At 44.0% G+C, this 57,671-nt stretch carries 44 protein-coding genes and 2 tRNA genes (2 of these 46 only partly in view); 31 read left to right on the top strand and 15 right to left on the bottom strand.

Annotated features, from left to right (window positions below; translation table 11 throughout):
- On the bottom strand, window positions 1-410 hold the 5' portion of the coding sequence (locus tag ACNI29_RS00960; RefSeq protein ID WP_419780329.1) for a protein-disulfide reductase DsbD family protein. 1,528 nt of this gene lie to the left of the window's left edge; 410 of the gene's 1,938 nt are visible here — the first part of the coding sequence; it begins with the start codon at window positions 408-410; its stop codon lies off the left edge, out of view.
- A gap of 80 nt (window positions 411-490) precedes the next feature.
- Between ACNI29_RS00960 and ACNI29_RS00955 the strand changes: the two genes are divergently transcribed.
- The 10 genes from ACNI29_RS00955 (at window position 491) to ACNI29_RS00910 (ending at window position 9,935) form a co-directional block, all read left to right on the top strand.
- Window positions 491-566 (top strand) — tRNA-Lys (locus ACNI29_RS00955).
- A 1,074-nt stretch (window positions 567-1,640) separates the two neighbouring features.
- Window positions 1,641-2,897, top strand: coding sequence for a [FeFe] hydrogenase, group A (locus ACNI29_RS00950; protein ID WP_419782074.1), 1,257 nt, complete (start codon window positions 1,641-1,643; stop codon window positions 2,895-2,897).
- 12 nt (window positions 2,898-2,909) lie between these two features.
- The gene (locus ACNI29_RS00945; RefSeq protein ID WP_419780328.1) at window positions 2,910-3,248 is read left to right on the top strand and encodes an iron hydrogenase small subunit; all 339 of its coding nucleotides are present in this window, start codon (window positions 2,910-2,912) and stop codon (window positions 3,246-3,248) included.
- 213 nt (window positions 3,249-3,461) lie between these two features.
- On the top strand, window positions 3,462-3,704 hold the full coding sequence (locus ACNI29_RS00940) for a TM1266 family iron-only hydrogenase system putative regulator (RefSeq protein ID WP_320008982.1): 243 nt from the start codon (window positions 3,462-3,464) through the stop codon (window positions 3,702-3,704).
- A gap of 19 nt (window positions 3,705-3,723) precedes the next feature.
- Entirely contained in the window at window positions 3,724-5,148 is a 1,425-nt protein-coding gene (gene hydG, locus ACNI29_RS00935) for a [FeFe] hydrogenase H-cluster radical SAM maturase HydG (protein ID WP_419780327.1), read from the top strand.
- Window positions 5,149-5,166: 18 nt separating this feature from the next.
- The gene (locus ACNI29_RS00930) at window positions 5,167-6,606 is read left to right on the top strand and encodes an aspartate ammonia-lyase (RefSeq protein WP_419780326.1); all 1,440 of its coding nucleotides are present in this window, start codon (window positions 5,167-5,169) and stop codon (window positions 6,604-6,606) included.
- 45 nt (window positions 6,607-6,651) lie between these two features.
- The gene (gene hydE / locus ACNI29_RS00925) at window positions 6,652-7,659 is read left to right on the top strand and encodes a [FeFe] hydrogenase H-cluster radical SAM maturase HydE (protein ID WP_419780325.1); all 1,008 of its coding nucleotides are present in this window, start codon (window positions 6,652-6,654) and stop codon (window positions 7,657-7,659) included.
- The gene (gene hydF, locus ACNI29_RS00920) at window positions 7,649-8,851 is read left to right on the top strand and encodes a [FeFe] hydrogenase H-cluster maturation GTPase HydF (RefSeq protein WP_419780324.1); all 1,203 of its coding nucleotides are present in this window, start codon (window positions 7,649-7,651) and stop codon (window positions 8,849-8,851) included. The genes hydE and hydF overlap by 11 nt, the downstream gene beginning before the upstream one ends.
- Window positions 8,852-9,459: 608 nt before the next feature.
- Window positions 9,460-9,750, top strand: a complete 291-nt coding sequence (locus ACNI29_RS00915; protein ID WP_419780323.1) for a hypothetical protein — start codon at window positions 9,460-9,462, stop codon at window positions 9,748-9,750.
- Between the two features lie 23 nt (window positions 9,751-9,773).
- Window positions 9,774-9,935, top strand: coding sequence for a hypothetical protein (locus ACNI29_RS00910; RefSeq protein ID WP_419780322.1), 162 nt, complete (start codon window positions 9,774-9,776; stop codon window positions 9,933-9,935).
- Here ACNI29_RS00910 and ACNI29_RS00905 read toward each other — a convergent pair whose 3' ends face one another.
- The 3 genes from ACNI29_RS00905 to ACNI29_RS00895 all read right to left on the bottom strand — a co-directional run bounded on the left by ACNI29_RS00905 (window position 9,936) and on the right by ACNI29_RS00895 (window position 14,685).
- Entirely contained in the window at window positions 9,936-10,817 is an 882-nt protein-coding gene (locus tag ACNI29_RS00905; protein ID WP_419780321.1) for an isocitrate lyase/PEP mutase family protein, read from the bottom strand.
- 86 nt (window positions 10,818-10,903) lie between these two features.
- Window positions 10,904-13,546, bottom strand: a complete 2,643-nt coding sequence (locus ACNI29_RS00900) for a PAS domain S-box protein (RefSeq protein ID WP_419780320.1) — start codon at window positions 13,544-13,546, stop codon at window positions 10,904-10,906.
- Between the two features lie 5 nt (window positions 13,547-13,551).
- Window positions 13,552-14,685, bottom strand: coding sequence for an ABC transporter substrate-binding protein (locus ACNI29_RS00895; protein WP_419780319.1), 1,134 nt, complete (start codon window positions 14,683-14,685; stop codon window positions 13,552-13,554).
- A gap of 240 nt (window positions 14,686-14,925) precedes the next feature.
- On the opposite strand from ACNI29_RS00895, the gene ACNI29_RS00890 reads away from it, so the two are divergent.
- The 10 genes from ACNI29_RS00890 (at window position 14,926) to ACNI29_RS00845 (ending at window position 28,272) form a co-directional block, all read left to right on the top strand.
- Window positions 14,926-16,935 carry a molybdopterin-dependent oxidoreductase gene (locus tag ACNI29_RS00890; protein ID WP_419780318.1) on the top strand — a complete coding sequence of 670 codons (2,010 nt, stop codon included), beginning with the start codon at window positions 14,926-14,928 and terminating at the stop codon, window positions 16,933-16,935.
- Window positions 16,936-17,029: 94 nt separating this feature from the next.
- Window positions 17,030-18,007, top strand: a complete 978-nt coding sequence (locus tag ACNI29_RS00885; protein WP_419780317.1) for an ABC transporter substrate-binding protein — start codon at window positions 17,030-17,032, stop codon at window positions 18,005-18,007.
- Between the two features lie 15 nt (window positions 18,008-18,022).
- Window positions 18,023-20,656, top strand: coding sequence for a PAS domain S-box protein (locus ACNI29_RS00880; protein WP_419780316.1), 2,634 nt, complete (start codon window positions 18,023-18,025; stop codon window positions 20,654-20,656).
- A 78-nt stretch (window positions 20,657-20,734) separates the two neighbouring features.
- Window positions 20,735-20,810, top strand: a tRNA-Ala gene (locus ACNI29_RS00875).
- 161 nt (window positions 20,811-20,971) lie between these two features.
- Window positions 20,972-22,294, top strand: a complete 1,323-nt coding sequence (locus ACNI29_RS00870; RefSeq protein ID WP_419780315.1) for a hypothetical protein — start codon at window positions 20,972-20,974, stop codon at window positions 22,292-22,294.
- A gap of 46 nt (window positions 22,295-22,340) precedes the next feature.
- Window positions 22,341-22,601, top strand: a complete 261-nt coding sequence (locus ACNI29_RS00865) for a hypothetical protein (protein ID WP_419780314.1) — start codon at window positions 22,341-22,343, stop codon at window positions 22,599-22,601.
- Between the two features lie 3 nt (window positions 22,602-22,604).
- On the top strand, window positions 22,605-24,656 hold the full coding sequence (locus tag ACNI29_RS00860) for a bifunctional DNA primase/polymerase (protein WP_419780313.1): 2,052 nt from the start codon (window positions 22,605-22,607) through the stop codon (window positions 24,654-24,656).
- A 273-nt stretch (window positions 24,657-24,929) separates the two neighbouring features.
- Window positions 24,930-25,229 (top strand): plasmid mobilization protein, encoded by a 300-nt coding sequence (locus ACNI29_RS00855; RefSeq protein ID WP_419780312.1) that lies wholly within the window; start codon window positions 24,930-24,932, stop codon window positions 25,227-25,229.
- On the top strand, window positions 25,220-26,659 hold the full coding sequence (locus ACNI29_RS00850; protein ID WP_419780311.1) for a relaxase/mobilization nuclease domain-containing protein: 1,440 nt from the start codon (window positions 25,220-25,222) through the stop codon (window positions 26,657-26,659). The genes ACNI29_RS00855 and ACNI29_RS00850 overlap by 10 nt, the downstream gene beginning before the upstream one ends.
- A gap of 836 nt (window positions 26,660-27,495) precedes the next feature.
- Entirely contained in the window at window positions 27,496-28,272 is a 777-nt protein-coding gene (locus ACNI29_RS00845) for a substrate-binding periplasmic protein (RefSeq protein WP_419780310.1), read from the top strand.
- 70 nt (window positions 28,273-28,342) lie between these two features.
- Here the strand turns inward: ACNI29_RS00845 and ACNI29_RS00840 are convergent, their stop codons facing one another.
- The gene (locus ACNI29_RS00840) at window positions 28,343-28,765 is read right to left on the bottom strand and encodes a sensor histidine kinase (RefSeq protein WP_419780309.1); all 423 of its coding nucleotides are present in this window, start codon (window positions 28,763-28,765) and stop codon (window positions 28,343-28,345) included.
- Between the two features lie 126 nt (window positions 28,766-28,891).
- Here ACNI29_RS00840 and ACNI29_RS00835 point away from each other — a divergent pair, with 126 nt between their 5' ends.
- Window positions 28,892-30,589 carry a S8 family peptidase gene (locus ACNI29_RS00835; protein ID WP_419780308.1) on the top strand — a complete coding sequence of 566 codons (1,698 nt, stop codon included), beginning with the start codon at window positions 28,892-28,894 and terminating at the stop codon, window positions 30,587-30,589.
- 111 nt (window positions 30,590-30,700) lie between these two features.
- On the opposite strand, the gene ACNI29_RS00830 is transcribed toward ACNI29_RS00835, so the two are convergent.
- Entirely contained in the window at window positions 30,701-30,895 is a 195-nt protein-coding gene (locus tag ACNI29_RS00830) for a nucleotidyl transferase AbiEii/AbiGii toxin family protein (RefSeq protein WP_419780307.1), read from the bottom strand.
- On the bottom strand, window positions 30,892-31,635 hold the full coding sequence (locus ACNI29_RS00825) for a DUF6088 family protein (protein ID WP_419780306.1): 744 nt from the start codon (window positions 31,633-31,635) through the stop codon (window positions 30,892-30,894). The genes ACNI29_RS00830 and ACNI29_RS00825 overlap by 4 nt, the downstream gene beginning before the upstream one ends.
- A 509-nt stretch (window positions 31,636-32,144) precedes the next feature.
- Between ACNI29_RS00825 and ACNI29_RS00820 the strand changes: the two genes are divergently transcribed.
- The 5 genes from ACNI29_RS00820 to ACNI29_RS00800 all read left to right on the top strand — a co-directional run bounded on the left by ACNI29_RS00820 (window position 32,145) and on the right by ACNI29_RS00800 (window position 38,039).
- A complete protein-coding gene (locus ACNI29_RS00820) occupies window positions 32,145-33,272 on the top strand; it encodes an HlyD family secretion protein (RefSeq protein ID WP_419780305.1) in 1,128 nt (375 codons plus the stop codon).
- Window positions 33,262-34,278, top strand: coding sequence for a DUF2955 domain-containing protein (locus tag ACNI29_RS00815; RefSeq protein ID WP_419780304.1), 1,017 nt, complete (start codon window positions 33,262-33,264; stop codon window positions 34,276-34,278). Before ACNI29_RS00820 ends, ACNI29_RS00815 begins: the two co-directional genes overlap by 11 nt.
- A gap of 122 nt (window positions 34,279-34,400) precedes the next feature.
- Window positions 34,401-35,666 carry a carbohydrate porin gene (locus ACNI29_RS00810; RefSeq protein WP_419780303.1) on the top strand — a complete coding sequence of 422 codons (1,266 nt, stop codon included), beginning with the start codon at window positions 34,401-34,403 and terminating at the stop codon, window positions 35,664-35,666.
- Window positions 35,667-35,920: 254 nt separating this feature from the next.
- On the top strand, window positions 35,921-36,298 hold the full coding sequence (locus ACNI29_RS00805; RefSeq protein ID WP_419780302.1) for a hypothetical protein: 378 nt from the start codon (window positions 35,921-35,923) through the stop codon (window positions 36,296-36,298).
- An 85-nt stretch (window positions 36,299-36,383) separates the two neighbouring features.
- Window positions 36,384-38,039: an amidohydrolase family protein gene (locus tag ACNI29_RS00800; RefSeq protein ID WP_419780301.1), complete on the top strand. Its 1,656-nt coding sequence runs from the start codon at window positions 36,384-36,386 to the stop codon at window positions 38,037-38,039.
- Between the two features lie 122 nt (window positions 38,040-38,161).
- Here ACNI29_RS00800 and ACNI29_RS00795 read toward each other — a convergent pair whose 3' ends face one another.
- The 4 genes from ACNI29_RS00795 to ACNI29_RS00780 form a co-directional block, all read right to left on the bottom strand.
- Window positions 38,162-39,718: an amidohydrolase family protein gene (locus ACNI29_RS00795; protein ID WP_419780300.1), complete on the bottom strand. Its 1,557-nt coding sequence runs from the start codon at window positions 39,716-39,718 to the stop codon at window positions 38,162-38,164.
- A gap of 480 nt (window positions 39,719-40,198) precedes the next feature.
- A complete protein-coding gene (locus tag ACNI29_RS00790) occupies window positions 40,199-41,386 on the bottom strand; it encodes a tyrosine-type recombinase/integrase (protein ID WP_419780299.1) in 1,188 nt (395 codons plus the stop codon).
- A 369-nt stretch (window positions 41,387-41,755) separates the two neighbouring features.
- A complete protein-coding gene (locus tag ACNI29_RS00785; RefSeq protein ID WP_419780298.1) occupies window positions 41,756-42,025 on the bottom strand; it encodes a hypothetical protein in 270 nt (89 codons plus the stop codon).
- A gap of 73 nt (window positions 42,026-42,098) precedes the next feature.
- Complete coding sequence (locus ACNI29_RS00780) at window positions 42,099-43,118, bottom strand: tyrosine-type recombinase/integrase (RefSeq protein ID WP_419780297.1); 1,020 nt, start codon at window positions 43,116-43,118, stop codon at window positions 42,099-42,101.
- 987 nt (window positions 43,119-44,105) lie between these two features.
- On the opposite strand from ACNI29_RS00780, the gene ACNI29_RS00775 reads away from it, so the two are divergent.
- Window positions 44,106-44,693 (top strand): recombinase family protein, encoded by a 588-nt coding sequence (locus ACNI29_RS00775; protein WP_419780296.1) that lies wholly within the window; start codon window positions 44,106-44,108, stop codon window positions 44,691-44,693.
- A gap of 54 nt (window positions 44,694-44,747) precedes the next feature.
- Here ACNI29_RS00775 and ACNI29_RS00770 read toward each other — a convergent pair whose 3' ends face one another.
- The 3 genes from ACNI29_RS00770 to ACNI29_RS00760 all read right to left on the bottom strand — a co-directional run bounded on the left by ACNI29_RS00770 (window position 44,748) and on the right by ACNI29_RS00760 (window position 49,937).
- Window positions 44,748-45,176, bottom strand: coding sequence for a hypothetical protein (locus ACNI29_RS00770; protein WP_419780295.1), 429 nt, complete (start codon window positions 45,174-45,176; stop codon window positions 44,748-44,750).
- Window positions 45,177-46,154: 978 nt separating this feature from the next.
- Complete coding sequence (locus tag ACNI29_RS00765) at window positions 46,155-49,280, bottom strand: hypothetical protein (protein ID WP_419780294.1); 3,126 nt, start codon at window positions 49,278-49,280, stop codon at window positions 46,155-46,157.
- An 81-nt stretch (window positions 49,281-49,361) separates the two neighbouring features.
- Window positions 49,362-49,937 carry a hypothetical protein gene (locus ACNI29_RS00760; RefSeq protein WP_419780293.1) on the bottom strand — a complete coding sequence of 192 codons (576 nt, stop codon included), beginning with the start codon at window positions 49,935-49,937 and terminating at the stop codon, window positions 49,362-49,364.
- A 479-nt stretch (window positions 49,938-50,416) separates the two neighbouring features.
- Here ACNI29_RS00760 and ACNI29_RS00755 point away from each other — a divergent pair, with 479 nt between their 5' ends.
- Together ACNI29_RS00755 and ACNI29_RS00750 are read left to right on the top strand one after the other, a co-directional pair.
- Window positions 50,417-51,520, top strand: coding sequence for a hypothetical protein (locus ACNI29_RS00755; protein ID WP_419780292.1), 1,104 nt, complete (start codon window positions 50,417-50,419; stop codon window positions 51,518-51,520).
- A 438-nt stretch (window positions 51,521-51,958) separates the two neighbouring features.
- Window positions 51,959-52,282, top strand: a complete 324-nt coding sequence (locus tag ACNI29_RS00750) for a helix-turn-helix domain-containing protein (RefSeq protein ID WP_419780291.1) — start codon at window positions 51,959-51,961, stop codon at window positions 52,280-52,282.
- Window positions 52,283-52,387: 105 nt separating this feature from the next.
- Here ACNI29_RS00750 and ACNI29_RS00745 read toward each other — a convergent pair whose 3' ends face one another.
- A complete protein-coding gene (locus ACNI29_RS00745) occupies window positions 52,388-52,774 on the bottom strand; it encodes a DUF6573 family protein (RefSeq protein WP_419780290.1) in 387 nt (128 codons plus the stop codon).
- Window positions 52,775-52,952: 178 nt separating this feature from the next.
- On the opposite strand from ACNI29_RS00745, the gene ACNI29_RS00740 reads away from it, so the two are divergent.
- The gene (locus ACNI29_RS00740; RefSeq protein ID WP_419780289.1) at window positions 52,953-53,225 is read left to right on the top strand and encodes a hypothetical protein; all 273 of its coding nucleotides are present in this window, start codon (window positions 52,953-52,955) and stop codon (window positions 53,223-53,225) included.
- 72 nt (window positions 53,226-53,297) lie between these two features.
- Window positions 53,298-57,671: the 5' portion of an AAA family ATPase gene (locus ACNI29_RS00735; protein ID WP_419780288.1), read on the top strand. The gene runs 150 nt beyond the window's last position; 4,374 of the gene's 4,524 nt are visible here — the first part of the coding sequence; the start codon lies at window positions 53,298-53,300; its stop codon lies beyond the right edge, outside the window.

Below are 57,671 nucleotides of genomic sequence, written 5' to 3'. Positions count from 1 at the left end.
AACGACTTAATAGCGGGCGGAACCGGAACCAGAATCGGGGTAGGATCGGAGTAAGTGGCTACCTTCTGTCCTTTATTAAAGGGATCGTCCTTGAGCTTACCCGGCAGATACATTGTCGGGAGAATGGTGTTGTCCGGAGTAAGGGTTACCTTCAACGTTGTGGGTTGGCCCATTTTTCCCGGATTATGTGAGTATGTGTACCAGCCGTTTTTAGTTTCAAGGATTAAGGCGGCTAAAACATTGGTTTTCAGTCCGGTTTGTTTTTGGTCCTCAGCGGAAAGTGTGTATAGTTTCCACTTCGTATCCAGATTGGGATTCCGTTTTTGGGCACTCTGGGCCGTTTGCGGGTGGATAAGTGCAAGAGAAGAGATGAAACTCAATAAAATTAAACAAATTAGCTTAAAACGCATTTAGTTGCCTTTTTTAGTAAAAAAATAAAAAAACCATTTGACATCCGTGGTGAATCTCTCTAAACCCATTCTCACGACACGGGTCACTGGCTCAATTGGTAGAGCAGCGGACTCTTAATCCGTTGGTTCAAGGTTCAAGTCCTTGGTGGCCTACCACAGTAAATACAGGGTGTTAGACGAATAGTCTAGCACCCTTTTACTTTTTCAAAAAATACCTTTCCCATACTTTTCCCCATGAAATCGAAAACAGTGAAAAGTTTGATTAAGCTCAAATTTTTCCCTTTTTGCGTTCCCCATGTTGATTCTCAACTAGTTCCCTTAATTGTTTTGCGATTTGTAAAAAACACATACCTCAGTTAAGGGGGGCTAAGCTACATAAAAGTATCGGGAGATTGTGCAAGAGTCTCAGAGTTTTTCACTAAAAGCCGATACGAGCGGAATAGAGCAAGATTCAAAGATTGAAGAATTGGAAAGGTAGTTGGAAAAAGACGTTCAGGTTGTCGGGACTTGTAGAGCGAATTGGAAGGTGTTTTGCGGGAATTGGGGAGGCTGATACTTATCTTCCATACAACAGGCCATATCCAACTCCTAAATTCTAACTTATCTTCAAGATAGTGGTCTCATAATACAGTTAACAGGAGTAAATAAAGGCCTAAAAAAGAGACTTAAATTTTTACCCCTTTAACCCATATCCCATCCTCAAATTCACATTCCCAATAGCCGGCTACATCATCTCATTCAGTTCTTGCCAGCCTCAATCCGCGCGGCAGCGTTGGCGATCGGTTTTCTCTTCGATGTATTTCCCATTCTTACAATTCTGGACGTAGCAGATCCATTTGTACTGGCTGCCTGTGCTTTGGGCCCTGTTGATTCTCTTTTTCAAGTTTTTTCTATCTTTCATCTCTATCTGATGAATTCTCCCTTTTTCCATTACGATTTTAAATTTTTCATAATGTAGTTAGTAGGCTATGTATTTCTACTTTATTGTTTTTGTGTGTCATTTTGCATTGTTCTCCCAAGGAATCTGTTTTTGGATGGTTTGTTGACATGCATATTGAAAGTGTAATAGTGCATCCCTAGTGTTACTATTTTAATATTTGTATTTGGTGTGTTTGCTGTTTTGATGACTACTTTTAACCAAGGAGGCCATGCATGTCAGGATGTGCGCCTAAGTCCCCGCCAGCCGGGGCGGCAGCGGTTCAACCTGCTGTGAATGAAAATGCCAAACGAATGGAGGGTGTTGAGTATACTCTTTACGCTCCTCCAGTTGGTGTTGACGCTGATACTGTCAAGTTTGTGCGGGTTGACGAAGCGAAATGTGAAGGCTGCGGTGCTTGTGAAGAGTACTGCGCCAGTGGTGCTATTCAGTCGATCAATGATGAAGGAATCCACCGGATTGTTGATCCTGTTGCCTGTATGAACTGCGGACAGTGTCTTACCAACTGTCCTTACGGTGCCATTTACGAAGGGGTTTCTTTCGTGGATGAGCTTGCGGCTAAACTCAAGGACCCGGATACCATTGTTGTGTCCATGCCTGCTCCGGCAGTCCGTTACGCTCTCGGCGAATGTTTCGGTGCTTCCACCGGGACATATGTCGGCGGGAAGATGCATGCTGCTCTGCGTAAACTCGGGTTCGACTACATCTGGGATAACGAGTTCACTGCTGACGTGACTATCATGGAAGAGGGAACAGAGTTACTCAACAGGGTGAAGAGTCAGGGAACCAAGGACGCTATGCCCCTGCCGCAGTTTACTTCCTGCTGTCCGGGCTGGGTCAAGTTCGCGGAAACATTCTATCCCGATCTGATTCCCAATCTGTCCACCTGTAAATCTCCTATCGGCATGCTTGGTCCTCTTGCCAAGACATACGGCGCAAAGGAAACAAAGACAGACGGTAAAAAGATTTACACAGTTTCCATCATGCCCTGTATCGCCAAAAAATATGAAGGTGTGCGCAGTGAGCTGGATGACAGCGGGTTTGACCGTGACATCGATGCCACTATCAACACCCGTGAGCTGGCTTACATGATCAAGGCCGCCGGTATTGATTTCAACAGCCTGCCTGAAGAAGATCCTGATCCGGTCCTCGGTGAATCCACCGGTGCTGCGACTATCTTCGGTAACAGCGGCGGGGTAATGGAAGCGGCTCTCAGGCTGGCTTACGAAGTCCTCTCCGGAACCAAGATTCCCAGCCCTGATATCAAAGTTGTCCGTACCCATGAGGGTATCAATACTGCTGATGTTCATGTTCCCAACTTCGGCATTGTGAAAGTTGCTGTTGCCAGCGGACTGGATAATGCAGCCAAGCTCTGTGATGAAGTGCGTGCGGGTAAATCCCCATATCATTTCATTGAGATAATGACCTGTCCCGGCGGTTGCGTTAACGGTGGCGGACAGCCGCTTGATCCTGAAATCAGGGCATCCCTGTTCAGATCCACTGTGGCTCAGATCAACAAGCGGTTCAGAGCCCGCAAAGTCAAGGCATAAGGAGGAGCTGATATGAAATTAAGCAGACGCAGTTTCATCAAGGCCGCAGGTGTGATGGCCGGTTATGCCGTTCTGGGCGTTAACGTTGCCAAAGAAGCGGTAGCAAGTGCCATGGATTTTGTTGCCCGCCGTCAGAACTCTGTTTATGCGGCTGATGCGGACAAGGATATCTATAAGTACAGGAAATCTCAGGATAACCCTATGGTTGTAAAAATCTATGACCCTAAAAACGGTTTCCTGCATGATGGTCCTTGCGGGCATGAATCCCACCATCTTCTGCATACCCATTACTATGATCGCAGCAGCAAGCTTGAAGCCCTGAAAAAAAAGGGTATCAGCCTGAATCTGTAAAAATACTATAAACAGCGTTAACCTGAGGTAAGGGCAATCTGAGCCAAGGGTCGGCGCAAGTGTTGGAGGCTGTTTTGTAAAACAGCCTGTGTCTTTCTTACCGGCAAATTACCGAGGAAAAGGGTCCGTCCTGACTTCCTGAAGGGGTTTCCCCGGCAAGCTCCGGAAGCTGTCAGCTGCTTCTTTACTTCGACCATTGCGGAGCCTTTTTTAATGGATAAGCGTTTGGGAATTATAGGAATAACCATCAAAGACAGATATAAGTCTGCACCGAAGGTCAACCAGACTCTGAGTGAACACGGAGAAATTATTGTAGGGCGTATGGGACTTCCTTTCCGCGAAAAGGGCGTGAATGTCATCGGCATAATCATCGAGGCAACCACGGACGAGGTCGGGGCATTAACCGGGCAATTGGGCATGCTTCAAGGCGTAAAAGTCAAATCACTCCTCGTGTAGGATAGGAAAGGATACAACTATGAATAAGAATTACACCCTCGGAACCGGGCTTGAATCATTTATTGATGAAGAGCTTATCTGGTCGGAAATTGCAAAAGCCAGCGACCCTGAATCTTCCAACGTCCGTGAGATCATAGCAAAAGCCAAAGAGAGAAAAGGTATTTCTCCCTTTGAGGCGGCAGTCCTGCTGAAGAATAAGGACATGGAACTGGATAATGAAATTTTCGAAGCCGCCATTGAAGTGAAGAAGGGCATCTACGGCAATAGGCTGGTTCTTTTTGCTCCGATGTATATTTCAAATGAATGCGCCAACCAGTGTGCATACTGTGGATTCAACGCCACTAATGAAGACCTTGAACGCCGTACCCTCAGTGCTGAAGACATACATAAAGAGGTTGAGGTTCTTGAAGATCAGGGGCACAAGCGTCTTCTGCTGGTTTACGGTGAGCATCCCAAGTATAATGCTGATTGGATTGCCCAGACTGTCAGGGATGTTTATTCCGTAACTTCGCGCAAGAGCGGGGAAATCCGCAGGGTGAACATCAACTGTGCGCCGCTGGATGTGGAAGGGTTCAGGAAACTGCATGAGGTGGGCATCGGGACCTATCAGTGTTTTCATGAAACCTACCATCAGGAAACTTACAAAAAATATCATCTCGCAGGACGCAAGACAGATTACAACTGGCGTCTCTATGCCATGCACCGGGCTATGGAAGCCGGAATTGATGATGTTGGTATGGGCGCGCTTTTCGGCTTATTTGATCCGGTCTTTGAAGTTATGGGTTTGCTTTACCATGCCAGGCAGCTGGAGATGGATCACGGTGTCGGTCCGCATACGATCTCTTTCCCCCGCATTGAGCCGGCGCAGAACTCAGAGCTGGCTTTCAATCCTCCATATCTTTCTTCGGATCATGATTTTAAGAAGATTGTCGCAGTACTCCGGCTGGCAGTTCCGTACACCGGCCTGATTCTCACCACCCGCGAAAATGCAGCGTTCCGTAAAGAGCTGCTTGAGGTCGGTGTTTCCCAGATGTCTGCGGGGTCCAGAACTTACCCCGGTGCGTACAGTGATCCTGAATATGACCGCCCGGACGTGCAGCAGTTCTGCATTGGCGACAGCCGTTCCCTTGATGAAACAATCCATTCCATTGTCAGCGAACATGGTTATGTGCCTTCATGGTGTACCGCCTGCTACCGCCTCGGCCGTACCGGAGAGCACTTCATGGAATTGGCCAAAACAGGATTTATCCAGAAATTTTGTTTGCCCAATGGGCTGTTGACTTTTAAGGAATACCTCGAAGATTATGCATCCGCAGAGACCAAGAAGGTCGGAGAAGAATTAATCAGGGAAGAAATTGAAAGTTATGCTGATCCTGATCGGCGCAAGCTGCTGACTGACCGCCTTTCCCGAATGGAAAAAGGCGAGCGGGATCTCTATATTTAATTAGAATCCGGAGGGAATATGTCTGAAGCCGGAAACATTGCTTTCCGCATGGAGAAAGACGCGCTGGGTGAGCTGGAAATCCCGGCCCAAGCTTATTACGGCATCCATACCCAAAGGGCCATGCTTAATTTTCCGCTTTCTGGTTCTCGAATCCACGAGCGGTTCATTCGCGCATTCGGGCAGGTTAAAGAAGCATGCGCTGCTGTGAATATGAAGCTGGGCTTTTTGGATGAAAGAATCGGAAGAGCGGTTCTAACGGCATGCAGGGATGTTTCCTCCGGAAAATTAAATAGCAGTATAATTGTTGATCCCTATCAGGGCGGTGCGGGGACTTCCACTAATATGAATCTTAATGAAGTCATCGCCAACAGGGCCATTGAAATTTTAGGTGGCGAATTTGGTGACTATGGGCTGGTTCATCCTGTCGAACATGTGAACATGCACCAGTCCACCAATGATGTTTATCCCACGGCCTTAAAGGTTGCGGTTCTTGCCCTGCTGGTTGATCTTGAAAAAGAGGTCGCAAAGCTTCAGGAGGAATTGCAAAGCAAAGAAATTGAATTCGCGCAGGTGGTCAAAGTTGGGCGGACGCAATTGATGGACGCTGTACCCATGACTCTGGGGATGACTTTCGGTGCTTTTGCCGATGCTGTCTCCCGTGACCGCTGGAGAATTTTCAAGTGCCGGGAGAGGGTCAAGAAGGTTAACCTCGGCGGAACTGCTGTCGGAACCGGGCTGGGTGCGCCGCGTGACTATATTTTGCAGGTTGCGGGAGAGCTGAAGAATATCTGCGGCCTTCCTGTTTCCAGGGCGGAAAACTTAATTGATGCTACCCAGAATTCTGATTCTTTTGTGGAAGTTTCCGGCATGCTCAAGTCGTATGCGGCAAATCTGATGAAGATTTCAAATGATCTGCGGCTGCTGGGCAGCGGGCCTGCTGCCGGGTTTGCAGAAATCAGGTTACCTGTCCGCCAGTGCGGTTCCTCGATTATGGCTGGCAAAATCAACCCGGTTATACCGGAATCTGTCGCGCAGGTTGCTTTGCAGGTCATGGGAAATGATCAGACCATAACTCTTGCCGCGTCTATGGCGCAGTTGGAGCTTAACCAGTTTATGCCGCTTCTGGCGCATAATTTGTTTAATTCTTTGAGTTTACTGGTGAATGTTACTCGAAGTTTCACCAGTAGTTGCGTACAGGGGATTTCCGCAGACGAGGAGCGTTGCCGGAAGCATGTTGAGTCGAGCGATGCTTTGGGGACTGTCCTTGTTCCGGTTCTGGGCTATGATTCCGTTGAAAAACTCATAGTTGCCTCTAGGGAATCCGGGCGTTCTTTGCGTGACGAAATAATTTTTCAAGGTATTGCCGGAGCTGATGAGGTTGATGAACTTTTGTCGCCGCAGAGGCTGTGCAAGCAGGGGTTTACGCCGGACGAAGTAAATTGGGGAAATAAGGAATGAAGCTGTTAGGCATGCGGTCTAGAGAAGCTGCTGAAGGAGATTGGGATGGCTGTGCTTGGGCGTGATGAGATTATCAATTACCTTGGTGGCGGCAATGACGATGGACTGTATTCAACGGCTGACAACCTGAGGGCAGAGAACTTTGGGCGTGAAGTGTATTTGCGGGCAATTGTAGAGTTTTCCAATGTTTGCAATAAAAAATGCAATTATTGCGGGTTGCGCGCTGCAAATTCAAAGGTGAGCCGTTACCGGATGGATGTCGCTGACATCATTGAATCCGCCAATCTGGCTGCTGAAGCCGGTGCGCGTACTATTGTTCTGCAATCCGGCGATGACTTCAGTTATTCACCGGACCGGATTGAAGAGATCATTTCAGGAATTAAGGGAGCGCACGATGTTGCGGTGACCCTTTCGCTGGGCGATCGCAGTGCTGCCGAGTATGAGCATTGGTTTAAATGCGGGGCAGACCGTTGTCTGCTGAAGCTGGAAACTACCAATCCTGATATTTATGGAAAAATAAGATGCGGGGAAGATTTTCATAAACGTCTGAAACTGCTGCGGTCCCTAAAGCAAATCGGCTATGAGGTGGGGTCCGGTATCATCGTCGGGCTGCCGGACTATACTGTGGAGCAACTGGCTGATGACCTGCTTTTCCTCAGTGATCTTGGGTTGGATATGATTGCGGCAGGACCGTTTATTCCCCATCCCGATACTCCTTTTTCTTCTGCCGCAGCCGGGGGTATTGATTTGTCTTTAAGGTTTACGGCCTTGGCCCGTCTGCTCAACCCTTTTTCCAATATTCCCGCTACGTCAGCCCTTGATTCATTTGACCCGGAGGGCAGGGAAAAAGGTCTTCAGCGAGGTTGCAATGTCATCATGCCGTCAGTTACGCCTGTTTCCAAACGCAGGAATTATAATATCTACCCCGGAAAAAATGCTGTTTCCGTAGATGTTGCCGATTCTGTTTCGCGGGCTGAAGAATTGATCCGTGCATTGGGTTTTGTCGCTTCAGCTTCCAAAGGTTCCTCAAGGAGAATGAATAATGTCGAATAAGGCTCCACGCGGTGTCCGGCTGGTGATAACTCTTGTCGGTAAACGCAATGCCGGTAAATCTTCATTGATAAACGCAATTGCCGGACAGGATGTTGCGATTGTTTCCGACCTGCCCGGAACGACTACTGACCCGGTGGCAAAACATTATGAGTTGCTCCCCCTTGGTCCGGTAACATTTTATGACACTGCCGGACTGGATGATACCGGGGAGGTTGGCGAATTGCGGATCAAAGCCACCAATAAGGTTATGATGCGTACTGATCTTGCCTTGATTGTTGTGGGGGAAGACGGGTTTACCGATTATGAAGTGCAGTTGATCAGCAAGGTTTCGGAATTGGAAATCCCATATCTGGTGGTTTTCAATAAAAATGATATTTGTGAGCCGCTGGAAGCTGATATGGATTATTGCCGCCAACGCGGAATTCCATATTACAAGACATCCGTATTGGAATCATGCTCAATTGATGAACTCAAAGAAGCAATCATCGCTCTGGCACCGGAGGAAATGAAACAGGACCCGGTTCTTGCCGGAGATCTTTTCAATGAGGGAGATTGGGTTGTTTGCGTGGTTCCTATTGATCTTGCCGCCCCCAAAGGCAGGCTGATTCTTCCGCAGGTGCAGGTCCTGCGTGAGATTCTTGATTGTGATGCCGTAGGCGTGACAGTCAAGGAGCGGGAGATTGAGGAAACATTGTCTTCAATGAAGCGTAACCCGGCGTTGGTCATAACAGATTCTCAGGTTGTCATGAGTGTTGCCGGGGATGTGCCGGATGATATTCCATTGACCACTTTTTCGACTTTGTTCGCCCGCTACAAGGGGGATTTACCCAGTCTTGTGGAAGGCGCAAAGGCCATTGATTCCTTGCAGGATGGTGATACCATCCTCATGGGCGAAGCCTGTTCCCATCACCCTGTTGCCGATGATATCGGCAAGGTTAAGATTCCACGCTGGATTCGTCAGTACACCGGGAAGGATATTAATTTTGTGATGTACTCCGGGCACGATTTTCCCGACGATCTCAGCCGGTTCAAGTTGGTGATTCATTGCGGGGCATGCATGCTTAACCGCAGTGAAATGCTTAGGCGTATCAAAGAGTGCCAACGCAGCGGAGTTCCTGTGACTAATTATGGCGTGGCTATTTCCAAAGTCCAGGGAGTGCTTGACCGGGTGATCAGACCTTTCAATTTGTAGTATGATGTTAATGAATTAAGGCCGGTGTCCATCTTCTGATTTGAGATGGATGCCGGCCTTTTTGTATCCCTACAGGCCTGACAGCAGAGCAGGTGCTGTCAGGCCCGTGTTCGAATCAGAGTTGATTATATCCGAGTCGCCGTGGGATTGAAAAACAGTGATCCCGGGGATGGAGGTAGATCTTCATGAATTTAATCAAGAAGTCGAAAAGTCCGTTGTACAGGAACGGATTTCCGAGCGGGGGCCGTTTTTCCTGAATTTTATTTATACTCAATCGTGTTACGAGTCAAGAAAAGATACTACTATTGCTCTATTAAATTCAAATTTGTTTAATTCATGCAGGGGCGGTTGTCAGGCTATAATACCATTGATCCACGGTTCCTCCCTGCGAAGAAATGATCCGGGAAAGGAATGGGAGACAAGAGGAGAAGGTTTGCTCATATGCGATTTTTGAATTCTGTATCATGTTGAGAAAATATAATCCGAGGTCATTTCGCTAGGCAGTTACAACATATTGAACTCTTGTTATATCTGTGCTTAAGTGTTGCCGTGATATTGTTTATCGATATGTTTGTGGTGGTATTTAAACCTGATTTAAGGAGATTAAAATGGATATTGTACACGACATAGATATTCCCTGCATGGCAGAAGGTATCGGTTTGGGTAAATTGACCGTCAAACATCCAGCAGGGTCTGTTGGAGAGCCCGTGTTTGTTGCCGACTCTTCAGACACTGCTTACGGTCCCAGTGAAGTCAACGCGCTTATGCCTATTGAAGGACATACATATTCCGAAGAACAATTGGAATATGTGCGTTATCACGGGTTGCAGATTATGGGAGCACGTGCGTGGTATATGGATGGATGGGCACCGAGTGAACATGTTTGCAAAGGTCATTAGGTTTTTGCAGCATCGGCACTATTTTGCTGAATGATATTCAGACAAAGGTCCGGCTTGAGCTTCAAGCCGGACCTTTTGTTGTTTTTGATGAGAATAAAATTCTGGTTCAGGTCTTGTTTGCCAAAGTTATTGAAAGCGTCAAGCAGGACTTCGGGAGGAGTGTTTCTATCGCACTGAGAGATTAATTAATCGCTATCCGGAGTGTGGAATAGTTTTTCGCGTTCCCTGATCTCTTCCGCACCGATGAAGCGGTTGTATTCTGCGAAATCCATCATGCTTTCCGTGGAGGCAAAGCTTTCGGTTGTGCCGTGTTCCTTGAGCGTGGTTGCCCATTTCTGGACAGCGCGGGCGGCTGCATAGAGCGGGCCGCAAGGGTAGGCTGCAACGGCATAGCCCACATCCTGAAGTTCGTCCTTGTTAAGGAACGGGGTCTTGCCACCTTCAATCATGTTGGCCATGCTTGGAACCGGGACTTCGGCATTGACCCTGCGCATTTCGTCGACTGACGCGACCGCTTCCACGAAGATCATATCCGCTCCGGCCTCGGCGTAAATTTTAGCACGTCTGATGGCTTCATCAATACCGTAAACGGCTCTGGCATCTGTGCGGGCCATGATCATGAAGTCCGGATTTTTGCGTGCCCAGAGAGCTGCTTTTAATTTGGGTAGATACTCTTCCACATCCACAACGGACTTACCGCCCATATGACCGCAACGTTTGGGATATGTCTGGTCCTCAATAAATAATGCTGCAGCTCCCATCTGTTCCACCTGCTGCACCGTGCGGATGACGTTGTTCACATCCCCGAATCCGGTATCGATATCGACCATGACTGGAAGTTTTGTCCGGGCAATGAGGTTGGCGTAATGGCTCAGCATTTCGCTGGAGCTGATTATCCCGATGTCTGGCAGTCCCAGCACAGAACTGGACGTGCCGTATCCGGCCACGCAGGTCGCCTTGAATCCGGCCTGCTCAATGGCGAGCAGCGATATGCCGTCAAAGGCGACGGGCATGAGTAACAGCTCTGGGGCATGGACCAGTTTTTTGAATAATGCGGTCTTGTTCATGTATTACCTTTCGGGTTGTTTTTAGAGGTCGGGTAAGTCAAGGCACTGCATAATTTGCGAATTGCAGTATGTGGCCGGAGTTATATTTATTTTTTCGGGGTTATAGGCAATTTGATAGTGAATCTGGTCCAGTGACCCGATTTGGAGTCGATGGTCATGGTTCCGCCGTGTTGCTCAGTGATAATGAAATATGAAACTGAAAGTCCTAGCCCGGTCCCTTTCCCGACTGGTTTGGTCGTATAGAATGGTTCAAATATGCGGGAGCTGACGTCTTTATCCATTCCCGGACCGTTGTCTTCTATCTGCACTGTGACGTAATGATCTTCTTCAAAGACCCGCACGGTGAAGCCCGGAGGAGAGTCTGCCCGAACTTGGTCTTTCATTGCTTCAGCACCGTTTTTCAGAAGATTGAAAAATACCTGCTGAATTTCTCCTCTTTCGCAATATATTTTGGGGACATTTGCGCTGTACTCACGGATGATATTGATTTTTTTGAAATCGAATTCTCTTTTCAGATCATAATCATTAGCGGCAATGTCAATTGTCTCGTCCAATAATTGAGTAATGTCATATCTCTCAATGCTCATTTCGCTTTTGCGGCTGAAGCTGAGCATATTCCGGACAATAGTGGAGGCCCTCATGGTGGATGATTTAATGGAATCAATCATTTTTGGGATATCCCGGGCTTCAAGATAGCTGTGCATATCTTCGAGGCAGAGTCCGTATTGCTCTGCAGTTGCTCTGTTGGCGGGGAGGTTGCCGAAAAGGCGTTTGTTCATGTTGTACACATTGCCGGAGATACCCGCTAGAGGGTTGTTGATTTCATGAGCCATGCCCGCGGCAAGTCCGCCTAGCGACATCATTTTTTCAGACTGAACCATTACCTGTTCCAGATTAACTTTATCGGTAACATCATCCAGCCGGATAACCGCCCCTTTTATATCGTTTTGTTCAAGTGGGTATATGGTGATATCCTCATAAAATGTCCTGCCGTCGCGCTGGTGGATGAGTCTTTCTTTGATCCCGCTGGTGCTGGAACCTTTAAGAGCTGTATGGATGTCCGCCATTTTCTGGGCCAGTTTCGGGTAGACCTTTTCAAGTGGAAGCCCTACAGCTTCGTCCTTTTTCAGCCCGGTTTCAAGCTCAGCCTGTGAATTCCACTGGATAACCTTCGCTTTACTGTTCACTGCGATTAAAACGGAAGGCATGGAATTGATTATGTTACTCAACAGGCTGCGCAGTTTTCTCATTTCATGTTCTGACTCTAATCTTTCACTTATATCGATAGCTGAGACAACGATTCCCTGCATTTTCCCTTCTTCAAGGATCGGCATGGAATAATAGTCGACCGGAACACAGACACCGTCTTTTCGTATGAATGTATCAGTCCCGCGTTTTGCCTTTCCATCGCAAAGGCTGGCGTGCAGAGGGCAATCTTCAAGAGGGGATGGATTCCCGTTTTTTCTGCTGAAATAGCATAGATCATGGTGGCTCTTGCCGATGAGTTGTTCTTTGCTATACCCAAGCATCCTGCATGCTGCTGTATTGATGAAGATGATGTTTCCTTCATGGTCCAGCCCGAAGATAGCTTCAGCGGCAGAAGAAAGAACCATCTCATTAACATTATGCAGCTTGGTAATCTGGCTGAGTTTCTGGGCCAGATCACGGTTCAGGTTGTGGATTTGCTTTTCGCGTGCCTGAATACTGTCAGACATTTTTTCAAAAGCTGTGGCGATCTCTGCAAACTCTTTGATTTCCTTATGTGTAGCGGGCTGGTTGTAGTCTCCGCGTGAGACTCTGGCCGCAAGGTTGAGCAGATCGTTGAAATGCGAAGTGATTGTCTTGAACCGCAGCATCAGAATTAGCATGGCCATAAAAAGTATGACCAGCGCAATAGTGGTGAAGGCGATGGTGTAGGTAATCAGGTTGCGGTATACATCTGCGGAATTCTGGTAAATCAAGACCACCCAGCGCGATGGTCCGATGGACGCGGCATAAACCGTGTTGTAGAGCTTGTCGTTTTCTATTGATATCTTTTTTACTTCACTGCCGGATATATTTTCAAATAATTTAAAGTGTTGGTCCTCATTGCGTTGCTGTACATTCAGTTCGTCAGAGTGTGCAATGTATGTCCCGGTCTGGTCTGTTATTGCCAGAATGCTTTTGTTTCCCAAATTGATTTCCTGCAGCAGGGAATTGAGATTCGGAAAGGTTACATCGGCAATAAGCACCCCTTTGCTCAGCGGAATGGAAATTTGAAAAACAGGGGTACGGTGCGTTTCGGAGATGATGGAAGGAGACCAATATGGTTTCTTCTCAGAGTCTGCGTTTTTGAAAGAAGGGTAGTTGGACATATCCAACCCCAAAGCTTCTTTGGAATAAGGAGACTGGGCGTAAACGATTCCCTGTTTGTCGAGCAGGCGGACTTTGTGGATAGCCTGACTGGCTATGGTTATGGCCTGCAGGTAGTTGTTTGTCTGTTTCAATGTGTTTTTAGACTTATCAATGTTTTTTACACAGTTCTGCAGAGTCAACTGTATGTTATGCATTTTTTCTTCAACGATGCTGACCAACAGTTTGGCAGAAGAATTATTTCTGGCTTCAATACTGTCTCTGAAATGGGTAATGGTATAAACATAAACCAGTGCAGCGAAAAGGAGAAAAGGAATCGTCGATGAGACAATGAAGTGCCCCGACAGTATTTCCCATAATGATTTATTGTTTTTCATATTTATTAGCTGTCACTGGTAAACTTGCCGTCTTTGATTATGACGAGGTTGTATTGTTCTTTTACATCACCGAATTTGTTAAAGATGATTTCCCTTCCTAGAATGTTGAATTTTTGTTTTTCTAAAATAGTCTGTTTAATTTTAGAAGGCTTGTATGATTTTGTGTGCTCAAGGCCATATATAGCAATTTTAAATATTCCCGCATACCGGGTGTAAATAAATGAAGGTTCTTTGTTGTAGCGATCAACGTATTGTTTCTTCAGGGCTCTTATGTCTGGATCGACATTTCCGTAATCATGCAGAGCGATAAGCCGCATACCTTCAACAGCTCTTCCGCCATGGGTGATAATGTCGTTTGACTGAGACCAGCTTACTCCGAAAAACTGAGCACTTTTCATTCCTGCCCTGCGCATGGCCTGTGCAAGCATAGCTGCATCAAACCCGTTGGTAATAAGCATAACCGAATCTGGATTTGTGGCGGCCGTTTTCCGGGCGATATCATTGAAATTAGGGTTTTGACTGCTGTAGTATTTTATCTCTACCGGAATTTCCTTCCCGGAATTTTCCATGAGTATTCTAAACCGCTGGGCGACGGAGTTAACATACTTAGGGTTTTCCATGTCGCCGATTACGGCAGTTCTGCCCAGACCGAGTGAAAATATCCGTTCCGCAATTGTATTTGCCTGTCCTGAGCTTCCTGTTGCGGTCCGCAGCAGGTTGTCGTCTTTGTTGGCGAGGAAATCCGTGCTCATTGTCGGGCTCATAACGAGTACATCGCGTCCGTTAATGGTCTCGGTTGTCGGTTCTGCCATGGCGCTGGTAATTGGGCCTAATATGAGGCGGACATCATTTTGAATCAGATCTATTAAAGCTGCTTTGGCTTCAGCCGGAGAGCTTTTGTCATCCCTGATTACCAGCTCAATTCTTTTCCCATTTATGCCTCCGGCTTTGTTCTGCTCTTCGGTCAGCAATTGCAGAGTGTTTCTGGCGGTGACGCCAAGTTCGGAGTAGCGGCCTGTTATGCTGCCCACAAAACCTATTTTTACAGCACTGTTGTCAGTGCATGAAGTAATCGCCAGTAGAAGAATCAATACAATAATAAATCTATGAATGCTTTGTTTTCTCTGTTTTGTGGCCATACTTTATCCTGAAATTGTTCCATTCTGTTGTGAGCAATAACCCGTATACCTATCAGGCTGGAAAAATATAATCAATAATTGGTTTCTTCCTATTTGCCTACATCATTAGAAAATATGGCGTGCTTTCATCCGCTATGACTGTACTGGATTAACCTATTGATCTGGTATAATATATCTGATTCATACTGAAGGTTTTAAGAACTTACTCTTTTAGATATTTTTTAAGAGGTTATCACAGACATGGCTATATATAAATCCATTTGTCCTTATGATTGTCCTACCACCTGCGGCCTGCTTGTCGAAAGTGACGGGGCGCGTATTTTGAAAGTTAAAGGTGATCCTGCTGATCCTGTTTGCAAGGGTTTAATCTGTCGCAAAATGCAGCGGTACGAGAAATCCATCCATTCCCCTGATCGTATTATGACCCCATTGAAGCGGACCGGAGAAAAAGGGGATGGTCTTTTCGAAGCAGTTTCGTGGGACGAAGCCATTGAAACGATCACTGGAAAATGGAAGCAGTCCCTGAACGAGTACGGACCGGATTCAATCCTGCCGTTTTATTATTCAGGGGTCATGAGCCTGATTCAGCGTAATTGCGGGGACGCCCTGTTCAATAAGATGGGGAGCTGTGAGCTAGTAAAGACCCTCTGTTCTTCTGCCAAGAGTGCAGGATATACATCCGTAATGGGCAGCACCGGCTGTCTTGACCCCCGTGAACTGGAAGACAGTGATTTTTATATCGTTTGGGGCAGCAACATGAAGGCTACCCGGTTGCAGAGCATGGCGAGTCTGGTCAAGGCCCGCAAGCAGGGCAAGCGGGTTGTTCTTGTTGAATGCTTTGCCGGGGAAATGGCTGATTATTGCGACGGTGTGTTTCTGGTCAAGCCCGGGACCGATGGTGCTTTGGCTCTTGCCATGATGCACGTGCTGGTCAGCGAAGGTCTGGAAGATTCTGAGTTCCTGCAGAAGGAAGCCATCGGCTATGCTGATTTCAAAGAAACTCTTCAGCAGTACACGCCGCAATGGGCTGAATCAGTTTGCGGTGTTAAGGCTCAGGACATCATTGAACTTGCACGCGAATATGCCGCGGCATCTGCTCCGGCTATTATTTTAGGGAGCGGCAATTCCCGGTACGGGAATGGAGGCATGACTGTAAGATTGATAACCATTCTTTCTGCTTTTACCGGAGCATGGAAACACAAAGGAGGCGGATTTTGCGGTTGTGGACCCGGTGGTGGGCCTTATGTGGACCAAAGCCGTATTACCCGGCCTGATCTGCGGCAAAGGTCCGGGCGGAAGATAAATATCAACCAGCTGGCTATGGCTCTCCAAGGTGGTGAAGGGCACGTTCCTGTCCGTTGTCTGCATATTTACGGCAGTAACCCGGTCGGTTCTGTCTCGAATCAGCTCGGAATCCAGCAAGGATTGAGCAATCCCGAACTATTCACTGTAGTTCACGAGCGGTTCATGACTGATACTGCCCGCTATGCCGACATCATCCTCCCGGCTACATTTTCAGTGGAGCAGTCCGATTGTTACAGTGCTTACGGGTATTGTTCATTCGGTGCGGCCCGCAAAATTATCCCTGCACCCGGCGAATGTAAAACCAACTGGGATATTTTTTCTCTGCTCGCGAAGGCAATGGGTTACGACGAAGCTCATTTCCAACGCTCCGAGGATGATTTACTTGATGAATTGCTGGATAATCCCATGCATGGTTTGCAGGGAATAAGCGATGAACAGCGTAAAATATTGAGAACCGGGGGCAATATATCCATTCAGTTTGCAGATCATACGGATTGGAAAACACCTTCAGGTAAGATCCAGATCGCTGATGAGAGGCAGGAGAAAACTCTGCCTGAATATCAGGAGTGCCATGGTGGCAGCCATCCGCTACAGCTTATTGCGGTCCCCAGCTCTGATACCCTGAACTCTATCTTTCTGGAACGTGATGAGCTTGTCGCGCAACGCGGTCCCATGATGCTTGAGATGCATCCTGAAGATGCTGCGGAACGCAATATCTCAGACGGAGATAAGGTTGTCGCATTTAACGAGCTCGGAGAGGTTGTGTTCACCGCCCGTGTAGCTCCGCTGGTCGCAAAAGGTGCAGTGGCTGCTGCCGGGGTATTTAAATCATCTCAGTCATATAACAGGAATCTGGTCAACGCATTGCATCACGAACGTCTTTCAGACATTGGGGAAGCAACTACATTGAACGATAATACTGTAGAAGTTCGACCTTCATTGTGATTTGTTTGCAAGAATGACTTTACATTGCTGTTTACCGGCAAGGTTGTTTTTAGTATTTTAAAAAAGGGTTAATTATCGGCTGAAGGAGGAGGGTATGCGTAAAGCTGTTTGGGCAGCAGGTGGTGTTCTCGTTGTTTTAGTTGTATTATTATATGTTCTCCTGCCCTTTGGTGCGAAAGAGAAAGTATATAAAGTTGGCGTGCTACAATTTACTCGTAATAATATTACTACTTTGGAAGGGTTCAAAGACGGATTGAATGAACTCGGATACCGTGAAGGTAAAGATGTTATTTATGAATTTGACGGTCCGGCCCCGACTAAGAAAGCCCTTGCCGAGTATATGCAGAAGTTGCTCGATAGAAAGCCCGACTTAATCTTTGCATCTCCTACTCCGGCTGCGGCTGTGGCTAAGAAAATGACGGCTGGCATGGATATTCCGGTTATCTTTGCTCCGGTGAATGATCCTGTGTCTGCCGGGATAGTAATAAATATGAAAATGCCGGAGGGTAACCTTACGGGAGTGCGGTTGTCGGCAAGCGATGGCCGCCGTTTGCAATCCTTGAAGGATGTTGTGCCTTCGGTTGAGAGGGTCTTTGTGCCATATAGTCCAATGGATAAAAGTGCGCGGGCTAGCCTAAAAATGCTAGCAGAAGCAGCTCCGAAAGTTGGCTTGGAGCTGATTACGAAACCTTTTTCCAGAGATACTGATGTGCTCGGGGATAAAAGTTATGTTCCAGTTGATGTGGACGCTGTGCTTTTGCCGAGGGATGGACTGGTTATGTCCAGAATCAGGGATTTTGTTAAGCTTTGCCTAGAGCGGAAACTTCCTCTTTCTTCTGCCCGGTTTAAGCAGGTGGAGCAGGGGGCGCTGACCGGGTATGGATTCAACGGCTATGAAATCGGGCGTCAGAGTGCCCGGCTCGCAAAGATGATTTTTTCCGGTTCTTCAACCTCTGCACTTCCAGTGGAAGTTTCCGAGGATTATCTTTTTGTTAATCTTAAGACAGCCAAGGAAATCGGCGTTGATATCAGCGACGAAGTTTTGCGGCAGGCTCATAAAATTGTCAGGTAAAAAATCAGGTTTGTAATGCGATCTCTCTATTCAATATTATTCCGCTCTTACATTATTCTTGCTCTGGTTCCGCTGGTGGTGCTGGGAGTCATGCTGACTGCCTGGATTGCCAGCGGGCAGATTGAGGCTTCTTTCCAGCAAGAGCAAAGCAAGGCACGAGACGTCGCTTATGATCTCAAACATCATTTTTCAGTGTTGGAAGATAAGCTTTATAGCCTTAACCAGTTCAGGAATTTTATAAACTTTTCAGATCAAGAAGCACAGGATGTTGTCAAGGAGATGGTCGCAAGACAGTCTGAAATCTGTGCAATAATAATTCTTGATCCGGCCGGTCGTGTAAAAGCCCGGGCATCTTCCAGCAGTGTGTATGGTAAATCTGAGCCGTTGGATACTTCCGACGAATTGCTTTTCAATAAAGTTATGTCTTCCGGGACGATCTCCTATGGTCAGGTTTATACCGGGGAGAACTGTGCTGGAACCCTGCTGCAGATCGGGGTTCCTTTGCTGGACAGGGAGACAGGTAGGGTCGGGCTTGTCCTGTTGGCAGAACTTCGTCTCGGCATGGCGTGGCGTGATGTTTCTGAACAGGCTTGTCTGTACGGTGAGTGTTTGTTTCTTGTGGGAGATTCCGGACAAATACTGGCTCACCCTAATCCATCTTATGTATTCGCCCAAAAAAAAATACCGGCTGTTAGCGGTGCCAAAATCCGGAAAAGCCTTAGTGGGGAATATGTAATCGGGGCTGCTGCAGAACTGGCGATGGGAGAGCTTAAGTTTACCGTTATTGCAGAAAAGCTGGCTCGGACTGCTCTGGAGCCTGCTGTGTATTCTGCGGGGGTAGCCCTGCTGGCAACATTTATCACTGTAGGTTTGGTTTTCTTTGCTACGCTCAGCATAACCCGCCGTATCAGTCGTCCGGTAAAGCTTTTAACTGAAGCAGCCTTAAATATTAAGGATAAGGGCTTTTATCCCGGTATTTCCATCCGCGGTTTTGCGGAAATTGAGGAGTTGTCACAGGCTTTCGATTCCATGACCCGTAATTTGCAGTGCATGCTTGAAGAGCTTGGGCATGAAGTTCAAATAAGGAAAAAGTCCGAGAAAGCACTTTCAATGAGCGAAGAACGATTTCGGGCTATGTTTGAGTTCAACTCTGTTGCGATGCTTTTGATTGATTCTGATAGCGGTAGAATCCTTGAAGCCAACAATGCGGCAAGTCTTTTTTATGGCTGGTCTGTTGAGGAAATAACAGCCAAGAATCTTTGTGATATCAACGCAGATGGCCCGGAAGTTATCCGGGAGCGAATGAAAAAAGTAATTGGTCATGAAGCTACGCGGTTTGAATTGAGGCACGTTTTAGCTGATGGGTCTGTCCGCGATGTTGATGTTTATACCGGACCTATCCCTATGGAAGGCCGGAATGTGATTTTTTCAAGTGTAATAGATATTAACAAACGAAAGATTGCGGAGCGGGAACTTCACGATAGCGAAGAGCGGTTCAGGGCATTGCACAATGCTTCTTTCGGTGGGATTGCCATTCATGATGATGGACACATCTTGGATTGTAATCAAGGTCTTGTTGATATCTCAGGATACCGTTCAGATGAACTGGTCGGAATGGATATACTCCGGCTTGTTGCTGATAAATCCCGGGCTGAAGTTAAAAATAATATTTCAGAAGGTTTCGAGAGGGATTACAGGGCTAACTGTGTCCATAAAGACGGCACAGAATATTCGGCACGTCTGGAATCCCGAAACATACCATACAAGGGTAAAGTTGTTCAGGTTACTGAGTTAAGGGATATCACTAACGAGAAGCTGGCTGAGGAATTTATCATTCAGAATGAAAAAATGATGTCGCTTGGAGGTCTTGCGGCAGGCATGGCCCATGAAATCAATAATCCTTTGGCCGCTATTGTAGGATCGTGCCAGAATCTTCAGACCAGATTGTTTCGGGATATCCCTGTGAATAGGAAGGTTGCTGAGGAGTGTGGCACTTCGTTTGAAAATATCGTGAATTATCTTGAGGTTCGTGATTGTGATAAAATGGTGGTTTCCATTTTTGAGTCAGGTAAAAGAGCTGCTGAGATCATCAAGGATATGCTCAGCTTCAGCCGTAGGAACGAGAAGTCTCTGGTCCTTAATCGGGTTCAGGAACTTATGGATACGACCATTAAGCTTGTCAGCAATGATTATGATTTGAAGAAAAATTATGATTTCAAAAAAATTGAAATTGTAAGGGAGTATGAACAATCGTCCGACAACGTAATTTGTTACGGTAATCAGATTCAGCAGGTGTTTTTCAATTTACTAAAGAACGCTGCTCACGCAATGGCTGAAAAGGATTTCGGTGACAACACCCCCAGAATTATTCTCAGAAATTATACCCGAAACGGAATGAATATTATTGAAGTTGAAGACAACGGCCCCGGTTTGAGCGGGGAAGCACGTCAAAGGGTTTTTGAGCCTTTCTTTTCAACCAAAGGTCCGGATAAAGGGACAGGACTGGGGCTGTCGGTATCATATTTTATTATTGTAAAGCAGCATGAAGGTTTAATGGAAGTATTCTCTGAACCGGGCGAGTGGACCAGGTTTGTGATCAGTCTGCCTGTTAAAGGTCCGCAGGATTATGATGATGACGGCAATACTTGAAATTTTTGAATTTAATTTGTTTCAGGCTGTTGACAGCTGGACCATGTTTTTATAAATACTTCTTCACCCAACGCAAGTGGGGCTGTAGCTCAGTTGGGAGAGCGCTTGAATGGCATTCAAGAGGCCGTGGGTTCGATTCCCTCCAGCTCCACCATAGATATCAAAGGCTTAGAAGGTTTTCCTTCTAAGCCTTTTCTTGTTTCTGTCATCTGAGGTACCAGTTTGGTACCATTTTTTATGCCTCCTATTAGTGTCACTTCAAAATACCTTCATATTATGTCACTCTTCATGAGAAAAAGAATGAGAGGATTTTCTATGTTTTCAACATTATTTAAGAAGCAAGATCGTGAGCAGAGCCTATGCTCAAAAAGGCCTGATAAGAAAAGTTTTTATTCTGATATCCTTTTACTTTTTAAGAATATTTTTTGCGAGAATGAGCAGCAGAAAAGGAATGAAGAAGAACATCGTACCGAAATATACTCCTTCCGCTGTGTAGCTACTTCTCTTTGTAAAGAAATAACGACTGCAAATAAGAAAAATGCACAGGGGCTTTCAGACGTTTTTTGCAAGTTATTGGCAAGTATAAACATAGCTGCTCTTAACGGTTTAATGATCAACAAATCACTATTTAGATCGTTAGCCGAGATGAATTCTATATTTTGCTTAAGTGGTATTGACCAAGAATATTACCATCCAGATTTTGAGGCTCACACATCCAGTCCTTATGTTTTCAACTCATTCACGTCACTTCCTGAATATATCTTTGCTGGAGATTACTTGAAGCTTTTCGCGGAAAGTTCTGATTCAGGACATTTTCAAAAAACAATTATATTTCAGAGAGTATTTTTAGAAATTTTCATGGGATCATCCATTATTGTGCAGAAGTATAAGGAAACTGGAACTATTAATAATCCCCTATTTGAAAGAATTTTAGAGAATGGGAAAGAATTGGAATTCTTGCTGAATAGGAGCCTTTTGGATCGGGATTTATTAAACTTTGAAATGGAACGGGAAAAGTCGTTAGCAGATCTTTCATGTGAGGGGGCCGAAAAGCTGATGGCTCCTTACATACCGCCTCTTGAAGATACGTCGGATTCTGAGAACGTGTCAGAAGACCTAAGTGGCATAGCTCTGCAACAAGCCAAAGTTCCTGTTAATTCTAAAATGAATAATGAATCTGCTGAGAAGCGTTCAGACGTTGAAGTTATTGAGTTGCCAAACGTTGAGTTGTTAGGCGAAAGCGAAGAGTCGATTGAAGATGCTAATGCTGGTGTAATCCTGTTTCTGTCAAAACTTGAAGAAGACCACCACCGCAGGGATATTTACTTGGCAATTATTTCTTATGATTTTGTCAACGAAGGCAATATTCTAACTTTTGATTCCTTGTGGAAATGGCTTGTAGAGCATTTGGCAGAGAGCCCTCTGCAAACTCGCAATATTGATGGCTATGAAGTTAAGGTCTGTTTGCGTGGAGGAGTGGTTGAACATTTAGGTTTGTTGGAGGACCCGGAGAGGAGTAGTCAGATTAAAGAAGATACATTTAGAAGAGTCTATTACAAAGACATAAAGGATATCGTCCCGAAAATACAGGAGTTTTGCGCAAAAAGGAATATTGGTAATATTCCTATTATTCCCTAGTCTTGCAGTTACCTTCAGAGGAAATCACAACTCTGGAGATGACTTCATGTCTTTTAAGAAATTAAATAGAGTGACTAAGGAACCAAAACGTCAAGATACGTTTTTTAAAAATCTTTTAGCTGAACTACCTCCAATCATTCCTCGTAAGGAGTTGCCTAAATATCTTGGTAACTTGATCAGCGTGGGATACATGGCAAATCTTGATTCAGCAGGGCATGGTCCTGAATCACGTAGAATCGGTGGTCACGTTGTTTATGAACGTGATAGCTTTGTTCAGTGGCTTGAATCCCGCACAGGGAATGATTAAGCCATGCTGGATTACCTTCATATAAACGCATCTAGTATAAGCAGTGCCGCTTTGCTGTACGCTCGTTCTGGGATTCCCGTCTTTCCATGTACTGATAAACGCCCCTGTGTTTCTGGCGGATTTAATGCTGCGAGCACAGATTTAGATCAAATCAATGCTTGGTGGCAGAGATTTCCTGATGCAAATATTGGAAGTCCTACTGGCGCAAATAGCTTTGTCTTAGATATTGACCCTCCGCATGGAGAAGAATCTCTAGCCTTCCTTGAAAGCAATAATTCTCGATTACCTGAAACTTTGACCCAGCAAACTGGAAGTGGTGGAAGACATCTTTTCTTTTCCAAGCCGGCGGGAGTGGATATCCGCAACTCTGCCGGTAAAATTGGATTGGGTCTCGATATCAGGGGCTCTGGCGGTTATGTAATCCTGCCACCGTCTGTTCATAAATCAGGGAATAGCTATCAATGGATAACCGAAGTTTTACCTGTTGAGGCTCCGGCTTGGCTGATCGAGCTGATTGTTCAAAATTCTAAGTCTGGACTATCAGCTTCGAACTCATCAAATAAAAATATTCCATATGTTCAATCTCTACTTAATGCCAAAGAAGGAACTCGGAACGATTCGCTTAACAAGGCAGCGTTTCAGGTTGGGAAAGATATTGCTTTGGGCAAAACAGGTGAAGCGAGTATTGATGATGTTGCTGAAGTAGCTTTAAAAACAGGTTTAGGTCCGCAGGAGATTCAGAAAACAATTCAGAGTGGGGTTAAGGCTGGTAAAAAGGTTGTCGAAGAGAGCAACCCTTATTCGAGTCTTGAAACTGCTCCGTGGCCTGTTCCTGCTAAGAATGTCTTCTATGGTTTGGCTGGGGAATTTGCACAATTTGCAGTCGAACAATCCGAAGCAGATCCTATTGCTGTCCTAGCTACTTTCTTATGCCGCTTTGGTGTTGAGATCGGTCATTCTCCGCACATGTTTGCTGGAGAAAAACAGTATGGCCGGATTAATGTTGTGCTGGTCGGGCAAAGTTCTAAAGCGCGGAAAGGAACATCCGCTTTGCCCATTCGTGAACTTTTCAGCTTTACTGAAAAGGAATGGATACCCGCTCACACTTCTCAAGGTCCGCTTTCCAGTGGGGAAGGATTGATTCATGCCATTCGTGACTCAGAGCAGAAGTATCATGTTGATAAAGCTACGGGCATTGGCGAAACTATTACCACAGATCTTGGAGTTGAGGACAAACGGCTGTTTATCCTTGATCAAGAATTTGCTGGAGCTCTTGCCTGTACTAAAAGGGAAGGGAATACCCTTTCAACTATCATCCGCACTTTGTTTGATGGTGGAACCATTGAGCCGTTAACCAAAACCAGCAGGCTTGTGGCTACAAATCCCCACGTAGCAATTACCACACATATTACGTTGCAGGAACTGCACGCCCGTCTTGATCGAGTCGAGATATTTAATGGGTTTGCAAACCGCTTTTTATGGCTCTGCGTTCGCAGAACAAAACTGATTCCATTCCCCGAGCCGCTCAACGTTTCTATGGTGAAACAATTTCAAGATAAACTGATCTCCCTTCTAAAATTATCAAAGTCACGTTCTCAGATTGATTTTAGTCCTAAAGCCAAAAAGGAGTGGGGAGACATCTATCCCTTTCTTGCAAAAGAGCGAGCTGATCTTCTCGGCTCAGTGCTCAATCGGTCTGAAGCATATGTCAGGCGCATAGCTCTCATTTATGCCCTGCTTGATGGATGCGAGAGTGTTGAACTTTCGCATCTCAGGGCTGCGCTTGCTCTTTGGGATTTTTGCGAACAGTCAGCGCAGTTTATTTTTGCGGGTATGGAAACAGATTCGACATGTCAGAAAATATTAGAAGCTTTGGAGGAGTCGGGCGGAAGCTTGGACACTTCTGGGTTGTATAAGTTTTTTGGAAATCACATCTCGAAAAAGAAAATGACCGTTGCCCTAAACAACCTCCTTGCCAGCAAAAATATACGGCTTGATGAAATGAAGCCTGAAGGTGGCGGAAGACCACGAAAATTATTTTATTTGTGCGAATAAAGCGAATTTTGCGAATTTACTCAAACCGCTTTGAGAGTAAGTTCGCAAAATTCGCATGGTTCATATTGAAGTAGTAAATTCGCAAAGTTCGCAAAAATCGCAATAAAAAAGAAAAAGTAGGGTTAACGCATAGCAGGTTCAGGTGCTCTGATTGGAGTGTGCTTCTCCTGCTAAGCCAGCCTACCCAATGTCACACTTTTGCTCCGCAAAAACATTGGGGCTGGTGAGGGAGTTGCTACCGCCTCCCTTCAAACCCTCTGGACGAAATACATTATGAATAACGCCAAAAAAACAGAAAATCTGTCCATGCGAGTGAGTCCAAAGGACAAAGAGTTAATTCTAGCAATGGCATCTGAAAGCGGAATGAGCATGGCCGATTTTGTTCGCGTGCGTTTGGGTCAGACCAGAGTGCGCCGCAGTAAAATTGAAAGAGAGAAATTACTTCACATGGCTCGTATCGGAAATAATCTGAATCAACTTGCCCGCTGGGCAAATACGCACAAGAGCAGTGCTGATTCACTTTTAGTTCTTGCTGAGCTGACCGCCATCGAGAAGGAGCTGAAATGTATATGAAGGTTTTCGCCCATGGTCAGGGTGATGGAGCCAAAGCCGTTAATTACGTGATTGATCCGAAACGGAAGGGGCGTGAAGAATCGCCGCCTGAAGTTTTGCGCGGAGACCCAGAGATAGTCCGAAAGGTGATCGGCTCAACTGATCGTAAATGGAAGTATACTTCCGGCGTTCTTTCATGGGCTCCAGAAGATCAGGTTTCGCCCGAAACTGAAAAGAAGATCATGGAAGATTTTGAGAAAACAGCTTTCGCAGGCATGGACCCTGATCAATATTCGGTCTTGTGGGTTCGGCACAGTCACGCAGGGCATCATGAGATGCATTTCATAATCCCACGTACGGAATTGACTCAAGATAAGGCTATGAATGCATGTCCACCGGGCTGGCAGAAGCAATATGATGTCTGGCGGGATTTATGGAACGAGCGAATGGAGTGGGCAAGGCCGGATGATCCGAAGCGGGCGCGGGTTGTTCAGTCGGGGAAGGAAATTCAGTTTGACAGCAAAAACAAACGGGCAGAGCTGAAGCAGCAAATTACGGATTATCTGGCTCAGGGAATTTCTAAGGGCGTTTATCAAAATAGGGATGATTTAATTGAAGGGATGGAAAAAGCAGGTTTTTCCATCCCACGTAAAGGCAAAAATTATATCACACTAGAGTCGTCTCAGGACGGTCAACGAATCAGGATGAAAGGAGGAATCTATGCAGCATCTTGGAGAGCTGACAAGCAAATTGAAAGAGCAGGTGAACTCGCAGTCGCAGGAAATGGAGCAAGCCGTGCAGAGCGTATTTCACGACTTGAGCGAGAGCTTGAGGAAGTACGCCGCAGCCGAGCTGAATACAATCAAAAACGATATGGACGATCAACTGCAAAAATTGAGAAAGAGGCAGTCCGCAATTTCGGCTTATCATTGGAGGCAAAATTTACTGGCAAATTTCCTATCCGCTTTGCTGCTAGTCATAGTGTCGGTCTCCATAACAGGATTCTACGGTTGGAGAATCAACGAGAATTACGAGGAGTTAAAAGAAATCAACACACAAATAGCAAGCCAGAAGAAGAATATAAGCAAATTTACAGCATGGAAGATCAACGCATATCAGACCGAGAATCAAAAATATCTGGTCTTCCCCAAGGGAATGAAGCTGGAAATAACACGCACAGAGAGCGGAAGTCCTGCGCTTTTACTAAAGAGGTAGATTATGAACGAGTTGAGTCAGAACTTATCGGAGGCATTGAGAAGAATAGAGAAGGAGCAAAGCCGGAGATTAAGCGAGCAGGACGAGAGAATTGCCGAACTGACAAGGGAGGTTCAAGGTTGTCGGGACTTGCAGAGCGACTTGGAAAGAGTCTTGAGCGAGTTGGAGCGGTTGTCGGGGCGTTTAAGATAAAACTAAAAAATATTCGCTTGGCTGGCACGAAATTAAGTCTGTAAATATGTGCTATTGAGTGTAGTCAGAAATAAAGCTTATTGTTGTTGTGAAGTCATTTTTATTGAAAATGTGAGATTTGGAGGTATAAAATGAAAGATCAGAGGAGTGAGAAGAAACGTGCAGTAAGTTTGTTGCCTGAATTGTAACGTATTCTGATTGATCGATTAGCTTTTAAAGACAGCATGCACCAAGTAATATTATCAGCTTTTGCACATATGACGACAGGCTCTCCACCACAATAATTAATACTAGTTTCAACACCTTTGGCACCTATAAGAAAGCAGGTCATTCAGCGCAATGCTGGTTGGCCTGTCTTTTTAATTCATGTTCACCAAATTAAAACTATGTATATATAAAAGAAAATCCGGCCAACAGGTGCGTTGATCAGACAATTAAAGTTCACTAAGAATCTGATACTCAAAATCAATTACTAAAAATTAAAAATGTTATCTAAATGGTTATCCTCACAAAAAAAACGATTAAGCTATTCCCCTAAATGGATAATTTTATTGAAAAAAAGTGGTGAATCTGAAAATAATTGAGCTCTTGACCTTTTGAATGCCATGCCAGCAGACACATTCACAACTGCTGAAATGATTGAACTATTTTTTAACCGGATAACATCTTTTCGAGATTTTATGGTATCTTGGGGTGCAAATGGTTATCCAAGACACAAAAGTTTAAAGGGGGTTACTGAGTTTGTTTTCCCTCTCTAAAAGTCACAATAGCACTTAACTGAGTGTCTAGAAAATTTTGGCAAGATCACGCTATACGAAAGACAGTAAGGATAATTGCTAGAAATTCATCCATATGCTAACTTAAAACGTAGGAGAGTTCTATGTGTAAATATTACTTTTGTACCTTAGCCTTTGTACTCTTGACCTTTTTTCCCTTGCAGTCCTCCTGTGAAACTCTCATTCTTGAATCATTTCACTACCCCCCGTACCTATACAAAGAAAATGATATTCAGGGAGCCGTTGCAGAAATAGTTGAAGTAATATTTGAGGAAACTAGTCATGATGTTCATTTTGAATTTTATCCAATGAAAAGAGCAATAACTACATACAGTAATGATTTGCACAATAGAATTATTGTCCGGGCAAAAGGCTCTTTTATTAACGAAAACATGGAAGAACACTCGGTATATATCCCACTCTTCAACGTAAGATGGGCGTTTTTGATAAGAGTGGATAGTACAGACATCAAAGATTTGGAAGATCTGAAAGGACGTTCTATAGGAGAGTTGCGCGGATCAAACAACATCGAAATATTTCGAAAACACTCAAAAAGAGTACACGAAGTTTCCAGTCATGAAAGCATAATCAAAATGTTGAAAATTGGTCGCGTGGATGTAATGAGTTCCTTGGACCTGACACTGTTAGATATTGTAGGCAGACATTTTCCGTTACAAAAGGATATGTTCAAACTTTCTACCTACAAAAAATATGACCCTTTGGTTCTGGTAATAGACAAAAACAATCATCAAATGATTGCCTTTTTACAAAATAGAGTACGTCAGCTGATAGAAAATGGAACCATCAAACAAATATTGGAAAAGTATTACAATGGAGCTGTTCCACCTAATATATTACTTACTGTGGATGATATAGAATAGCCATGACCGCACGTTTTTACCATCAGTGGGGTCATTAATCATACTGACGGTCACCACGATCCGATACCGGCTACCTGGGCAAGGTAATGACAAACGTTGTCCCTTTGCCTAGCTCTGTTTGAAATTCAATAGTGCCATCATGATTCTCAACGACAATACGTTGACAGATGGAAAGACCTTGGCCAGTTCCTTCTCCTACTTCATGAGTGGTGAAGAAAGGGTCAAAGATTTTATCCCTTATTTCATTCGGAACTCCAGTACCATTGTCAGCAACAGATACGAGCACACTGGAGTCGGTGGCTTTTGTGCTGATAACAATATCGCCCTTTTTTCCGCCTTGAGTTTTAAACTGCTCGCGTATAGCTAACGCCGAATTGCTCAAAAGGTTGATGATGACTTGTGTCATCTCAGATGGGCTCACCATAATTGATTGAATATATTCATCGAAGTCGAAGCGCAATATTATGGCGTGCTTGCAGAGCTGCCGCATCATGATATTTCGTTCCTTCAGAAAGCTACGACAAATCCGTTCGCAAGCCTTGATGCCGTTATGCACCTGACACCAAGAACAATGGCTCTATGCACGCCTTCCGATTCACTCGGAACAACAGAGACTCCGATGGGGGAAAGCTTTGATTCTCCCGTAGCAGCACTATTAGATGGCTATCCATATGCCAACCATAACTGCCTCTCTGGCAGAATCATAATTGATGATTTTCTTGATTTAGAGTCAAGGAGTCCCGCAGATAAACGGCACCATGGTACTGCAATGGCTTCGCTTATACTTCATGGAGATCTTCACTGTAACGATGAGCCTCCACTTAATACGAAGTTGCTTGTTATGCCTGTTTTGCAAGCAGTAGAGAACGGTAGAGGTGGCTTTGATGAAACCACACCACAAGATCAGCTCGCTATCGATGTTATTTACAATGCAGTCAAAAGGCTAAAGGAAGGGACGGCTGACCACGAGGCAATAGCTCCAGATGTAGTTGTTATCAATCACTCTCTTGGAGATCCTAAAGCTCCTTATGCTAATAGGATTAGTTCATGGGCAAGAGTTATTGATTACCTAGCCTTCAAGTATAACTTGTTGTTTGTAGTCAGTGCTGGCAATCATTCTCATAATCTAGAATTTCCTTCTCAAACGAGCACTATTAATTTTGAAAATCTTTCAGAAGATGAATTACAAGATTGCTATTTCGAAGCCCTTGCTTTGGATATGCGAAATAGGTCTTTGCTTGCTCCAGCAGAAGCAATAAACGCTATGACGGTTGGTGCATGGCATGCCGATCATTGTGACGTAGCCACCCCAAGACAATTTTGCGATATACTTCCACAAGGAAATGGACCAAGCCCTATCTCGGCTGTTGGTTTAGGGCACAAGCGAACTATCAAACCTGATCTTTTTTACGATGGAGGACGTATTCTCGGCAGAGTTATGCCAAGCGGAGGGTGTTGTTCATTGATTCCTTCAGTGCAACCTTCCCGGTTCAGCGGTCAGCGAGTTGCTGCCCCCTCTGGAGCAGGTGATTCTAATGGTACAACAAATACTTGTGGCACAAGTAATGCCGCTGCTTTAATCACTCGGAGATCAATTCAGCTCAATGACATGCTCGACGAATTAGGTGAAATGTTTCCTGATTCGTATGTCCCACAGTCACATCGGGCTGTCATGCTTAAAGCGTTGCTTGTGCATGGTTGTAGCTGGCCTAAGGGCTTAGATAAGCTAGATAAACTTATAGAACCGATAGGCCCCCGCCAACATTCTCCACGCCGTACCAATATTGCCAGATTGTTAGGTCTCGGGCGTCCCGATATTTCACGAGTTCTTTCTTGTACTGCTCAACGCGCAACGCTGATATTTTGGGACAGTATTAGAGTTGACCGTTGTCATAAGGTTCGTATTCCTTTACCTCCTTCACTTTCTGCTCGAAAAGAGATTAGAAGGCTTACTACAACACTTGCATGGTTTTCTCCTATTAATCCAAGGCATCAGCAATATCGTCAAGCCGTTTTAGAGTTGAAACCTAATGGGGGAGAATGTGGCGTTGAACGAAAGAATATACTCCAGCCGCCAAATACTACAGTAGAAAGGGGTACACTCATTCACAATATATTTGAGGGGACCAGAGCAGTGCCTCTTAATGATGATTTAGAGCTGAATGTCATTTGTCGTAAACAAGCTGGACATCTTGACGACGAAGTCCCATATGCACTGGCAGTTAGTTTTGAAGTAGGGGTTGATTCAGAAATCGATGTCTATGCAGAAGCCTGTGCCTACCTTGGCATTACTATTCAGGAACCCATTACTCCTTAGTTTGAATATTTTAAGATGCAAGCGTGTGTTTTATTCTACTTGCATATCTATGACTTGATGCATTCAAGTTCGTTTTAAAGGTTTTGTGTTATCGGTGTTAATTATTCCATATTACACACCGTATGCTTTGGAAAGTGAAGTCCCGCCTTTGAAAACGGTCGCATCTGCAAGGTCTGTCTGGGCAATGCGATAGAGGGCCAATGTCAGCCAGTAATCTTTTTCAATGAAGATATTTTGCAGGCGGAGGTGTTCTGCTGTGGCCTGTATCGCGTCTTCAAAAAGTTCTTCGGATTCGTGAAGCTTCACACTATACCCCATGCCTTTTTGTTTTTCAGAATCGTATTAGATATTGGCAATTTGTATTTCGTATATGGGTTCAAAGTAGTACGCAACGATTCGATTAGAAAGGGTTTAGCTAACCCTTCGGGAATGGTTTCGCAAAGGGATCCACAAAGGGTTCGAACCATGGGAGGGTATGCTTTCGCAAACTCAACCAGTCTTTTCAATTCGCTTTCTGTAAGGTCTTCCATCCTTTTCCCGACCGCAGCAACAATTTCGTCCGGTGTGCAATCCTGAGCTTTCTTGATGAACCTTAGAGCTTCGAGCAGCTCTATCAGTGGGATGTATTCTTTCTCTATTGATGAAACATAACTGCGCACGAACTGGACTTGAAGTTTACCCACAGTTTGTTTTTTTCTAGGAGTGATACTCGCAATGGTCAGAGTGTTCGGAACCTGCGTGGCTATCTGAAGTTTGAGGTATACGGACTGTCCGGTGAGGATTCCGGTAATCCTATCGTCTTTGCGTGTCAGAAAAGAAATAAGTTCCTCGTCAGAAGGGCTGACCTTCCCAAAAATGGTTTCCTTTGGGCGATAGAAAGTTCCTTTTGCCTGCCGGATTAAAACCTGCTTTTTCACCAAACGCTCCAAAGCCTTTGCTAGAGCTTGCGGTTTGCTTTTCTGCAAGTCCCGAAAGTTCTGATAAGTGATGATCTTCCCCGGTGGGATCGATTCTATATAATTATTTATCTGCGCTGAAACTTGCATGATTTAATATGCTCCTGAAATAAAGTTATTCTCCTTTTGTTATTTGTCAAGTTTTTAGTGGTTAAAACGTGACATTTGAATCATATAAAATTGTTAATCCTTTGTGCTTAGGGCGTGGGCATTTTGAAATTGTAATATGTTTTGCGTTGAGCCGAAGGCGTATATGGTCCCACCTAGAGGTCAAGAGAAAAAAACTTTAAAGCCAAGAAAGTGGATGCATACGTATATTCGGCGTCAGCTTGTTTCATTTAGAGGCTGCGCCATGTTGGTAGCGATTACCGTTGAAAATATCGCGTGTGGATTCTTGACAGAATGAAGGCTCTCATCCCATTATTGTTTTCAGCAGGTGCATGATGAATTAAAAATAAAATTCATCTGTTTTACGATGGTTTCTGCTCGCTCATCCCTTCCAATTAGATGTAAAAGATGACAAACAGGGACGATTTAGAATATAATTAAGACAAAAACGTGATAATGGATCATTACATTAGACATTAGGAGATAACGTTGTGCCCGACATAGTGAACGATGACGAAAAACCGGAAAAGATTGATGATACAGAGGCCAGTCCCGTTCAAAGTGATCCAGTTAAATCTGCTGTTCTCACAGTCTTTTTTGTTTGTATAGCCATCTTTCTAATCTCCGTGGTCGCGGATAGGTATATACCTTTCACTACTTTGGCCCGAGTGCAGGGATTCGTCATCCCCATGACTCCCCAAATCGGAGGAGATCTTTCAGAGGTTAGCGTTGCAGTCAACCAGTTGGTGAAGCAAGGAGATATTCTTGCTCGTATTGATGACAAGAATTACCGGATCGCGGTTAGCCGTACTCAGGCTACTTTGGATCAGGTAATGCAATCTGTTGGGGGGGACGCCCAGCTCATCGAGTCTGCCGAGGCCAAAGTAGCCTCTGCCGCGGCTCAGTACTCAAATTACAAAGTGCAAGCGAAACGTGTTTTTGAGTTGGAGAAAAAAGGCGTTCTGGCGCAAGCCGAGGGTGATTCGGCAAGAGCTGAGCTCAAGAAAGCTCGGGCTTCCTTAGATGATGCTCAGGCAAATTTGCGAAGCAAGATTACTCAGTTGGGAAAAGGTGATGAGCAGAATCCCCGAATCAGGGAAGCTTTGGCAAATCTGCGCGATGCTAAAATAAATTTGGAAAGAACAGTAATTGCCGCCCCTACAGATGGCGCAATAACAGACCTTCAGGTTCGTGAGGGTAATACGGTTAAAGCCGGACAAGCGATCATGACTTTTATTTCTTCCGTTGATGTATGGGTCGAAGCTGCTATGCGTGAAAACTGTATCGGAAACATTGTCTCCGGAGACGAGGTCGACATAGCCCTTGATATCGCTCCTGGGAGGGTCTTTCAGGGTAAGGTTATCAGCATAGGATACGGTGTGGCGACAGGAAAGGAGACAGCTCCTGGTAGTCTGCCTATTGTTGAATCAAAGAGTGGTTGGCTTCGAGAACCGCAACGTTTTCCCGTAATCATTGCCTTTGCTGATGATAGTGCGAAGGGGTTGCGGCGTGTAGGAGGTCAGGCCGATCTGGTTGTCTATGCCGGAGACAATTTTCTCTTCGATACTCTTGGTTGGATATGGATTAGATTAATTAGCATTCTTTCCTATGTTAGATAACACTAAACTAGATTCGCGCATTTCGAGGTTTGCAGTTGGAGCCACTGTGACCGCTCTCATAGCCTTTTGCGTTAACTGGCCTATGGCATATGTCGCGCCAGTTCTGGTCGTCAAGTTCCTGAGCCAGCCCCTTAAATCCTTTGGTCTGGGTACTGCGCTACAGCTTGTTATGGTTATAGTCGGGGCGTTTTTTGTAGGGTTTCTGTTTGCGAGCATTTTCTTTCCGTTTCCTCTTGTTTTTATCCCCGCTCAGGGCCTCGTATTGTTCTGCCTGTTTTACTCCTGCTACAGAGGCATGTCTCAGATTTTTGTCACTCTGGGCTTGGTTTCATTTACTTTGCTGCCGCTATTACACAGCTCAAGTGCAACTCTTTCCGGGACGGTTTTTACCCACATTGTATTGGGCGGAATCTTGGCAATCGTCGTAACCCTCTTTGTGTGGAATGTCTTTCCGCATTCTTCTGTATCCAGTGTTCAGAAAAAGGTTGCCCCGCGGCCAATGGAAGTTCCGCACCTTTTTGCATTCAGAAGTACTATTGTGCTTCTCCCGCTGTCTATTCTCTTTATTTCTATGGAATGGTCGAGCGAAGCTCTGGTTCTGGTGTTTGCGGCTATTTTTCTGCTTACACCAGAGCTTTCTATGGGTAAGGCTGCTGGGATCAGCTCTCTTGTGTCGACCTTGCTCGGTGGCATGAGTGCAATGGCTTTCTATTATATAATAGTGCTGACCCCTTCTGTTCTCTTTCTTGCGGCCATGTTGCTGCTGGTTTTTCTACTGTTCGGCGCGGTGATTTTCTCTGACTCGAAGTACGCTAGGTACATGCCATCTGCTGCAACCTGTTTCTTGATATTGGTTGGAGGTTCCATGAAGCCGGATGCCGACTTTGAAAGTGCGTTCTTCCGCCGGTTGATTCTCATCTTTGGTGCGACATTGTATACGGTGCTTGCGCAAGGAATTTTGCAACGCCTGTTCCCTGTGCCAGAGCGAGAGGATAGCACGCAGTGAAGCCATACACCTCTTTTCTTAGCCGGATCAATGGTCCAATTAGTAACTTGCTGTGGGCATGGACTAGCCCGCATCAAATATTGAAACGTCATTCTTTTTCATAAATTAAATTGGTGATAAATGTGCGTCTTTTCGTGTTTTTGTTTATTTTCATTCAGCAGATTATTTTAGGTGTTCCTATTGTTTTTGCTCAAACAGCGAATGCCACGAGTTCTCCCCAAAATAAGGTGCAACTGGGAGGTCCCAATAGTGTCGGAGCAGTGCTGGAGAAAGATGAATCTCTCAAGCCTGCAATTAAGACAGATTTCAGTTGGCTTGACGAATACACCGACTTCAAAGAACAGCTTGAAAAACAAACCGGGCTAGCATTTGGTTTCGACTACAACGCCTTTGTCCAAGAGGCTACTAGTAGCATGGGAGATAAAACCGCAGCGAGCGGAGCATTTCGTTTCTATGGGAAGTGGCTCCTTTTAGGAGAGGATTCTGATGGGGCCGGAGGTTTCGTATATAAAGTGGAGAATCGCCATACCATAGTTACGGATATCCCTCCGCAATCTTTGGGGGGTGAAATCGGCTATGCAGGATTAACGGCTTTGCCTTTTTCCGACATGGGCTGGGCGTTGACTAACGCTTATTGGACACAAGAATTCTCAGATACGAACATCGCCATTGCGGTCGGTATTGTCGATTCCACTGATTATACTGACACATACGCTTTCGTGAATCCTTGGACTGATTTTGTAAACTCCGCTTTTTTGAATGCTCCAACTATTCCATTTCCATCTCAGGGATTGGGAGCAGCAGTGCGCTGGAATTTGAGTGATCAGTTTTATGTTCTTGGAGGATTAGCCAACTCGAATGGAGATCCTACCCAGCCGTGGAAAGAGTTTGAAACTTTTTTTGGTGATCATGAATATTTCAAGCATATAGAGATAGGCTGGTTCTCTTCATGGAATAAAAAATTTGAGGACAACATTCATCTCACAGCTTGGCACGCGGATGGAGTTGAGAAGACGGGCGCCCGGGCCGGTAAAGGTCTTGCTCTTTCGGCAAATCATTTGGTTGGTGAAAACTGGCTGCCTTTTGCTCGTTTAAGTTGGGCGGATGGTGGAGGAATGCCGATCGATCAGTCTGTCAGTGTTGGAGTTGGGCATTTTTTCCGGTCGAAGAGCGATCTTCTTTCTTTGGGGTTGGGATGGGGCCATGCTTCGAGCGATATGTCCAACATTGAGAACGTGGACCAATATACTGTGGAAGCATTTTACCGATTTCAAGTATTGGAGCAATTAGCTTTGACTCCTGACATTCAGGTAGTGGTCAATCCAGTTCTCAATCCCGATAAAAAGTATATAACCATTTTCGGTTTACGTCTTCGTTTAAATTTTTAGATCTACACCTAATCCACTTTAGCGTCGCCCTTCCCATACTTTTGAGAAGGGCATTTTTTGTGAGCAATTCTTTGAACTCACATGGTTGGCGATGAGATTAATCTACAACCTGCATGGGGCGGATAATAGTTAAATTTCAAAATAATTGAGTGCTTCAAACAAAAAAAATATTGCTTAACAAGCAAAATAATAGCTATAGTGCAACGTAGTAATTACATTGCGAATAACTAACTAATTTAACAGTCGAGGGTAGCATGAGAATTGCGTTGGCAATTGCGCTTGTAATGTACCTGTTTTCAGTAGCAATTGCCGAAAACAGAAAAGAAATTACCGTTGAACTTCAGGTTCCAGATACGACGTGGACTATCCAGATAACGGAAGTTCGTGAAGTCGGAAACGAATTGTGGGTTGTTTCCCATCTTTCACAAGATCCAGACATGATGGGGGCGCAGGTCATCTCCACAGTAAAGAACTCCATTGAGTTGGTTGCTCCAGATCTTCCGGTTAAGCAGTTTGTAACTGGGAAAACTTGGAACTGGGATAATGGAGAGGATTACGTCTTTATTTCGAGCATTAATGATATTGAACAGGAGCTTGATACTGGTAGAATTTTTTATAAACCGGGCAAATAAGTCGGTTTGGTTCTGTTGGTTATTTTTTTAACCAACAGTTGTTATACTATCTTAATTGTTTTTAAATATTGCCTAGGGGGCTGAAATGACTAAACGAATCGCAGTTTTCATCGCGACTGTTGCGGTGTTGCTCTGCACTACCTTTACCGCAAATGCACAAGATTATGATCTTGTCATTAACGGTGGTCGGGTAATGGACCCGGAAACCATGTTTGACGACGTTGCCAATGTGGGTGTTAAAGATGGTCGTATTGCGATCATAACTAAAAAAAAGATCAAAGGGAAAGAAACCATCAACGCTAAAGGTATGGTTGTTGCCCCTGGGTTCATTGATACCCATTGGCATAACGACAGGCCTTGGGCTAATAAGCTAGCCCTTCGTGACGGAAGAACTACTGCTCTTGATCTCGAAATTGGTACACACGGACCATATTTGGACCAGTGGTATAAATCTCGTGCTGGGACTAATCAAATAAACTACGGGCAGGCTGTAGCACATGAATTCGCGCGTTCCGAGGTTCTTGATGGGTTCAAGGAATGTCAGGACACTCCAAGTGCAGTACATAGCCGGACGGCTGGTAATGGCTGGAGTTCCAGACAGCCTAGCTTAGAAGAGGGAAACAAGATTCTTCAATTCCTCGACGAAGGTTTGGTAGCTGGAGGGCTAGGCGTTGGCTCAACCCTCGGTTATATGCGTGATGGTGTTTCAGCTCGAGAGTTTTTTGAGTTGCAACATCTGGCTTCTCTCTATGGAAGACAGACTGGCGCTCACTTCCGCTACACCCCCGGTACTGAAGTAACCGAAGCCAATGGCATTCAGGAATTGCTGGCTAATGCTGCAGCTCTAGGTGCTCCGGCTCTAGCATGTCACTTTAATAATCCCGGTTATAACTTAGTTCATGAACTTCTGGTCCGTATGCGTGAACGGGGCATGAACGTTTGGGGCGAAATATACCCTTATGCAGCAGGATCAACAGCTCTGAATGCAGTATTCTTAGAGCCTGAAATGTGGGTCGACCAGCTTGGGTATAAGTATGAAGATACAATTCAAGATGTGGCGACTGGCGAGTTCTATACACAGAAAAGCCGTGAAGAAATGCTCAAGAAAGAACCCGCAAGAGCCGTTTTAGTCTACAAAATGCCTAAGTCCGCTATTATCGACTGGCTCAAATTACCAGGTGTTACCATTATCACTGATGGTATGCCTTTGATTCCAGATGATGGCCTTACATGGGATACCCCTTACGACAAATTCCCGAATACTCATCCGCGCCTGTCGGGTAGTTTCGCTAAAGCCCTTCGCCTAGCGAGAGAAAACGACATCCCTCTAATGCAGATTATTGCTATGTCCAGCTATAACTCAGCCGTTCCCCTCGGGAAGATGGGACTGACCTCTATGCAGGAACGCGGCCGTATGCAGCAGGGAATGGTTGCAGATATTACTATCTTCGACCCTAAGAAGGTAACTGACAATTCCACCTATGAAAAAGGAACCATCCCTTCAACAGGTATTCCTTACGTCATCGTTAACGGTGCCATTGTAGTCAAGAAGTCCAAAGTACTTAAAGGCGTCAATAATGGTCAGCCTATTCGGTTCGAACCTGTTAAGAGTCGTTTCAAGCCAATTACTATTAAGGAATGGACTCAGAAATACTATGCTTCTCCTGTAGATTTCGGAGGAGGAGTTCCCGGTTCTCAGCCAACGATTGAACCTTCAACTGCAATGCCTCATATCGACTAGTATTAAGACCTTGAACTAGTTAACAAAAAAGTTGTTTGCCGACCCATGAACAGGGTTGGCAAACAGCTTTTTTTATCGTCAACAATACAGCATGCTGTACAATCTTATTTCGTCAGCCTCGCTTACTTTTTCACCTGACGTCTTATTGGTTTTCCCGGAGCAGCGTCTGTGATGAGCTTTCCATCTGCAACGATTGGTAATCCATTCACGATTACAGCCTGAACGCCGACTGCTGCATGGTTTGGGTCTTCGTAAGTAGCTTTGTCAGCTACTGTTTCAGGATCAAATACGACGATATCAGCATCCATTCCTTTCTGAATGCGTCCTTTCTTTTTCATCTGCGGGACAAAGTCCTCAAGAATCTGGGCTGGCATCAAGCACATTTTGCGTAATGCTTCCTGCAAAGACATAAGTTTACGCTCCCTAACGTACGAGCGTAGAATTTTAGCAAATGCGCTGTTAGAGCGGGGGTGTGAGAATGCTTTTTCGGGCAGAGGCCAAGCTTCGCCGCTGTAGTTTTCAATATGATTGCCATCAATAAGCATCCAGAACATTTCATCCGACTCGATATTAACTCTGGGGTGGAGGATGGAAGCGTCCAGGAGCGCTAGATCTTCTGGATTGCTCTCGTCAATAAAGTGCCAGTTGATGAATGTCCCGGGTTTGTTCTTTTGGTAGTCGGCTAGTTGTTCTTCGGTCATCCGGTTGGGTCCTAGCTGAAAATTGTTGGCAGTAGATCCCATGCGTTCTCGCCACCCCTCACCCGTGAACATGGCTGCTCCGACTACTGTGCTGGCCGCTCCGTATGGGTAAGCTCCAACGGTGATATTGATCTTTTTTTCAAAGGCTTCATCAACCATTTTAAGGATTGCATGGATATCTTTAAGTGATGAGCTGTTTATATGGCATATATGCATATGAGCTCCGGTGATGGCCGCGTTGGCTATCAACTCCTGAACAGCTTGAAAGGAACTATGGGGCTCTGTGTTGCTGGCGTATCGGGTGTGGGTAAAGGTTGCCACATCTCTCTTGGCCGCAAGCTCTGCTAACGCAAAATATTCCTTCTGACCGTAGCCCGGTGCGTACCCTGCATTAATACCAATACCGATTGCGCCCTCATCCAATCCCTGTTCAGTGAGTTTTAGAATCTGCTCTTGCTGCTCAGGCGTAGCAATCTCCATTTTCCAATCATTTCTACTCTGGGCATTCTGGAAGTACTCAGGAGTTGCTTCAGGCCCTTTCCCGCTAAACGTCGCAATACGCGCGAAGGTCCAGCCGGCTGCGGCACCGTAATTGATGGGAAGGTTTCGGTTCGCTTGGGAGTCATACCACTCTGCAACGGGCAGAACACCTGACTCCAGTTCCAGCATGGTCGTGACGCCCTGTACGGCTTGCATACGGTAGTCACCAATATTCTGACCATGAGCGTGAATGTCGATAAACCCTGGGGCCACAACATGACCGGTTGCATTAATACTCTGTTTACCTTTAATCTTTTTGGAGGTGATGATGGAGATGGAACCATCTATAATTCCAACGTTAGCTATTCGATCAAACTTTGTTTCCGGGTCCATAACGCGACCATTGTTAATGACAATGTCATACTCGACTGCACTGGCCGACATGGATTGCAGTAGGCATAAAATCAAGAGACTTAAAACTACAATTAATCTTTTCATTATTCTTCTCCTTTTGATATTTTTATTAACAATATCCTAAATTACCCTTATTTCCACAAGTCCAGTGGTTCTTTTAGAGAATTGAAGCGTCTAATAATATGATATTCTCCTGTTTAATCCTAGTATAATAAATGCGCTTTTATTTGAGGGGCAAGAGTCTGTCTCTAGAGTCATATGTGAGCAGATTGATCCTGTGCAAAATGAAAAATGACAGACGATGTGCTATTTAAGATTTTGAAATTTTACGAAAGTCAATAATTGTTAAATTTAATTTTTTTTATTTTCAGGAGGGCTGGGTATTAATCAAGACAAAAAACTTACTTTTATAGAGAGACAGTCTCTAAATTCATAGAAGTTGACGGCCGGGATTGAATAAGTATTACTTATAATGGGTTGATAAATGAAAATGTGAGAAAATAAATTAATTATTTAAATATGTTTATGACTTAAATGCAGTCTGGTTGCGCGAGTTTTAGCCTACTAATCCTCCAAAACCTTAACCGCTTTCCTAAGCCCATCAGGAGCAAGGTGCGCATAGCGTTGAGTCATTTTAAAGCTACTATGCCCCATAAGCTCTTTTACAGTGTACAAGTCTGTTCCTAGTTGGACATGCCATGATGCAAAGGTATGGCGGAGATTATGAAAGCACATTTTTTGTCTTGAGTCGTCTATGCCTTGGTTGAACATCTCCGCAACGATTCTGCCATATGTTTTAGAAACTCGCGCAAGTTTGCCTCCATCAATTGTATTGAACAGTCGCTCTGATTTTGAATGAGGTTCTAAAGCTCTTCGTTCTAGCATATCACGTACGGGCTTAATGAAAAATGCCTTTCGGTTTACTGGGGTCTTTGGATCTCGGATATAAATATCTTCATTTTCGAAATCGATGTCCTGCCATGTAAGGGATGCAATTTCTCCGAATCGTAATCCGCAGTATAAGGCTAGAATAGCCATGTCGTGGGTTTCGGGGGATCTTGTTTTTAGCTCTTTGAAAAGTCTGGTTGCTTCATCTTTCGTCAAAAAGCGGGTGCGCCGATTGTCTTTTTTTGGGAGTTTCACTTTTTTAGTGGGGGAGTCTTCTGCAACAAGTCCATCGCGTTTTGCAAGATTCCATACTTGTGAGATCACGGCTAAAGCATAGTTGACAGATGCTACACTTCTACCCTTTGCAAACATAGCGGATGAAACTTTTTCAACATCTTTAGCTTTGAGTCTTAAAAGCTGAACCTTGCCTATCTTTGGGTATATCCAGTTTCTATAAAGTGCTGACTCAGCTCCGAGAGACCCGACAGACTTATAGTTTTGCGTTGGCCAGTAGCTTTGTTTCCAGAAATCAGAGAAGGTGATAGATTCTTTTTCTTTTGTTTTTATCTCTTCTTGTTCTTGCAGATATTTCTTCTGGTTCTTTTTCCGTTTTTCTGAAAGTGAGAAGTCGCCTTTGCCGGTTTTATAAGCTTCCTTGAGCTTTGAAAGTTCTATCGCTGCTTTTTGCTCAGTCCAACCTTCACTAGCCCAGCCGAGAGTCGGTTGAAATCTTCTTCCAGCCGCCGCATAGCGTAAGGCATAGCACTTATCAAATTTTACCCCATGCTTTCGAGTTGCATGCTGGTACCATCGAACACCCGAAAATTTTGCAGAAGTAACCCACTTTCTTTTTTCCTTCGCCATACGTCCCTCCAAAAGTGCGGTACCACTTAGGTACCACTTTTTGTAAAAAACAACCTGAAATATGGTGATATGAAAATAAGTGTTAAGTCGTCAAGTCTCTTTTAAACAAAGGGATAATGTGATGTTTTGTGAAGTGAAATGAAGTGTGAAAAAATTGAATGGCATTCAAGAGGCCAGGAGTTCAATTCTCCTCAGCTCCACCAGATATTTCAAGGACTTACAATGAAAATTGTAAGTCCTTTTTTCGTTTGGGGAACCGGGCGGGGAACTTTTGTGGTTCACCAGTTTTGATGATTTTGAGAGTCATTTAAAACAAAAAAGCCAGCCCCTCCGAAGAAGGACTGGCTGGGGTATTAAGTTGTATGTTGTTTAGTGCTGCATGGCTGATGGATTAAGGCTTGTAAGCGTCTTGCATACTTGTGCAATGGTTTCAGGGCTACATCCAACAAACATTGTTGATTTATCACCTTCCTCGGACCACCAATGGAGCACGCCACCGTTGATGAAAGTAAAGGTTAAGATCTGCTTATTGATTGTGGATGACTCCCAATAACCTTCAACGCCAGTTTTTTTGAGGTAGTGATCAAATTGCGCTAAAGTTCCATTAAAGTATCCGACGACATTATTCATATTTTTCATTTTATTTCCTCTTTTTTTAATTATTTCAGGTTTAAGTGCGATGCCGAGGACCCAATCCCCGACATCGTTTTTTTTAGAGGGGTGGTAATAAATTGACCGCACGTATCTTCTCGTTTTTCTGAACGTGGTAGTATTGGTCAGCGGTCATCTTCGTTGATGCGTGTCCTAGTATTGCGGAGACCGAAGCTAAATCTGCCCCATTATTAAGGGCTGAAGTCGCATGTAAATGCCTTGTATCATAGGATATAATTTCGTTGGGCACTCCCGCTCTCTTACATGCATTCCTAAATCCTTTGCGCATACTTTTGATCTTTCTACCGTGATACTCAACCAAGAATCCTGTTTTTGCTTTCTCTCTACGTTCTTTCAGTTTCTCAAGTAACTTATCGGTTAACGGTATGATCCTCCATTCGGTTGTTTTAGAGCCAAACACTCGTATTTGTTGATTCTGCCAATCCACCCAACTCCACTGTAAGGAAAGCAACTCGCTTTCACCTGTGCGGACTCCGAGGTGAAATGCCAGTTCAAGAGCCCATGCCACATGCGGTGCAGCGTTTTTGATGATTGATTTGAGCTGGTCCACAGAGAGGGTTGACTGTCTCGGCATTTCCTTGGCTTTCTTCCACTTCTGCAACGGATTCTGTTGGGTGTATCCTTGATCTACTCCGAAGTTGAAGATGATCTTCAAGTAAGACATGTAGCGATTACGAGTGGTAGGGGAGTTGTTGGCGTAGCGTGACATCATGAATTTCACAATTTTTTGCTGGGTAAGTCTGTTCACAGGCACTGTTCCCAGTTCAGGAAGTATGTGGTTGTTCATGATAGAAGCGAAGTCTTTTAGCCAACGGCCCGCTTTGCCCTCGCACTTCTTTTGATCAATGTATAATTGAGTCAGTTCATCGAGGTACATGTCATCGTGATGGGGATTGATATTTTCCCCACGTTTTTTCTTCAGCTTAATCTCAAGGTCGAATGCTTCTGCTTCTCGTTTGCCTTGCGATGTCTTGTCGAAGTTCTTGCTACGTTGTTTTCCGAATTCATCACGATACCTAACGAAGTATGATCCAGTTTCAGGTCTTCTATGTACACTCATGTTACACCTCCAGCTTTTTAAGGCTTCGTTTGTTGGTAAAAGCCTTAATTTTAAAGCAGTTGGGAGTGCTCATCCACGTGTTCAATGTTGAGGCCGCAAATCTATTACGATTAGGGCCACAGCGTGGAACCTGATGTTCTGTTGCAAGGTGTCTGAAATGGTCCGGTGAGTAGCCGCAGTATTCGGCGGCGTCTTTGAGATTGTAGAAAGGACCAGTAATTTCAACTTGATTACATAATTGTTGTTTCTCCATTTTGATGTGTATTCCTTGACCAAAAAGATGATTGGGCAATAGCCTCCCAATGAGGCACCCCGTATGGGTTTGCCTGCTCTTCAAGACGCAGTGAATATCGTGAATAATAATGTCGAAGCTGTGTGCTTCAGTAATAGGTGTCATCCGTCAGGGGTGACTTGAAGATTAACTGCCCTGACTTCTGACAGGGTTGGGCTTACGATGATCGTTTCCCGATTCCCAATCTCTGGGAGTAGACTGTGAGGGAGTGTGAAGATATCCCATTATCTGTTCTTTTACGCAAAGAGTCTAGAAATAGTCAAGAGAAAATTTAAAAAAACTTCCGCCCCCCGACCCGAAGATCGGGGGGAAGTCCATTACCACTGGACTAACCTACTCTAGTAGGACCTTTTGTGTGTGCTGTGCGCGAACCTAATCAAAAGTGTGCAGACAACCAGAAGCCCTCCATTCATTATTGCAAGTGCAAAATGAAACCCATCCGGTATGTTGTTGAGCCCTAACCCTTCTGGAGTCCACTTTTGATATGGCTCACATATATGGAATTTCTCTATATAAAAGCTGATTATACAAATCCAATGACAACAAAACGTTCGTTTTCTTTTGCACTTTTTAAACCCAAATCTTAAAATAAAACGTGCCTTTTCTTTTACTGTTATCGTAAAATTAAATTGGTTTTGGGGTTTTATTTTACATTGAAGAAAACGGAGAAGATTATGCCCAAAGTAGTTGCCTATATGCGCGTCAGCACTCACAAGCAGGACACCGAGAATCAGGAACTGGAAATTCTTAGATATGCCAGCAGCCGCGACATGAATATCGACCACTGGTTTAAGTTGGAAATATCTTCGCGGAAGTCCATGAGGGACCGCCGCATAGATGAGTTGATGGATATGTTGGCATCTGGCGATACCTTAATCGTGTCGGAACTTTCTCGACTCGGTAGATCTCTTTCTCAGATTGTGACTATCGTGGATGAACTGATTGAAAGGAATGTGAGGTTCATTGCTATCAAGCAAAACATGATCCTTGATGGCAAAAACGATATGACTGCCAAAATCCAGATCGCTATGTTCGGTGTACTCGCTGAAATCGAAAGAGACCTCATCAGTGATCGTACTCGTTCTGGGCTGGCCCGTGCTAAGGCCAACGGTATAAGTCTTGGTCGTCCTAAGAATTCCCAGTCTTCAATATTGGATGAAAAAAAGAATGAAATAGCTGAGATGTTGGAGAAAGGAATTTCAAAAGCATCCATAGCCAAGGTCATGGGTGTGTCGGGGCCTGCCCTTCATTATTTTTTAAAAACTCGACAAATCGCGCGATAACTTTACCATTCGAAAAAAACCGCACCCATTAGTAAGCACGGTTTTCTTTGAAGACTACTTCTTTGCATCAGCATCTTCTTTCTTTACTGCTCCCGCAGGATTTTCAGTATCTTCCTTGTTTTCCGATACCACCTTTGTGAGAATGATCTTGCTGCCCTCAACGATTTCAACATTGAATCGATCTTCATACTTGAATTCTCCCTTGAGCATGTTCTTGGTCAGGCGTACCTCACCCTTGAAATTCACCATGGGTAATTTCCTGTTGCCCTGCTTATACAGGCCCGGAACTTCGTAGAACTTACGGTCTTCATTACAAAGGCGCATGATGTGCTGACGCAGTGACTGCTTGGAAGCTATACCAAGCTTTTCCTGAATCTGATCTGCATTCAGCTTATCATCAACGATCATTTTACGAAGTTCATCAGCGTTGTACTTGCTTTCGAACATTTTCTTGCCAGTGCCAGATGTATCCTTTTTAACCATGCTTACCTCCGTTTATTGGTATTTATTCTTTTATTTCTATATGTTGAGGTAGAAAGTTAAAATTTTAAGCTGTTTTTTCAGCAAAAAGGCAAGAAATCGCGCATAATTGGGGTTGTCCTGCGAGTTTTCTGTTTTGGGAATGGGAAGGCTAGAAAAATTGTTTTCTGCGAGGATATGGGGTGTTTTGTCGATAGAATTTTTATGAATTTCAGTATCATACAGCCGAGGACCCATGAAAAGAAGGGAAGGCAACAACTTCAACCTATTACAAGCTGTGTGACCTGAAAGATTATTCCCTTACACGGAATGAAAGTAAGCTGATTTCGATAACTGATTTTCAAGGAAGGACTCGGTGATCAAGTAAAAAACGTATGCACCGGGCGAGGCTGTCAGCTACTATTGAAATTGCAATTTCTGCTACTCCAACATCTACAGCAGTAATTTACAGTTGGCAGTCTCATCTTCCATAAAGGATATTTTCTGAGGGACCTCGGCGTTTGTCCTGCAATAATAGATATGCATCAAAGAAGGAGGGTGGGGATCCCTCCGATTTTTTTACCGACAAGGAGAGGGATGTTATAGAAATGACCAAAAAGCTGGGCTTTATGGGCCAATGAAAAGTGTTCAATGGTCTGGATGACACCTACAAATGAGGGGAGAAAAGTTCTGGTGGTGAGCCCATATGTTCTATAGGCTAAAGTCCGGCCCCGAAGGCCCCGATTTTGTGATGAAAAATGGGGAGGGGGTGAATTAGAAATAAAAAATAAAATATTTTATTTATTAATTAATTATATTTTTCTTTCTTCTTTCGTTTTTTTTCTTCCTTTGTAGGTCTAAGGGGAGAAATTTTCCCTAAAATCTGGGCCTTCGGGGCCAGCAGCATTTGCGGCCCACATATCCCAGCTTTTTGTAGCAAAAGACAGCAACAGGGTAGAGAATATAAAAATTCTCCACCCTGTGTTTTTTTTGATGTCTGGGCTAACTCAGTGAATCAGTGCTGAGAACAAGGACGCGTATTCGATCATCGCATGTTTCTCTTTTTGTCTTATAGGAATCATTGTCTTCTGCAAGCAGCAATCCTTCATTAGAGAGACGTTTGTGGATTTGAGTTTCAGTCATTATGGTTTTACGCTTTAATTTTTGTGATGCATTGCGGTAATTTTTTATTGCTATGCCTGATAACAAGTATATTTCCTTGCTGTCTTTGTTAATATATCCCCCTTTCTCTCCTTGTGGGGTCATTTCACCTGTTACGGGATCAACTTTCCATCCCCACAGCTCAGGGTTAGAAGGTGCTCCACCATTTACAGAATCTACAAAGTGCATCGTACCACTATTTAGTGCAACCTTTATATCCCCCAAGTATTGCGCTGTCGGCTTTGGATTTATGAATTCCCCATGGCGTTGCATGGCAAGTTGTAGGGCTCTTTCTCCTCTTGCCAGAAGGTTGTCTTTTTCTTCTTGAGTGATAACTTCATAGTCTTCAAAACATTGGAGTATTACTTCTAAGCTTACCATCAAGTCTGCATAATTGTCAGGGGTTCGGTGATGGATAGTTTTGAGATGATCATTTTTATCTCTGTATTCATTTCGGCGAGTGATCAGTTCTTTCTTGAAGCTGTCAATTTTAGGGGCAAGCCACTGGATAAACGCTGCTGCGCTGGCAGTAAGTAGCCCTTGCCGACCTGCACTCTGAAGCTTTGACAAAACATCATTGTTAATCGTTTCCGTTGTGAGTGGTGTAATTACCATCCTACCGCGAAGGCTAAGTGCGCTCCCCTTTCCTTTTGGAATTTGTTCTCCTGTGGCTAAAATTAGACCCTTAGGGACATAAGCCTCTATGAGTTCTTTTGATGTTCCCATGCGAGTTCGTCCAGCTTTATTTGATTGCCCGCGAAGGATGCGATCAGCAAATTCATCAAGTTCTGCCTGCTTTGCAATTGTTGTTTCCTTAATATAGTCGTCCATGACAGTTAGTGCGTCTTTTGCCATTGCAACCATCTTTTCTGTGCTATTTGCCGTGGATATCCAGTTGCCTAGCGGAGCTGAAGATGCGAACTCTTTGCCATAGTGAGCTTGAAGAACCCGCGCAAGAGCGGTTTTTCTACTGCCTGTGTGCCCATACATGAAGAGCGAATACTCGGGTGGTAAGGCCTCTGAGAGAATAGCTCTGTATGCACCAATGAAGCCTACAAAACCAACGCAGTCTGGCGCGACATCGATAATTTTTATACTCGCTTTCATTCCGGCAACCTTGTCATCCCGTGTTGGCATTGGAATGTTATAGTGAACAAGGCTTTGTTCTAACCGGACAGATGTGTTTGGGTTAATGCTATCTTCTGACATTGCTCCTGCTGCGGAGAGGTAGTGATCTTTGCCATCAATTTTTCGAAATCCAGTATGCGAATATGCTGTCTCATATACTACATTGTTGCTTAATTCTTTGATCGCTATCCCTAGATTGGTGAGTTGGTTAGAGTAGCATACGGCTTTCACGCCGTATTTTGAGTCTATGAATCCCAGTTTTTTGAATTCAGTAGCAGTCCAAGTAATTGGATCGAAAACTTTTCCATCCTCGTGCCTCCCTTCAAGATAGTAAAACTTTTGTTCTTCATAGCCGTCATCTAAAGTAATTTCCTTGGTTATTTCAGCGGAGAAATTGCTTAGTTTTACCGGAGTATGACCATCCCCAGTAGGTTTGTTGTGATAGAGGCAATTGTTCTCCTCGTAGAACAGGGGTGGTTCTTCTAGCGATTCATAAGCATATTTTTTCGCAGCTTCTTCAATGATTGGGTCATATTGATTGTAAGTTATTCCACGATTTTTTAGTTTTCCTCGGAGCTTAGTAAACTCAGGCAGATCTTCCATTTTTAGCGTTACAAATGCTTGAATTACTTCATCTTCATAGATGATGTCTTTATTTTCCTTAACTTGAGAAAGTGCTTGATAGGCAGTCAGCTTAGCTTGCTTGGTGAGGCCTCCTTCACCAAGCTGGATAGGCGATTTGACATGTCCTTTGAATGGGCATGACGCACATCCCTGAAATCCATGTTCTGAGGCGATATGACTGCAAGTATGTGGGGTGTGACTGCTCGCATGACCATACTTGTTACCAGTTTCATCGTATGTGTAATTCGGGTATGGGGTGCTTAACTCGTGAGCAATTTTTTCACCGTCTACGCAACGAGAGAGTATTGTCAGCATGGAGAACCATTCTGGTTCCGGCAGTTGCGCTGCATCGTCACGGCAGTGTTGCATCCATGCACATCTTTTAATGATGAGATCAAAGTTTGAAGGTTCAAATTGCTTTGCTTGGTGCGTGGACTTTGTTTTTTGCGCAGGTGTTAGCTTGTTTTTCTGCTTGGGTGGTTCTGGTATTAAATTTTTCTCGATTTCTGCAACGGAGTATCGAGGAACATTCAAGGTGTTACTGATCCATTTTACTTGACGCGTGGTTCCTGTTTTAAGGTTATAGGAACCTACTACCCTGTATACTCTGCATATGTCAGAGGTGTTGTCGATAGTATATCCAGCTCTTTGGGCAATAATGCGGATGTTAGCCTGAAACCTTCTCAGTAATTCTTTCGCAGATTCTCTGTCTTTTTCAGTGTACATGTACAGCGGTTCATCGAAAAGCCAGTATACGTGAAGTCCTCCCCCACTGTTCACTATTATGCTGGGGGGGAGTGGGAATTGTTTCAGTATATTGAGTGCTTCCTCTTCGCTGGGAGGGTAGTTGTTTCCTGCATGTCCGACACCGTTGATGTCGATATCAACGTGGGTGCAGGTGATGCATTGCACATCTTTAGCTGTGCCACGTTTGTTTGTCTTAGGAATTTTATTAATAAGTCCAGTACCGTAGTAAATCTCTTTGTGGTCCCTGTTTTTGAGGGTATATTCGTATGCATCCTGTGTATTTCCTATTGGAATTGGCTTGAAATGGCCGTCTTTTTTGCTAGCCAGCATTAGATAGCCCGTGGCTCCTTTAAAAATAGTATCTAAGAATATTTTCGGATTAACTTGCGGAGGCGGTGGAACGCAAAAGTCTTTAGTTGGTACACACGGGGAGTGTTCAAATCTATTGAGATTACTGTGTTCTGTCATAATATTCACCTTATATTTAAATGTCTTTCAAATAGTGGCAGAATCCATTTGGATATAGACTCTGCCGCTTATTTGATCCGGTTAATTTTCAAGGGATGCAGCAAGGCCTTTCGCAGCAACAAACACATCGTTTCCTATCGAAAACACGGGAAAGCCCCGCTCAAGAGTTCCTCCAACTACTGATTTGCTATCAACGCCAACGAATTCAGCATAATAGTCAACGTTTAAAAGAGCTGAAGCTTGGCCTATGGTGGATTCTCCTGACCGGATTGCGATGTCATGGAGGTCGAGTATGCGATACGTAGCTTCGAGTATATCGGTTCCCTCACTGATCGATTTATCGATGTAAGGAATCAATTCGCAAGTGACGTTGCTTTGACCAAGGCTGCGCAGAGGAATCGATTTATCCTTGAGAGTCGAATTGACATCTTCACAAATGGCGAAGAGTTCTTCTTCGCATGAATAGAGAGGGCAGTCCGCCTGCGCTAGTTCGGCAGTCAGAGTGTTGGGGGATATACGAAGTTTATTTGCGATCTCGTTGATACGGACCATCTGGGTTGTTCTACCGACATTTTTGCCGTTGCGTCTGGATACGACAGAGAAGGTTGTGTCTGAGAATTCAAGGTAGTTTATATTTTTCTTTTGATTAGAAATCATGCTTTACTCCTGTGATCCCCCTTTCTAATTCAGGGGAAAGGCGGTAAATTTAAAGTGGACTATTGAAATGGAGTGATTAATTTAGGTAGGCAGTATCTAGCGAATGGCCTACCGATTACTCCTCGTGCATGTACAGTGGACAAATTTTCCGGGTTCGTGGGCAATGAGCTCGAAGTCTTTGTCGCTACTTAATGCGTGGCCTCGGTTATGGGGTCTCCAGATAAAAAATTTGGATGTACCCGGCAGATGACTTGTTCCGAGTCTTTCTCTGTTGTCTAGGAGAGAGGAAGGCTTGGTTGTCTGTGGTATGTTTTTAGTTCTTTCATATAAGTTTTTGTTTTCATTGTGTTTTATGAGTTGAAGGCTCTAGTTGTGCTGCAGCGATGTATGCACATTAGGAGGCTAGACGATACTTGTCTAGCTAAAAAGTGAGTGTGTTATTTTAAAAATAAATTGATTTTTATGTACTCACTAAAAATATGTCAAAATATGAGAAAAATGAATCAAAGCTTGAAAACTTTTTTTTGATTTTTAATGCAGCTATGAAAGTAGAAAAGAATAGAAGAAAAAAAACTGAGGAAGTACTGAGAAATATGCTTAAGTTACTTCCTATTTTTACAAGATATAAATGCCATGAAAAGGGCATAAATTGTTCCCAAGCAGAGTATGTCCACAGTTGCTTCTTAGATGCACTGTATCCATTGTATGGAAAAATAAATTCCAGCAGTGGGTGTCATGATATACAAAAAAAGTTTCTAGATACTTCTTTGTTAGAGATAGATGGGGATCTCTTGTTTTTGGGTGTTAAGACTGAATCTGTGCTTTCTGAGCCCTATAGTGTAATAGATAAGATTCCGTTTTTAATTGATGATATTGGTTTTGGAGTGGTGGCGGAAATTTTAGGGAAATTTTGCGAAAACAAGAGCAGGTGGGAGTCTGATTTTAGGTCTAGATTAAAATATAAGAAGGTTTGCTCTAGTTATTCAGATGAACCGGATTTAAATTTGGGTTCGTTTGATCCCGCTAGATACTACAAGGAGACCACAAAGTTTTTGGTCGCTAGCCATAATGAGAGCAGTGAATTGCCGTCAGTGCAATCCTACGATGAAATAAGTGATCTTTTCAGTGGAGTCTGGAAGGACCTGCGAGGATTCACATATTCTTTACTTGCTACATATTTTGATTTGTTTGATGGGTTTGACCGGGTAAACGAATGTGCTGTGTGCGGGACTTTATTTATTCCTAAGAAGAGCGGTAAAGATGTGGGGCTATACTGTAGTCCGAAATGTCGAAAATCTCAGTTCAAATCTACTGAATATGAGGCGTGTATCAAAAGGCATCGGAAGTTTTATTCCCAAAAAATGGAGGCTGTGCAAGAGTACATAGCTGCACACCCCGATAGCGAATTTCAGGGGACAGATTTTCCTGAATTGCCCGATCCGGGTATATGCAAAGATGGGAACTGCCCGTGTCCTGATGAAAAACCTAAGCGAGGCGGTTGTCCCATTTTCAAGGAACGCTATAAAGATGTGCTTGCTGTGTTTGCTGAGATCAAGAAGAAGCGTAAGGAAAAAGCAAGCTAGGTACGAATTCATTTAAAATCCAAAAGCCCACTTCTCATTCGAGTTGTGGGCTTTTGGCTTATTTTGGTACAGGCTCTAATGGTAGACCCCTAATACTGTGGAGTACTACTTATCTCCGAACATCATGATCACGGCAAAGATCGCCGCAACAACCAAAAGCTGTTTTATTAATTTTAATCGCCCCCTTAAATCCAAACGGAGCTCCACAATTCCAGCACTCTTTACTCCTAAGGGTGTTTTCCGATTTACAATGCATACAAGTCTTCGTTCTCATTATGATCTCCTAATTTTTCAAAAATAACTCCAAATCCAACCACAGACAGAAATTAAAAACTATAATTCTATCTTTAAATTGAAAAATCAACAAAAAATTCAGTCCTCAGGTTGTTCAAACTCTATCTATGGTGGGTATTTTGTATGGATACTCAAGGAGTTTGCATGGACGACATTTCAAAACAGATAGGCATGCGCATCAGGACATTGCGAAAGAGTCGTGGTCTGACCCAAGAACAGTTGGGGGATGCTGCTGGAATTAGCGATAAATATCTCAGTGAAGTTGAGCGTGGGGGCAGCAAGGTTTCTGTTGAAGTTCTCAACAAGGTTGCTGACGGTCTGAAAATATCCCTGCATGACCTCTTGGAACTGGATCAGAATATAAGGACTCGTGACGAAGTTGTTGCTGGCATCACTGATATGCTTGATGGGGCCAGCGATGAACAGTTGTTGGTCCTTCATCGAGTTGTTAAAGCCATCCTGCTATAATTTCCACCTCGGCCCAGATTGCCCATATTTTCCACATTTTTTTAACCTACCCACCTAACTTCAGAAAAAATCCCACCCGCAGCATTGCAGGTGGGATTCGTTTTTTCAGTAATCCTCAGGCTGCATAATTGTAAGCACTGGCTCACCTGAATCTCCGGGGCCGATTATTGCCCAGCATTTTACCTTCTCTAGCTTCGTACCTTCTCCCATCACGAATAGTGGTTCGATTTCTACCATTGATCCTTCCCAACGGTCTTTTGCTGCGAGAAATGTGAGAAGGAGCACGTCATGTAATCTGCCCTCTACGGATTGTCCTTCACCTTCAAGACCATCTGATGGTTCAATATATTGATGGTAGAGATTCGCAGTAATCGCCACAGGGATTTTAAATCCTGTTTCCTTGGCCTGTTCGGTTACATCGATCAGCACCCCGTCTTCGATAGCTTGCTTGCGGGTGTATGAGTATACCACCTCGAATTCATCTTCTGACATTTAGGACTCCTTTTACAGTTAATATTTTCAATCAACTTGAAAGGTTATCCTCGCTGGATGTGTTCGGTCACGGGGATGGGGGTCGCTGCGTAAAGTGGATTTTGCGATAATATGCTCCTACCCCTATCTGCTGAATTCTGCTATATGCTTTCGGTGAAACTATATAGGAGTTGGCTAAATGGGTGAATATTTCTATTTTTTAAAAGATGGTTGGGTTCCAGAGGCAGAGGGTTTGATTGATGCAGGTGAAGTGGTTGAATTGGATATGGACGATGTCAATATTAAGATTACCCCTGAAACAATGTCCTCAGGAAAAGTTAAGTTTTTCAATGAGGAGACTGTCAGTTTTAATTCTCCCCAGCAATTAGTGGATGTCCTCATAGAGAAGCTATTGAAAGCTGACTTTGCCAATGAAAAGGTTGCAGAGTTAATTGACGAAGTGCTGGATTGAAACTGCGCCCAATTAGCATTAAATTTGAATATACTAAAATTACTAATATCTACAGTAGTCAAGGAAAAGTAGTTGAGTATCGCAGGAAAAACATCCTCTCAAGGTGATGAGTTCGAACTACAAGTGGCCCTTCATTGGCTAATAAGCTTGTATCGGGATGAAGAAATTAATTTTGTTCAAGTCGATTCAACAGGTATTCCTGATCTTGAACAGGAAATCCCAATTGATGATATTATTGTTGCTTATAAAGATGGACGAAAAAAATTCATCCAAGCTAAAAAGAATCAGCCTAAATATCAGGTTTGGCGTTTTTCCGATAAAGTGTTGAAAGAGGAGCTAGTTAAGGCTCTAGAGCAACATGAATTGACCTCTAATGCCGAAATTTGGTTTTACTCCCGTTCTCCTTTTGGGAATTTACAGAAGTTAGCTGAAGGAGCTCGTAAGTTTCGGTCTTACAACAGCTTCAAAAAGTCAGCTCCCAAGACCCTTTTAGACCCGCTCAAATCCTTAGCTAGAATTATTTCACCTAAAGTTACCGATTTGTCGTTGAAAAAGTCGTATGCACTCGCCAAAGTGCTCTTCTTTGACTCTAGCCAAGATTGGGCATCAAGAAATTTGTTGGATTTAAAACCACACTTTCCTCAAGCAAATACGGTGAAGAGTGTGCTTGAAAGATTAGTAGCTGAACATGCAGCTAGTCTTCCAGGAACTCCATATGAACTTAATAGATTGGACTTTCTTGAAATTCTTAAAGAGCATAGCCTAGAATCAGCCCCTATTTATTCCGAAGCCGACGTACTAAAAAATTTCCAATCGGCTTCAAGAATAGGACGGACATGGGGACGAACAATTGACGGTGTCAAAGTCGATCAGCCAGAGCTAATCGATGTGCTGGATTACATTAAAGTAGGCAATAAAAATATACTTGTTACTAGCCTGCCTGGATGTGGAAAAACATGTCTGCTTCTAGATTTGGTAGATCAATTCGAAACAGATCCTTCTGTAGGAGTTCTGTTTATCAAGGGGGATCAGTACTCGGATGCAAATTCTGAAGCTGATCTTACCCGCATGGGACTACCTGAAGGAATTGTTGGACAGTGTGCTCGCTTAGCAGAATTTCGCAGAGTAGTAGTTGTCGTTGATTCGCTGGACGTTCTTTCTTTGAGCAGAAGTCATGGAGCCTTTAAAATTATCCTCAGTGTTATTGATAGGTTGAGTCTTGTTGATAATACTATTGTAGTCGCAGCTTGTAGAGAATTTGATCGACAGTATGACCCACAGCTCAGGGACCGCGACTGGCAAAAGATAATAAAAATAGCTCCATTTGATTATGGTACTGTTGTTCGTCCTCTTCTCGATAAATGGGCTGTTGACGACTCAGATATTAGTGAGAGTTTACAATCTTTGATTTGTGTTCCTCAGAATCTGAATTTGTTTAAAAGATTAGTGGAATCTAAGAGTTATCTCGAGCTCAACAATGCTTGGGATTTATTCGATCGATACCTTGTTGAGTATGTTGAAAAAGACTCTTTGTTAGGAAATCGTGCAATCGATTTGCTGTATCGTATGGCACAGGAGATGATGAAAAACCGTTGTTACACGTTGCCAAAGGTAAGAATTTCATCGGAAACAAGATTAAGTCAGAGATTAATCAGTCAAGGGGTACTAGTTGAGCAGCAACCAGGAGTGATAGCGTTTTCACATCAGACACTTGCTGATAATTTGTTAGTGCGGGGCAGCATTACTAATGGTGAAGGGCTCGTTGATTTTATTCATAAGCATCTTCCGCTTCCGTTTATTCGACCTGTCGTCAAATCCTTTTTTGGGTATTTGAGGGTTCTTGATAGAGTTCGGTTTAGCAGGGAGTTTAGAAAAGCTCTTTCAGATGATAAAATTGCTTATCATTTAAAGAGATTGCTAGTTGAATCCTTTGCAGAAATGTCAGTGGACGATAAGGATTGGTCGCTTGTTCGATACCTTCTTAATGATCACTCTGCTTTGTTCAGGAGATGCCTTTATACTATGGCGGATGTGAAGTGGCTTGATATGATCGAGCAGAAGCTTCTCACTGCCTTTGTTGGAAAAGAAGATCGAAGTGCTTTGGAACAGATCGTAATCCAAAGGCTAACAGTTTGGATTGAAAAATATCCTGAACGGGTTATCGCGTTATGGACTGCTTTGTATGACAATAGCCCAGAGAAAGCGAAGCAAGCATATAATATAAGCATTTATTTAGGAGATTTGAAAGAGTGGACGACTGTTGGGGTTGGAGCTCTGCTTGAGCGGTTACTCTCTGTTGAAGGGTATGAACGGGATTTCATTGGTAGGCCATTGAGTTTGTGGGTGGACGCAACCAATAGTGGCGATAAATTACTTTGGGATTACATAATAAATAAAGTCCCTGACGCAGGGCCTAGTAAGCACGGAAAGAAAGAGCTTCGTTGTGATGGATATGATTTTCATGACGATAAATTCTTAGAAAAGCGTTTTCAAAAGTCAGAACTTTTGTTGGGATTTGCAATAGACTCCTTAATTGAATGGAGTCAGAAAGAGGTATGGCAGTCTGATCTGCATTCTTTTTCAAATTATTTTCTAATGGATTCTTCATGGAGATATACCCATAATAAACATGAAACATATTCTGCTGATGGAATTAACACATTACTTTCATGCGTAGAATCCGCCCTTAACTGGCATGCCCACCAAGATACTATTTGGTGGAAGGACAACGAACTAAAGATTCGAGACTCCAGAGAGTTTGGATTTATGTATTTTCTGGCTCTTTGTTATAAAAATAATCCAGAGAAAAATATTATTGGAATCTCTTCACTTCTGACTGATAAAGAGCTGTTAAGGTTTGGTAGGATTGAATTTGAGTTAGGGCAGTTAGCCAACTCAGCATATCATTTGTTGACTGAGGAAGTGGCGGCTAAAAATCAAGATTTAGTCATGTCATTGTATAGTGAAGAAAAGTATGAAGATGGCGAGTATGAATGGATCAAGCGAAAGCGTTATGACTACCTCGTTTGGATTCCCAATATATACAGGATAAAGGCAGCTCAAGACTTTGTAGATGAACATCGCCGTACTTTTGGATATGAACTTCCTACTCCTCAGATATGGTCTAGCGGAGGGACGGTTAGGCAGCCGTTTGACCATAAAATACTTTGTCAGCTCTCACATCCATGGGCAATGAAACTTGTTTGGAATTACAATGAAGATGCTGGTTTTGTCGCCATGGATGATCGATTGCTTGGAGGTAAAAGACAAGCCCTATGGGGGTTCCGTGAGGCTTCTGCTCTATGTCCAAAATATATGCTTGGATTGCTTCCTTTAATTCGACAAGAGAAGTTAGATGTACAATTTATTTGTGATATTTTTGCTGGGCTCGCCCAACATGTTCGATATCTTTATGGAAACTTGTCTTCAGCGCAAAAAGACTGGGAACCTTTTGAGAAGTCGATTTCCAAAGAGGAACTTCGAGATTTGGTCCAAACTGGTCTAGAATTGACTGGAGAAGTTTGGAGTGATTTAGGCTGCGTGAGTTCCTTGCTTATGGCAGGTGTACATGTTGCGGCGAATCCATCTGACATAGCGCACCTTGTTAGGATGCATGAGAAATTTTATAGTCAAATTAAGACTGTAAGTAGCGAGGAAAATTATGTCATTGAGCCTGGGGCTGAGGCTCTGATTTGTTTGGCCGAAAATTGTATCAAGAATGACTGGGCGATAGGAGAAGAAGTTGACAAGTTGTTGGTTGCCTACGCTCAGATGGGAGATGAATCAGTTCTAATTACTTTCCTCAGGTATCTAGCATACTTGATACATTATAATCCTGAGTCGTCATGGGTATTTTTTCTGACAGTGATGGGGCGTTTAAATATCGAAAAATGGTGGGCAGCAGAACGATGTTTTTATTATAACTACCATAAACGAACAGATGAAATCTTGCCATATATTGAAAAGCTACTTGTGAGCGGATCTGAAGAAGGTCTAGAGGTTGCAGGTAGAATCTATACGCTTATGTATTTGTCTGACGTTGTAGACGAAGAGGAATATTTTTCTCGTATAGCAAGGTCTCCTGAAAAGGCTATACAAGGCGCCGTACAGAATTTAGCCCATAATCTTTATGTCAAAGATGTTTCTGATAAATGTCGCAAAATATTGCCTAGATTGTTTGCGGAATGCAGTTTGACAAATACTGTCATGGAAAGTTTTGCAAGTGTGTTCCATAAGGATTCAAGCAAAGTGGGGATGGTTGGTAATGAGTTGGTGTTTTCATATCTCAAAGCTTTGCCCAAAGTTCCAGGAAGTCCAGGCATAAATAGTTTTTATAGATGGCTCAGTGCTCAAGCGAAGAATGATCCTCTTCAGAATTTAGAATATTTGGAGGTTCTGGCTGACGCTTGCGAATCGTGTGTTGGCGATGTTCGACAGTATGGATCA

The organism is Maridesulfovibrio spiralis (SeqCode) (genome assembly GCF_048571135.1).
Classification (GTDB): Bacteria; Desulfobacterota; Desulfovibrionia; order Desulfovibrionales; family Desulfovibrionaceae; genus Maridesulfovibrio; species Maridesulfovibrio spiralis.
This window is presented reverse-complemented; position numbering and strand designations above follow the sequence as displayed.

Excerpts from the sequence above, each read along its gene's own strand:
- ACNI29_RS00915 (WP_419780323.1), top strand. The coding sequence starts at position 9,460 with ATGGATATTGTACACGACATAGATATTCCCTGCATGGCAGAAGGTATC.
- ACNI29_RS00825 (WP_419780306.1), bottom strand. The coding sequence starts at position 31,635 with ATGCAAGTTTCAGCGCAGATAAATAATTATATAGAATCGATCCCACCG.
- hydF (WP_419780324.1), top strand. The coding sequence starts at position 7,649 with ATGTCGAATAAGGCTCCACGCGGTGTCCGGCTGGTGATAACTCTTGTC.
- ACNI29_RS00775 (WP_419780296.1), top strand. The coding sequence starts at position 44,106 with ATGCGCGTCAGCACTCACAAGCAGGACACCGAGAATCAGGAACTGGAA.
- ACNI29_RS00790 (WP_419780299.1), bottom strand. The coding sequence starts at position 41,386 with ATGGCGAAGGAAAAAAGAAAGTGGGTTACTTCTGCAAAATTTTCGGGT.
- ACNI29_RS00845 (WP_419780310.1), top strand. The coding sequence starts at position 27,496 with ATGTGTAAATATTACTTTTGTACCTTAGCCTTTGTACTCTTGACCTTT.
- ACNI29_RS00885 (WP_419780317.1), top strand. The coding sequence starts at position 17,030 with ATGCGTAAAGCTGTTTGGGCAGCAGGTGGTGTTCTCGTTGTTTTAGTT.
- ACNI29_RS00740 (WP_419780289.1), top strand. The coding sequence starts at position 52,953 with ATGGGTGAATATTTCTATTTTTTAAAAGATGGTTGGGTTCCAGAGGCA.
- ACNI29_RS00945 (WP_419780328.1), top strand. The coding sequence starts at position 2,910 with ATGAAATTAAGCAGACGCAGTTTCATCAAGGCCGCAGGTGTGATGGCC.
- ACNI29_RS00750 (WP_419780291.1), top strand. The coding sequence starts at position 51,959 with ATGGACGACATTTCAAAACAGATAGGCATGCGCATCAGGACATTGCGA.
- ACNI29_RS00890 (WP_419780318.1), top strand. The coding sequence starts at position 14,926 with ATGGCTATATATAAATCCATTTGTCCTTATGATTGTCCTACCACCTGC.
- ACNI29_RS00860 (WP_419780313.1), top strand. The coding sequence starts at position 22,605 with ATGCTGGATTACCTTCATATAAACGCATCTAGTATAAGCAGTGCCGCT.
- ACNI29_RS00880 (WP_419780316.1), top strand. The coding sequence starts at position 18,023 with ATGCGATCTCTCTATTCAATATTATTCCGCTCTTACATTATTCTTGCT.
- ACNI29_RS00760 (WP_419780293.1), bottom strand. The coding sequence starts at position 49,937 with ATGATTTCTAATCAAAAGAAAAATATAAACTACCTTGAATTCTCAGAC.
- ACNI29_RS00865 (WP_419780314.1), top strand. The coding sequence starts at position 22,341 with ATGTCTTTTAAGAAATTAAATAGAGTGACTAAGGAACCAAAACGTCAA.
- ACNI29_RS00805 (WP_419780302.1), top strand. The coding sequence starts at position 35,921 with ATGAGAATTGCGTTGGCAATTGCGCTTGTAATGTACCTGTTTTCAGTA.
- ACNI29_RS00855 (WP_419780312.1), top strand. The coding sequence starts at position 24,930 with ATGAATAACGCCAAAAAAACAGAAAATCTGTCCATGCGAGTGAGTCCA.
- ACNI29_RS00870 (WP_419780315.1), top strand. The coding sequence starts at position 20,972 with ATGTTTTCAACATTATTTAAGAAGCAAGATCGTGAGCAGAGCCTATGC.
- ACNI29_RS00905 (WP_419780321.1), bottom strand. The coding sequence starts at position 10,817 with ATGAACAAGACCGCATTATTCAAAAAACTGGTCCATGCCCCAGAGCTG.
- ACNI29_RS00815 (WP_419780304.1), top strand. The coding sequence starts at position 33,262 with ATGTTAGATAACACTAAACTAGATTCGCGCATTTCGAGGTTTGCAGTT.
- ACNI29_RS00840 (WP_419780309.1), bottom strand. The coding sequence starts at position 28,765 with ATGATGCGGCAGCTCTGCAAGCACGCCATAATATTGCGCTTCGACTTC.
- ACNI29_RS00770 (WP_419780295.1), bottom strand. The coding sequence starts at position 45,176 with ATGGTTAAAAAGGATACATCTGGCACTGGCAAGAAAATGTTCGAAAGC.
- ACNI29_RS00850 (WP_419780311.1), top strand. The coding sequence starts at position 25,220 with ATGTATATGAAGGTTTTCGCCCATGGTCAGGGTGATGGAGCCAAAGCC.
- ACNI29_RS00895 (WP_419780319.1), bottom strand. The coding sequence starts at position 14,685 with ATGGCCACAAAACAGAGAAAACAAAGCATTCATAGATTTATTATTGTA.
- ACNI29_RS00800 (WP_419780301.1), top strand. The coding sequence starts at position 36,384 with ATGACTAAACGAATCGCAGTTTTCATCGCGACTGTTGCGGTGTTGCTC.
- ACNI29_RS00765 (WP_419780294.1), bottom strand. The coding sequence starts at position 49,280 with ATGACAGAACACAGTAATCTCAATAGATTTGAACACTCCCCGTGTGTA.
- ACNI29_RS00780 (WP_419780297.1), bottom strand. The coding sequence starts at position 43,118 with ATGAGTGTACATAGAAGACCTGAAACTGGATCATACTTCGTTAGGTAT.
- hydE (WP_419780325.1), top strand. The coding sequence starts at position 6,652 with ATGGCTGTGCTTGGGCGTGATGAGATTATCAATTACCTTGGTGGCGGC.
- ACNI29_RS00950 (WP_419782074.1), top strand. The coding sequence starts at position 1,641 with ATGGAGGGTGTTGAGTATACTCTTTACGCTCCTCCAGTTGGTGTTGAC.
- ACNI29_RS00940 (WP_320008982.1), top strand. The coding sequence starts at position 3,462 with ATGGATAAGCGTTTGGGAATTATAGGAATAACCATCAAAGACAGATAT.
- ACNI29_RS00755 (WP_419780292.1), top strand. The coding sequence starts at position 50,417 with ATGTCAAAATATGAGAAAAATGAATCAAAGCTTGAAAACTTTTTTTTG.
- ACNI29_RS00835 (WP_419780308.1), top strand. The coding sequence starts at position 28,892 with ATGGGGGAAAGCTTTGATTCTCCCGTAGCAGCACTATTAGATGGCTAT.
- ACNI29_RS00795 (WP_419780300.1), bottom strand. The coding sequence starts at position 39,718 with ATGAAAAGATTAATTGTAGTTTTAAGTCTCTTGATTTTATGCCTACTG.
- ACNI29_RS00785 (WP_419780298.1), bottom strand. The coding sequence starts at position 42,025 with ATGAAAAATATGAATAATGTCGTCGGATACTTTAATGGAACTTTAGCG.
- ACNI29_RS00930 (WP_419780326.1), top strand. The coding sequence starts at position 5,167 with ATGTCTGAAGCCGGAAACATTGCTTTCCGCATGGAGAAAGACGCGCTG.
- ACNI29_RS00745 (WP_419780290.1), bottom strand. The coding sequence starts at position 52,774 with ATGTCAGAAGATGAATTCGAGGTGGTATACTCATACACCCGCAAGCAA.
- ACNI29_RS00900 (WP_419780320.1), bottom strand. The coding sequence starts at position 13,546 with ATGAAAAACAATAAATCATTATGGGAAATACTGTCGGGGCACTTCATT.
- hydG (WP_419780327.1), top strand. The coding sequence starts at position 3,724 with ATGAATAAGAATTACACCCTCGGAACCGGGCTTGAATCATTTATTGAT.